This window comes from Variovorax sp. GW531-E2, from assembly GCF_059423125.1.
In genome coordinates this window covers 1-44,536 of the sequence record NZ_JBWKXQ010000058.1, presented here as the reverse complement: position 1 = coordinate 44,536, position 44,536 = coordinate 1, and the positions used below count along the sequence as shown (strand labels likewise).

The following is a 44,536-nucleotide window of genomic DNA, read 5'->3' as shown; positions in this document are numbered from 1 at the left end:
TTTCAAACCGCGTCAACTTTCGAAGACTTTCTTCACCACCCACAACCAACGCTCCTGAGAGCACCAGTCGCTTCGAACACCAGAGGTATTCAGCAGCGAAGCCCACGAGTATATGACAGATTTCGGCTCGTGCAAGCCAAGCTGAAAGAAACTTGAAGAAGACCTTTGCCGCCCCACTCGCCGCCCGCTTCACGCCTCGTCCCTGACTGCCGACGTCTCTCCCAGGGGACTCCAGTCCCTTCTATATAGAGAGCCACAAAGAAGCCTTCTTCCCCAGCCGCCAGGCGCCGTCACCCGCCCCTCCGATAATCCGTGCCACATGGCACTCATCACACTCCTCGACGCGCAGCTCGCGTTCGGTCACGTCCCGCTGCTGGATCATGCGGACTTCTCTCTTCTCGAATCGGAACGCATCGGCCTGATCGGCCGCAACGGCGCCGGCAAGTCGTCGATGCTCAAGATACTGGGCGGGCTGGAAAAGCCCGACGACGGCACGCTGCAGTTGCAGCAGAACCTGCGCGTGGCCTACGTGGCGCAGGAACCCGCGCTGGACATGGATGCGGACGTGTTCACCGCCGCCAGCCAGGGCCTGGGCGAAGTCATCGCCATCCGCGACCTGTACCTCTCCGGTGCGGACGGGCTCGACCTGGACGCCCTGCAGTCCAAGATCGAAGCCTACGACGCCTGGAACTGGGAACAGCGCGTCGAAGAGACGCTGCATCGCCTCCACCTCGACCGCAACGCGCGCGTCGGCTCGCTCTCGGGCGGCACGCGCAAGCGGGTCGCGCTGGCCCAGGCCCTGGTGGCCGCGCCGGATGTACTTCTATTAGACGAACCCACCAACCACCTGGACCTCGACTCCATCGAGTGGCTGGAGCAGTTGCTGATCGACTTCAAGGGCAGCGTCGTCACCATCACCCACGACCGCAGCTTCCTGAACCGCGTCGCCACCCGCATCGTGGAGCTCGACCGGGGCAAGCTGGGTTCCTACCCGGGCAACTTCGAGCAGTACCTCGTCCAGAAGGAAGAGCAGCTCGCCCAGGAAGCGATCATCAGCGCCAAGGCCGACAAGCTGCTGGCGCAGGAAGAGATCTGGATCCGCAAGGGCGTCGAAGCGCGCCGCACGCGCAGCCAGAGCCGCATCACGCGGCTGCAGGAACTGCGCGCCAGCCGCGCCGCGCGCCGCGAGGTGCAGGGCAGCGTCAACATGGATGTCGCCTCGGGCCAGTCCAGCGGCAAGATCGTGGCCGAACTCACCGACGCCACCAAGTCCTTCGGCGAGAAGACCGTGATCCGCGGTTTCAGCGGCACCATCCTGCGCGGCGACAAGATCGGCCTGCTGGGCCCGAACGGCGCCGGCAAGACGACGCTGCTCAAGCTGATCCTGGGCGAGCTCGAGCCCGACAGCGGCAAGATCCGTCGCGGCACCAACCAGCAGGTGGCGTACTTCGACCAGATGCGCGACAAGCTCGACCTCGACGCCACGCTGGAAGACTTCATCAGCCCCGGCAGCGAGTGGATCGAAATCGGCAGCCAGAAGAAGCACGTCAAGAGCTACCTGTCCGACTTCCTGTTCTCGCCCGCGCGCGCCAACTCCCCCGTGCGCTCGCTCAGCGGCGGGGAACGCAACCGCCTGCTGCTGGCGCGCCTGTTCGCGCGCCCGGCCAACGTGCTGGTGCTCGACGAGCCGACCAACGACCTGGACATCGACACGCTCGAGCTGCTCGAAGGCCTGCTGCAGGACTACGACGGCACCGTGTTCCTCGTGAGCCACGACCGCACCTTCCTCGACAACGTGGTGACCAGCACGATCGCCTTCGAGGGCGACGGCCGCTGGCGCGAGTACGAGGGCAGCGTGGAAGACTGGCTGATCCAGTCCAAGCGCGCACGCGAGATCGCCGAGCAGCGCCTCGCGTCGGCACCACCGCCGCCGCCGGCCGCCGCACCGGCTCCGGCCCCCGCGACTGCACCTGCCGCGCCCCCCACCGGCGGTCCCCGCAAGAAGCTCTCTTACAAGGAGCAGCGCGAACTCGAAGCCCTGCCCGCGCAGATCGAATCCCTCGAGGCCGAGCAGAAGCGAATCAGCGAAATGCTCGAACTCGACGGCGGCGCCATCTACGCGAGCGACGCCTCGCGCGCGGTCGAGCTGAGCGAGCGCCACGCCAAGATCGACGACGAACTGCTCGCCGCGCTGGAGCGCCAGGAAGAGCTCGGCGCCGGGCGCTGAGCGCCGTCTTCCCTCACCGGTTGGCCGCCCGTCCCACCCACGACGGACGCCAACTCGGCTATACATGCGGCACCGCCTTCCCAAGCCCCCGGAAAGACCCCGCCGCATGCCTTCTTCTTCCTTCCACGCGTTGGTCCGCCGCAGCATCGCGCTGCTGGCCCTCCTGGTGCTCGGCGCCTGCGCGCAGCTGCCGAAGGAGGTGGACCGCCCGGTCTCGACCGCGCTCGCCTCGCCCGACGGCACGGCGCTGGCCACGCTGCTGCGGGAGCGCCGCAACGCCGACAAGGCACGCTTCGACTCCGGTTTCCTGCTGTTGGGCGGCCCGCAGGCCGCCTACGGCAGCCGGCTGGCGCTGATCGAGAACGCACAGAAGACGCTGGACCTGCAGTACTACGCCATCCACGCCGACGCCAGCACCGGCCGGCTGGTGCGCGGGCTGCAGGCGGCGGCCGAGCGCGGCGTGCGGGTGCGCATCCTGCTGGACGACTTCCACACCATCGGCCGCGACGCGCTGGTGCTCGGCCTGGCCTTCATCCCGAACATCGAGATGCGGCTGTTCAACCCGCTCGCGGGTTCGCGCGGCACCGGCTTCAACCGGATGCTCAACGCCATCGGCGAGGTCTCGCGCATCCAGCAGCGCATGCACAACAAGCTGTTCCTGGCCGACAACGTGATGGGCGTGACGGGCGGGCGCAACCTGGGCGACGCCTACTTCGGCAACGCCACCACCGGCAACTTCGTCGACGTCGACGTGCTGGCGGCCGGCCCGATCGTGCAGGACCTCTCGCGCAGCTTCGACAGCTACTGGAACAACGAGCGCGCCTACCCCGTGCAGTCGCTGGTCTCGCGCGAGGAGTTCCAGCGCATCCGCGACCGCGCGCGCCGGGTCGACCAGGAACTCAGCGACGAGGCGGCCGAAGCGCGCAACCAGCCCAAGCCCCCGGACGGCGAGCCGCGCCCCGGCGCCGGCCCCACGCCCGAGCAGCGGGCCCGCGCCTGGGACGAGAAGCCGCTCGATCTGCGCAGCGCCGCCTTCGTCTGGGCCCCGGCGCTGATGCTGGCCGACGCGCCCGGCAAGATCCCAGCCGACAGCGGCCCCGGTGCGGTGCGCAACCCCGACCTCGTGGTGAGCCGGCCCGCGCTGCCCTCGCGCAGCGCCACCGCGCTGGCCGACCTGGCCTCCAGCGGCGACACGGTGGTCGAAGGCCTGCTGCACCTGATCGGCCAGGCGCGCACCGACCTGCTGATCATCTCGCCCTACTTCGTGCCCGGCCCCGACATGCAGCAGGCCTTTGCCGCGGCGCGCGCGCGGGGCGTGCGCATCCGGGTGCTGACGAATTCACTGGCCTCGAACGACGCGCCCATTGCCCACGTCGGCTATGCGCGCCACCGCAAGGCGCTGCTCGCCGCGGGCGTGGAGCTCTACGAGCTGCGCAGCGAACAGGCCGACTTCGGCAATGTGTTCGGTTCCTCGGGCGGCAGCGGCGCAGGCAGCGTCAGCGGCGAATCGCGCGCGATGCTGCACTCCAAGGTGCTGGTGATGGACGGCCGGCTGCTGGTGGTCGGCTCGATGAACCTGGACCTGCGCTCGCAGCTGCAGAACACCGAGATCGCGCTGCTGATCCGCAGCGGCGAACTCTCGCGCATGGCGGCCGAGCAGATCGAGCGCGGCATGCGCGAGCGCGCCTGGCATGTCGAACTCGCAAAAGGCACGCTGGTGTGGCACGCCCCCGAAGGCAGCGGCCTGCAGGACACGGACACCGAGCCCGACGCGAGCGCCACGCTGCGCTTCCTGCTGCGGCTGTTCGGGCCGCTGGCGCCGGACCAGTTGCTCTGACGGTCCGGCTCGACCAGTTCAGTGCTTGTGCTGGTGCGCACCGCCCGCCGCGGGCGCGGCAGCAGCGGCGCCTTCGGGCGCACCGACCGGCAGCTTCAGCTCCAGCGTCGTCTTCGCGCCCTTGGCGTCCTCGAACTTCAGGGTCATGGGCACGGTCGCGCCCTTGGTCATGGCGCCCTTCAGGTCCATCAGCATCACGTGGTAGCCACCGGGCTTGAGCTCGACGGTCTTGCCGGCCGGCAGCTCGAGGCCGCCCGCGAGTTCGCGCATGCGCATGGTGTCGCCTTCCATCTTCATCTCGTGCACCTCGGCCACGCCGGCAGCAGGCGTCGAGATGCCGACCAGCTTCGTGCCCGTGGGCGCGGTGAGCTTCATGAAGGCACCCGTGCCGCTCTGGCCCGGCACCGACTGGCGCACCCAAGCGTCGCGCACGTCGACCGTGGCCACGCCCTGCGCCACCACGTCGAGCTTGGCCGCGGGCTTCTTCAGGCCGGCCGTGGCGCTGCCCGACGCGGGCACTTCGGCCCAGTCGACGCTGCCGACGTCGCAGTCCTGGCGCACCTTGAACCACAGCGGGCCCGGCGTGGCGGGCACCTTGCCGCGCAGCACGAACTCGCCGCGCTCGCTGCCGGGCAACGCGTTCTGCGGCGTCTCTGCCGTCCAGCGCACTTCGCCTTCGGCGCTGCCGGCCTTGGGCGCATCGAGCTTCCAGCCCTTGCGCGCCTGGGCGTCGGTGAGCACGAAGCCCTTGGGCAGGCGCACCGCGAGGCCTGTCGTCGCCTTGGCGCCTTCGCAGGCATGGCCGACGCGGAAGGCGGCGTTGTACTCGCTGCCGACGGTGGCGCCGCCCGGGGGCAGGCTCACGTGGGCGCCGGCGGCGCCGGCAGCGGCCAGCAGGGCGCAGGCGGCGAGGGTGTGGAAGGTGGGGGTCGAAAGCTTCGTCATGGCGGGTGTCCTTGGGTAGGAAAAAGTGAGGGTCAGAGGTCGAACTTCAGTTCGGCCACGAAGGTGCGTTGCGGGTACGGGTGGAAGGCCCAGTAGGTGCGGTTGTTCAGGTTGTCGATGCCGACGGCGGCGCTCCATTGGCGGTCGATGCGGTAGCGGATGCGCGCATCGACCACGAAGAACTTCGAGAAGCCCATGAAGGCCATGCCGTTCGGGTCGCTGTTGTCGAGCGTGCCGTACTGCCGGCCGCTGTAGCGCGCGCCGACGGTGTAGCTCCACTTCGCGTCGGGCCGGTAGGTGGCGAGCAGCGAGGCGCGCACCTTGGGCACGCGCGGCTGGTCGCGCCCCACGCTGGCCGGGAAGCCGCGGTTGGCGGTGATCTTCGAATCGGTCAGCGTGAGGCTGCCGCCCAGGTCCAGCCCCTGGATGCCCGCATCGACCGTGTTGATGGCCACCTCCAGCCCGCGCGTGCGGATGGCGTCGACGTTCTGCACGGTGCTCACGAGGTTCGTGAGCGCCTGGGTGTAGAGCGCGTCCTTCGTGTGCTCGAAGAACAGCGTGGTGCGCAGCACGCCGTCGACGCCCCAGCGCTTGAGGTCGCGCTCGGCGCTCAGCTCGGCGGTCCACGAACGCTCGGGGCGCAGGTCGGGGTTGGTGTTGACGATGCGGTTGCCCTCGATCGAGCCCTGGTAGAGCTCGCTCACGGTGGGCATGCGCACGGCACGCCCGATCGAGGCCTTGAAGTGCCAGTCGGGCGTGGCCTGCCAGGCGAGCGCGGCCTTGGGCGAGACGAAGCTGTTCTTGCGCGGCGCGAAGTCGAGTAGCCGCGCCGCGTTGCCGAGCTGGCCGCCGTAGGCCTCCCAGCGCTCGTGGCGCAGGCCCAGCGTGGTCTTCCAGTCTTTCGCGAAGCGCCAGGTGTCCTGCACGTAGAGCGAGCGCAGTCGCGTGTTGCCGTTGAAGGCGGAGAACGGCGACACGGCCGGCCCGCCGATCCAGTCGCGCGTGTTGCCGATGGCGCTGCGCAGCCGCGCGGTGTCCTGCTGGACGCCGAAGTCGACCACGTGCGCGCCCACGCCTTCGGCCGAGCCGGTAGGCCGCCAGGTGCCCGCGGCCTTGAAGGTGTGCCAGCCGGTGCCGCCCATGTCGGTGGTGCGGCCCGGGCCACCGTAGAAGGCGCCCGGCAGCGCCGTGGTCGGCGTGCGGGAGGTGTCCTTCGCGTAGTCGAACAGGCTCGCCGCCACCTCCCAGTCGAACACGCCGCCGGTGTGGCTCTTCACCGAGAGGCCGTGCATGTAGTGCGTGAGCGCCGTCTCGGTCGGCGCGAAGGCAGCAGCCGGTGCGTCGAGGTTGTAGGTGCGTCCGCCGAGGTTCACGCGCCCGCCGTACACCGGCTGGCCGAGCGCATCGCGCAGGTAGGTGTCGGTGCTGCCGTGCGTGATGTTGTGCCAGGCGCCCAGCGTGTAGGTGGCGCGCACCGTGGGCGAGAAGTCGTAGGCCAGCTTGAGCTTGGCCTGCTCCTGGGTCGTGTCGTAGGCGGTGATGCCGCCCAGCAGCCACCACGGCTGGTTCGACGGGTTCAGCCCGAGCACCGCGCCGGTGACGGGCGTGCCCGCGCTGCCCACCGTGCCGGCGCTCACGAGCCGGTTGGCGAACGACAGCGACTGCCCCTTGCTGTGGGTGCGCGAGGCGCCGAGCCACCACGACCAGTCGCCGCTGCGGCTGCCCAGCGACAGGTCCAGCTGCTGGCCGCCCGGCGACGAATGGCTGTTGTACAGGTCGAAGTTCGAGGTGAAGCCGCTGAGCTTGACGTGCGCCTCGAGCTGCGTGGGCATGCGCGTCACGTAGTCGACCACGGCGCCCACCGAGTTGCCCGGGTAGGCGGCCGAGAACGGGCCGTAGAGCACGTCGACGCGCTCGATCTCGTCGGGCGACACCATGCCCCAGCGCGGCGCGAAGGTGGCGCCGTTGCCCAGCGGGTTCGACAGCATGATGCCGTCGGCGTAGACCATCGCGCGGGCGCTGTTGCCCGTGCCCGAGGCGCGCGTGGCAAGCACCGCGTGGTTGAAGTCGCCGATGTAGCGCTTGCGCACCAGCAGGCTCGGCAGGTACTTGAGCGCGTCCTCGGCGTCGGTCGCGTTGACCGTCTCGGCGATCTGCTCGGCGGTCACGCCTTCGATGGTGGTGGGGATCTGCGTCGGCAGCGAGGTCGGCCGGCCACCGCTGATGGTGACGGTGCCGAGCGTGCGGCCCGGGGCAGCGGCAGCGCCGGCCTCCGGCGGATCAACGTCCGGCGGCGTTTGCTGCTGCGCCCACACCGGCGCGCTGAAGGGAAATGCCATGGCGATCGCCAGGGCGCGGGAGTGCTGCTTCATGGGGAACCGGCTCCACGAACTTCAAGCCAAAGGGACCGCCTGCGCGCACCCGGGGTGCACCGACAGACAGCGCTGTTGCTGATCGCTCAGGCGGAACGCGGAGGCCCACGGGCCGGAAGCGGCGCGGCCGTGGCCGCGGCATGGCGCGCGGCGGGAATGGGTTGAAGCACGCGCCCCAGCGGCAGGGGCGCATCGAACGCGGCCGCCACGGGCGGCGGGGGCGGCGCACCGGTCAGCACGCACAGGGGGCAGTCCATGTGCGTGGCGCCCATGTCCTGCACGCCGTCTTCGGTGTGCACCACCACCTTGATGGTGCCGGCGCCGGAACACACCAGTTCCATCGCCTGCGGATGCACCACCGGCGACGCCACCGCTACGCCCAGCGACAGCACGAACCACAGCAGCACCCACCGGCCGAGGCGGCCGATCAGGCGGGGGTGGGGGCGCAACGTGTGCATGGCGGTCGCGATTATCGGCGCACTTTGCTGTTGGTGGCCTTGGGGGCGGCACGGGGTGCGGCCTTGCCTTTGGGCGCGGCAGCGGCCTTGGACGCCGGCTTGGCCCCGCCCTTCGCAGCGGCCTTCTGGCCCGTGCCCTTGGCCGCCTTCTGTCCCTTGACGTTCTTGCCACCGCGCACCGCCTTGCGGGCCGGCGGCTCGGGCGCGGCGAGCGCCGGCATCGGCAGCGCCTGCTGCGCCTGCGCCTCGGTGAGCACCGGCGTGACGCGAAAGCCGCGCGCCGCCATCAGCGTGGGCAGGCCCTGCGCGCCGACCATGTGCAGCGCGCCGACCGCGGCGAATGCGCTGCGCCCGCCCGCATGCAGGCGCTCGATGCCGTCGGCCAGGCCGGGGTTGCGGTCGTCGAGCAGGCGCTTCATGAGGCGCTGCTCGGCCGGCGTGTTCAGGCACTCGCACCACTCGGCGTAGCGCGCCAGCCGGGCCGCGTCGCTGCGCGCCCAGACATCGGCCAGCGTCTTGAGCTGGCCGCGCAGCCGGCCCGACTCCAGCTCGTCGAGCATGGCGTCGATCTGCTCGGCCTCTTCGGCTTCGGAGCCGCCGGTGAGCCAGCGCAACTGGTCGGCCGCGTTCTCGAGCGCGACGATCGGCTTGTTGCTGTTGCGGGCCGAGACGGCCAGCGTCTCGTCGACGCCGAACTCCGCATACAGCCCGTCGGCGCGCGCCGCCAGCGCGGTCAGCGCCGTCACCTGCAGGATGGGCGGCAGCCGGGCGGTCGAACCCGGCGGCACGCAGGCCTCGGCGTTCTGGCGCTCGAGCCGGCGGGCGCGTTCGCCGCTGAGCACGCGCGCCACCGCGGCCGGGTCGGCCGGCTGGCTCAGGGCGCGCACCGTGGCGTCGTCGCGCGAGTCGAGCTCCAGCGCGAGCGTGTCGCTCTGCGCCAGCGCCTTCTGCACGGTGGGCCCGGGGCGCACCCATTCGCCGCGCCCCAGGTGCAGGGTGCCGTAGAGCCACGAGGTGCGGCCGTCGCGCTCGATGCGCCACAGCAGGCCGCGGTCGATGCCGTTGCGCAGGCCGATGCCGGGCTTCTCGAGGCTCGCGATGGCCGAGGGCGGGCAGGCGGCGGCATGTGCGGCCACCGCGATGAAACAACCACCGACAGCCGCGAAGGCCTGGCGGGTCAGACGTGCAAGAAGGCGCTGGGGCGCCGGCCGGTCGGTGCCGCGCGACAGCAGGCGCAGCGGTGCGACGAGGGCTCGGAGTATCCGCAAGGCGAGCTCCATGATTGAAAGAAAGTCCGGCATTCTCACAGCACCGCTGCCCATAATCCAAAACCATGCAAAGCATCTTTCACCTTGCCTTCCACGTGCGCGACCTGGACGGCGCCCGCCGCTTCTACGGCGACGTGCTGGGCTGCGCCGAAGGCCGCAGCACCGACACCTGGGTCGACTTCGACTTCTTCGGCCACCAGATCTCGCTGCACCTGGGCGAGCCCTTCGCCACCACCCGCACCGGCCGCGTCGGCGACGCGATGGTGCCCATGCCGCACTTCGGCATCGTGCTCGCGCTGCCCGACTGGCAGGCGCTGGCCGGGCGCCTCGAAGCCGCCGGCACCGAGTTCGTGCTGAAGCCGCAGGTGCGCTTCGAAGGCCAGCCGGGCGAGCAGTGGACGATGTTCTTCTGCGACTCCTTCGGCAACCCGATCGAGGTCAAGGGTTTCCGTTCGCTCGACACGCTCTACGACAAGTGACCCTGCGCCCGCCCGTTCCCGCTCTTCGGGCGCCCCGGGCGGCCGCGTCCCTCCTCGGCCCGGCCGCGATCGCATTGGCCGCGCTGCTGGGTACCCCGACGGCCCATGCGCAGCAGGAGTGCGAGCTCAACGGCCAGCGCGTGAGCCCCGCCGACGGCAACAGCACCGCCGGCAAGACCGGCCTGATGCGTTGCAAGGACCGCGGCACCGGCGAGCTCCAGCGCGAGCAGCAGGTGCAGAACGGCGTCTTCATGGGCCTGGTGCGCTTCTACGAAAAAGGCAAGCTCGCGCGCGAGCACACCATCAACGCCAAGGGCAACATGCACGGCCGCGCGCGCGAGTTCGCGCCCGGCGGCCAGGTGCTGCGCGACGCCATGTACGACGACGGCCAGGAGCGCGGCCTGGTGCGCAGCTTCTACCCCGGCGGCCAGCTGCGGCGCGCCACCTTCTACCCCGACCGCGGCACCGAGCGCGCCATGGTCGAGTTCACCGAGCGCGGCCAGATGTCGATGCTGCGCTGCGCCGAGGCGCCGGTGCTGGCGCCGGTGGCCGACGATGCCAGGCTGTGCGGCTTCACGGGCGGGCCGTCGAACGTCGACCTGTTCGACGCGCGCGGCACGCTGCGCTCGCGGCTGTCGTACCAGGCGGGCAAGCGCGTGCGCACGCAGGAGTTCTACGACAACGGCAAGCCCTCGGTGGTCGACGAGACCAGCGGCAACCGGCGCGTGGAGCGCAGTTTTTCGTCCGAGGGCGTGAAGCGGCGCGAAACCGTGTGGCTGCTGGTCGGGCGCTCGTCGATCCGCCAGCGCGAGCAGGAGTTTTCCGACCGCGGCTCGCTGGTGCGCGACCAGCGCTGGAACGCCGCGGGCGAGCCCCTGAGCGACGACAGCTACCACCTCAACGGCCAGCCGCGCAGCAAGGCCGTCTACAGCGGCGCCGGCAGCGAGCGCACGGTCGACGTGACCGAGTTCTACGACAGCGGCCAGCGCGCCGCGCAGGGCCGCTACCTCGCGCCGGGGCGCGGCCGGCAGGTGCCCGTGGGCACGCACCAGCGCTTCAATGAAAAGGGCGAGCTGCTGGCCGAGTCGAGCTTCGACGACAAGGGCCGTGTGACGCGCGAACGCAGCTGGGACGAGAACGGCGAGCTGCAGCGCGACGACGAAGTCTTCGAAGACGGCTCGCGAAAAGCGTTCGCCCGCTAGGACGAACGCCTCTGGGCGGCATCAGTCCAGCTTGATGCCGGCCTGCTTGATGATCGGGCCCCAGCGCTTCGACTCCGCGCGCGACAGCGCCGCGAACTGCGCCGGCGTGCCGGGCATCGCTTCCATGCCGAAGTCGTCGAAGCGCTTTTGCACGGCCGGCGTGCTGAAGGCCTTGTTCAGGTCGCTGTTGAGCTTGTTCACCACGGCGGCGGGCAGGCCGGCTGGGCCCAGGATGCCCTGGAACGCGAACACCTCGGTGTTGGGCACGCCCACTTCGGCCAGCGTCGGCACGTCAGGCAGGCGCTTGCTGCGCGCGCCCGAGCCGATGGCCAGCACGCGCACCTTGTTGCCCTGCATGATCGGCAGGCCCGAGGCCAGGTCCAGAAACATGCACGGCACCTGGCCGCCCATCACGTCGGCCATGGCCGGCGCCGCGCCGCGGTACGGGATGTGGGTGATGAAGGTGCCGGTGCGCGCCTTGAACATTTCCATCGCCAGGTGGTGCGGCGAGCCGTTGCCGGGCGAGGCGTAGTTGACCTTGCCGGGGTTGGCCTTCACGTAGGCCAGGAACTCCTTGAAGGTCTTGGCCGGGAAGTCCGGGTGCACCACCAGCGCGAGCGGGAACTTGCCGATGGCGCCGATGTAAGTGAAGTCTTTCTCGGGGTTGAACGGCAGCTTGCTGAACAGGTGCTCGTTGAAGGCCAGCACGGCGTTGTCGGCCGACAGCACCGTGTAGCCGTCGGGCTTGCTCTTGGCGACCAGGTCGGCGCCGATGTTGGTCGACGCGCCGGGGCGGTTGTCGACCACGATCTGCTGGCCCAGCGTCTGGCGCATGGCCTCGGCCAGCACGCGCGCGATCACGTCGGTGCCGCCGCCCGCGGGGTACGGCACGACCCACTTGATGAGCTGCGCGGGGTAGTCCTGTGCGTGGGCGAAGGGGGCTGCGGCCACGGCGGCGCCGGAGGCGAGCGTGGCGAGAAGGGTGCGGCGATCCATGAGATCAATCTCCTGTTTTTTGTTCGGAAGCGGACAGCGATGGTACGGGCAGCGCGCGCAACGCGTCGGCCAGCGCGGCGCGGCAGCGCGCCTCGTCGCCGACCTGCTCGAACAGCAGCAGCGCGAGCCGCGCGAGGAACAGCGATTCGCGCTCGGCGCCGGCCTCGGTGATGGCGCGTGCGCACTCGGCGTACAGGCGGTCGCGGGCGTCGGGGTGGAGCGAGGGAGCGGAGGTCGTCATGCGGGAATGTCCTGTGAAGTGGCGACGGCCGCGCGCGCCAGCGCGGCGGGCAGCGCACCGGCCGGCAGCCGGTGCCAGCGCGCGGCCACGTGGCCGTCGGGGCGCAGCAGGTAGACGGCGCCATCGCCGGCGCCGAGCGCGGCGAAGACGGCGGGGGACGCCTGCGCATCGGCGCCGTCGCTGTGGCCCAGGCGGGCGATGGTGCGCACCGCGAAAGGCACGGCGCCTTGCCGGGCCTGCGCGATGTCGGCGTCGGGCAGCGGCGCCAGGTCCGGCTGCAGCACCAGCAGCGTGAACACCGGGCCGATCCAGTCGGTGAGATGGCCCTGCGCGAGCGGCTGCTCGGGCATCGCCTCGCCCGGCAGCGGGCCGGCGGGCAGCGTGTCGCCCGCGCTCGACAGCGCCGAACCGTCGTAGCGCACAGCTTGCGTCTGGCGCGGGTTGATGAGTTGCGCGATGCCACGGTGCGCCTCCGACAGCGACAGCGCCGCCTCGCGCAGCAGGTCGAAGCCGCGCGAGGGCGGCGACATGAACTCCGTGCTGCGCATCGCGGCCTCGGCGTTGATGTGGAAGGCCGCGATGCGCTCCTGCGAGTACGAATCCAGCAGCGCCGGGCCCGACAGGCCCTGGGCCACGAAGGCCAGTTTCCAGGCCAGGTTGTCGGCGTCGTCGAAGCCCGAGTTGAGGCCGCGCACGCCGAAGATCGGCATGGCGTGCGCCGCGTTGCCCGCGAACACGACGCGGCCGTGGCGGTAGCGCTCGAGCGTCATCGCGCCGGCGCGGTAGACCGAGGTCCACACCGTCTTCCACGGCAGGTGGCCTTCGCCGATGGCGTCGAGGTGGCGCTGCACGAACTCGGCCACCGCCGCGGGCTGCAGTGCGTCTTCGGTGCTCTGGCCGGCGCGCAGCTGGTAGTCGATGCGCCAGATGTCGTCGGGCTGGCGGTGCATCAGCACGGTCGAGCCGGGGTTCCACGGCGGGTCGAACCAGGCGCGGCGCTCGGTCGGGTGGCCGCTGTGCAGCTCGATGTCGATGATCACGTAGCGGCCTTCGTAGCCCGTGCCCTCCAGCGCCAGCCCGAGCGACTTGCGCACGAAGCTCTGGCCGCCGTCGCAGGCCGCGAGCCACTGGCCGCGCAGGCGGTAGGCACCCTCGGCGTTGCGCACGTCGAGCGTCACGCCGTCGTTGTCTTGCGCGAGCGCGGTGAGCTCGGTGCCCCAGCGGATGTCGACGAGCCCCGGCGTCGCGGCATTGCGGCGCTCGATCTCGTCCAGCAGGTACTGCTCGATGTAGTACTGCTCCAGGTTGATCATCGGCGGCAGCTTCTGCTGCGCGGCCTGCGGCATCTCGAAGCGGAACACCTCGGCCGTCTTGTAGAAGCTGCGCCCCACGCTCCACGGCAGCCCCTTGCCCATGAACGCCGGCAGCGCACCCAGGCGCTCGACGATCTCCAGGCTGCGGCGCGAGATGCAGGCCGCGCGGCTGCCCACGCAGACCGTGTCGTCGGCCTCGAGCACCACGCAGCGCACGCCGTGGTTGGCGAGCCCCAGCGCGAGCGCCATGCCCACCGGGCCGCCGCCCGCGATCACGACGGGATGGCGGCCGGGCTCCATGCCGTCGGCGTCGAGCGACGGCAGCCGGGGCGCGAAGCGCGTGTAGTGGAAGGCGCCGACCGAAGGCGGCAGCGCGGTCGCGCTGGCTGGCGGCGGCACGGGGCCTGTGGCGGCGTCGGCGGTACGGGTGGTGGTCATGGAACGGGATTGTCCCGATGCACCGCCCGCGCCAATGTCATAACTTCGTAGGAGGTATTTACCCTAGTCCTCCTTCGAAACCCCATGAAACGCTGGAGCCTCCACCCTGCCGCCGACGCCCGGCTGTCGGCGGCCGTCGTCGGCGACGTGCTGGCGGGCATCGGCACGCCGCATCTGGCGGCCAGCTGCCTGGCGGCGATGCACCGCGTGATGCCCGTCACCTTCTGCACCGTGTTCGGCGTCGACGCCACCGGCCGCATCGAGACCGTGTCGGCCGCCAGCAGCTACGGCCACACGGCCGAGCGCACCGCCGAGCGCTACGTGGCACAGCGCTTCGACCGGCTCGACCCCCACATGGCCTGGCTGGCCGCGCGCAAGCTGCCGAAGCGCGCGCAGCTGTGGATGGGCCACCAGCACGGCGACGAAGTGGCCGACCCCGCCTACCGCGCCGCCTGCTACGGCGACGTGGGCATCCGCGAGCGCAGCTCGGTGTTGTTGCTGCGCCCAAGCGGCCAGCGCGTGGCCGTGAGCTTCTACCGCAGCCTGGCGCAGCCCGAGTTCGGCGAGACCGACTTCGGCGTCATCGCCGCCCACGCCACGCTGCTGGCCGACGCCGCCAGCGCCCACAGCCGCAGCGCGGCGGCGGTGCATGAGGCGGCCGCGCCCACCCTCGCCTCACGGCTGTTGACGCTGAGCCTGCGCGAACGCGAGGTGATCGGCCACCTGATGGCGGGCCGCACGGCGAAGGAAACGGCGCGCGTGCTGGGCGTGGAGCTCAGCACGGTGCGCACGCATCAGTACCGGGCGTTCCGGCGGTTGGGGATTCGGACGCAGAAGGAGTTGCTGCGGGGTGCGATGCCTGCGGCCGTCACGGCATCGTGACGATCTGCCGGATGGCCTCGCCGCGCTGCAGGCGGTCGAAGCCCTCGTTGATCTCCTCGAGCTTCAGGCGCCCGGTGAGCAGCCGGTCCACGGGCAGCTTGCCCTGGCGGTACAGCGCGATGAAGCGCCCCAGGTCGCGCCGCGGCACGCAGCTGCCGAGGTAGCTGCCCTTGAGCGTGCGCTCCTCGGCCACGAGGTGCCAGACCGGCGTGTTCAGCGTCTGGATGGCGGCGGGCAGGCCCACGGTCACGGTGGTGCCGCCGCGGCGCGTGACCTTGTAGGCGAACTCCAGCGCCTTGGCCGAACCCACCATCTCGAGCGCATGGTCGACGCCGCCCTCGGTCATGTCGCGCAGCCGCTTGGCCGCGTCGGGGTCGCTGGCGTTCACGCTGTCGGTGGCGCCCAGCGCGAGGGCGAAATCGAGCTTGTCCTGCGCCAGGTCGACCGCGATCACGCGCGCGGCGCCCGCCGCCAGCGCGCCCATGAGCGCGGCCAGCCCCACGCCGCCGAGCCCCACCACGGCCACGGTCTGGCCCGGCCGGACCTGCGAGGTGTTGACCACGGCCCCGACGCCCGTCACCACCGCGCAGCCGAACATGGCAGCAATTTCCAGCGGCAGCTCGCGGTCGATCTTGTGCAGCGAGCGGCGCGACACCGTCGCGTACTCGGCAAAGGCTGACACGCCCACGAAGTGGTCCATCGGCTCGCCGCGGTACGACAGCCGCCGCGCGCCGCCCAGCAGCGTGCCCGCCACGTTGGCCGCACCGCCCGGCTCGCACAGCGCGGGGCGCCCCTCGGCGCACGGCGCGCAATGGCCGCAGCTCGGCACGAACACCAGGATCACGTGGTCGCCCGGCGCCAGGTCGGTCACGCCCTCGCCCAGCGCCTCGACCACGCCGGCCGCTTCGTGACCCAGCACGATCGGCGTGCGGCGCGGCCGGTCGCCGTTGAGGATCGACAGGTCCGAGTGGCACAGTCCCGCGGCCGCGATGCGCACCAGCACTTCGCCGGGGCCGGGCGGCGCCAGCTCGACCTCCTCGATCTCGAGCGGTCGGCTCTGGGCATAGGGCGCGGGGGCGCCGAGGCGCTGCAGGACGGCGGCACGGACTTTCATGGGGTCTCCTTGGGTTCGGTCAGGCGATCAGGACTTCGCTGCGGCAACCAGCGGGCACTTGCTCTTGGACAAGGGCTGGAAGGCCTTGTCGCCGGGGATCGTGGACAGCACCGTGTAGTAGTCCCACGGGTACTTCGACTCGGCGGGCTTCTTCACGCTCACCAGGTACATGTCGTGCACCATGCGGCCGTCGGCGCGGATCGTGCCGCCCTGCGCGAAGAAGTCGTTCACCGGCATCGCCTTCATCTTCGCGGCCACGGTGGCGCCGTCGTCGGTGCCCGCGGCCTGCACCGCCTTCAGGTAGTGCGTGACCGCCGAGTAGGCGCCGGCCTGGATCATCGAGGGCATCTTCTTCATGCGCTCGAAGTAGCGCCGCGCCCAGGCCCGCGACTCGGGCGTGCGGTCCCAGTAGAAGCCGGTGGCGAAGGTCATGCCCTGCGCCTGGGCCAGGCCCAGCGCATGCACGTCGTTGATGAACATCAGCATCGGCACCACGCGCTGCTTGGGCGACACGCCGAACTGCCGCGCCGCCTTGACGGCATTGACCGTGTCGCTGGTGGCGTTGGCCAGCGCGATGGTGTCGGCCCCCGAGGCCTGCGCCTGCAGCACGTACGACGAGAAGTCGCTCGCGTTGAGCGGGTGGAACACGCTGCCGATCACCTTGCCCTGCAGCTCGCCGACGAACTCGGTCATGTTGGCGGCCATGGCCTTGCCGAAGGCGTAGTCCACGCCGATCAGGTACCAGGTCTTGCCGCCCTGGCGGCTCACGCCCTGCGCGGCGCCGTTGGCCAGCGCGTAGGTGTCGTAGGTGTAGTGGACCGAGGTCGGCGCGCAGGCTTCGTTGGTGAGCGCCACCGAGGCGCCGCCGGTGTTGATCGACAGCTTCTGCCGCTCGCGCGCCAGGTTGACCACCGACAGCGCGACGGCCGAGTTGTTCATGTCGAAGATGGCGTCGACGCCGTCGCGGTCGTACCAGGTGCGTGCCAGCGAGGCGCCGATGTCGGCCTTGTTCTGGTGGTCGCCCGAGACCAGCTCGATGGGCCGCCCGAGCACCTGGCCGCCGAAGTCCTCGATGGCCATGCGCGCGGCCTCGACCGAGCCGCGCCCCGCGGTATCGGCGTACAGGCCCGACATGTCCGACAGCACGCCCACGCGCACCTTGTCGTCGCTGAGCTTCTGGGCGGCGGCCTGTCCGGCCAGCGCCATGCCCATCACCCCCCATGCGCACAACGCGCGCCCCGCCAGCTTCGGCATGCCCATGGACCTGTCTCCTTGCAGTGAACGGATCGCTGCATCCTAGGCAGCGCCCGCCGCGCAGGGTTGGGCTTTGCGGAACGGGGGCTTCCGGCCAGCCGAACGGGGAGAAACCCCGACAGGGCCTGCGTCAGCCTTCGGCGGCGGGTTCCGGCGCGGTGCCGGCGTCGGTTCCGGCCTGCGGCTTGGTGAGCGACACCGGCGCCTCCACCGGCCGCCCCGCCGTCGACACGATCTCCTGGTCGATCGCGCCGAACAGCGAGCGTCCGTCCAGCCCCTTCATCTCGATGCGGATGGTGTCGCCGAACTTCATGAAGTCGGTGGCCGGCGCGCCGTCCTGGATGGTCTCGATGCAGCGCTTCTCGGCGATGCACGAGTAGCCCTTGGGCCATTCCATGCGGCCGTTCTTCTCGACGCCCTTGTTGCTCACGGTGCCGCTGCCGACGATGCTGCCGGCGCGCACGTTGCGGGTCTTGGCGATGTGGGCGATGAGCTGGCCGAAGTGGAAGGTCATCTCGGGGCCGGCGTCGCACAGGCCGACCTTGCGGCCGTTCCAGCTGCTTTGCAGCGCCAGGTGCACGCGCCCGTCCTGCCAGGCCTCGCCGAGCTCGTCGAGCGTGACGGCCACGGGGCTGAAGGCGGTGGCGGGCTTGCTCTGGAAGAAGCCGAAGCCCTTGGCCAGCTCGGCCGGGATGAGGTTGCGCAGGCTCACGTCGTTGGCCAGCATCACGAGGCGGATGCCGTCCAGCGCCTGCTCGGGCGTGGACCCCATCTTCACGTCGCCGGTGACGACGGCGATCTCGGCCTCGAAGTCGATGCCCATGGCTTCGCTGGGCACGATCACGTCGTCGACCGGGCCCAGGAAGTCGTCGCTGCCGCCCTGGTACATGAGCGGGTCGGTGTAGAAGCTCTCGGGCACCTCGGCGTTGCGCGCCTGGCGCACCAGCTCGACGTGGTTCAGGTAGGCCGAGCCGTCGGCCCACTGGTAGGCGCGCGGCAGCGGCGCCATGCACTGGGCGGGGTCGAAGGGAAAGGCGTGGCGCGCGCGGCCGTGGTTGAGGGCGTCGTACAGGTCCTGCAGCTGCGGGCTCATGAAGCCCCAGTCGTCCAGCACCTGCTGCAGCCGGCTCGCGATGCCGGTGGCGTAGTGGGCGAGCGTGAGGTCGCGCGAGACGACGACCAACTGGCCGTCGCGCGAGCCGTCCTTCAGGGTGGCGAGTTTCATGGTGCGGGCGTGAGCAAGAAAAAGGGCGCGGCGCCGCGCCCACTAAACTGGTTGAACGGGCGGCAGTGTACCGAGTGGACTTCGTGAACCTCGGCGCCGCAACCCACTCCACACACCCATGTCGACGCACGTCGCGCCCCCACCGCTGTCCCTGGGCCTGCCCGGGCGCCCGTCCTGGCGCGCGCTCGCGGGGCTGACGCTGGCGGTGGCGCTGGCGCACCTGCTGCTGCTCGGGCTGGCGCCGATGGCCATCGGGCCGGAGCCCTCGCCGCTGGCCAGCAAGTTCATCACGCGCACGATCGTGATCGCGCCGCCCGCGGCGGAAGCCCCCGCGGCACCGGCCGCCGCGCCGGTCGCGGCCAAGCCGCCGCCACCGGCCAAGCCCCGGCGTCCGCGCGAAGCATCGGTGCCCAAGCCCAAGCCGGCCCCGGCGCCCGTGCCAGACGCGCCGGCCCAGACACCTCCTCCCGAAACGCACGACCAGACCGCGCAGGCCGCTACAGATTCAGGAGCAGCCACCCCCGAGGCACCGGCCAGCGCTCCGGCCGCCGTCACGGGCACCACAGCCGGTGGCACGCAGGGCGGCACGACCACGGCCGGCAGCGGCGCCTCGGGCACCATCGCTGGCACCCAGGCACTGCGGATTCCGGGCTCGGTCACGCTCGATTTCGAAGCCACGGGCCAGAAGGGCGCCTCGCCGCAGCGCGGCGTGTTCGGCGAGCTGGTCTGGCTGCAGGACGGCAGCCGCTACGACGGGCGGCTCACGCTCAAGGCGGTGTTCTTCACCCTGCTGAACTGGCACAGCACCGGCAAGATCGGCCCCTCGGGCCTGGAACCCGAGCGCTACTCGGAAAGCCGCAAGGCCGAGGTGGCCTCGCATTTCGCGCGTGACCAGGGGCAGATCATCTTCAGCAACAACGCCCCCCCCGTGCCCCTGCAACCGGGCGCGCAGGACCGCATGAGCGTGATGATGCAGCTGGGCGGCCTGCTGGCGGCCAGCCCGGGGCGCTACCCAGCCGGCACCCGGATCTCGGTGCAGACGGTGGGCGTGCGCGACGGCGATGTCTGGGTCTTCGAGGTCGGCGACGAGGAGCAGCTGAGCCTGCCGGCCGGCGACTTCACCACGCGCAAGCTCACCCGTACGCCCCGCAAGGATTTCGACCGAAAACTGGAGCTCTGGCTGGCGCCGCGCTACGGCTACCTGCCCGTGCGCATCCGCCAGACCGAGGCAAACGGCGATTTTGCTGACGCCCAATTGCGCAAACCCCTACCCGAAGCGCCCGCCAATTGAGGCAAAAAGGCTCACATATCAACGGCGCAACGACAACTGTTCTTGAAACTGGCGCGTTGATTGCTATCTAACCCTCATGAACGCCATCGACATCCTCACAGGGCCCGCCATGAACATGCTTTACGACTCCGAGTCCTTCGTCGTCGTGCACGTGCAGCCGAACGACGGCGACGAGCCCAGCACGACGCCCAACGGCCCCGTGCTGGAACGCCACGGCTTCGAGATCGTGGACAAGCGCTCTGGCAAGGAGGTGTACCTCGACGGCTCCTGGGCCGAACTCTTCCAGCAGCAGATCGCCGCCTGGCAGCTCAACACGCCCACGCAGGAAGAGGTCGAGGACACGCTCGAGGGCTACGCCGAGCTGGCGCACACGCCGGTGCTGGTGCACTGAGCGGCCTGCCCCGCCCGAACGAAACAAGCGCCCCGCGGGGCGCTTTTTCTTTGCCTAGGCCCCTCGGCGCTCGGTCCAGCGGTACATCGGCCCCACGATCAGCAGCACCGCCACCAGCCGGCACACCTGGAAGGCCGTGACCACCGGCACGCCCAGCTGCAGCACCTTGGCCGTGATCGACATCTCGGCGATGCCGCCGGGCGAGGTGCCCAGGATCATCGTGGCCGGATGCAGCCCGGTCGCCCCCGCCAGCAGCCAGGCCGCGCCGGCGCACAGCACCAGCATGCCGACCGTGCCCAGCGCCACCGAGCCGAGCCAGCGCGGCGCCGTGTGCAGAAACTCGCGGCTGAAGCGCACGCCCAGGCTCACGGCAATCACCAGCTGCGCGGTGTTCGACAGCCAGGTCGGCACCGCCGACAGCGACTGCCCCGCCACCGTGAAGCCCATCGCCACCAGCAGCGGCCCCATGAACCAGGGGTTGGTGCGGCCCAGCGCCCGCATCGCGAGCCCACCCGCGCCAGTGGCCAGCGCCAGCAGGGCCAGCCCGGCCGGGTTCACCTCGCGCACGCCGGGCGGGTTGATCTCCAGGCCGTGCAGCCCGCTCCACTGCATCGCGAACGGGATCGTCACCGTCACCACCATCAACCGCAGGCTGTGCGCGGCGGCCACCAGGTCGGTGCGCGCGCCGGCCGATTCGGCCAGCAGCGTCATCTCCGAAGCGCCGCCGATGGCGCCTGCGAAGTAAGTCGTGGCTCTCATGGATTTCGCCGGCACATGCGGCATGCGCGCCGCATGCACGCGGTGCAGCCAGCGGCCGAACCCCCAGCCCAGCAGCAGCGCCCAGCCGATGGCCAGCAGGATCGCCCACCACACGCCGGCCACCAGCGTCACCACCTGCGGCGTGAAATACAGGCCCAGCGCGGTGCCGATGACCCACTGCCCCAGGTTGCGCAGCGGCGTGTGGCTGGCGGTCGGCTGGCCCGCGATCGAGGCCAGCGACACCGCGAACAGCGGGCCGATCATCCAGGGCAGCGGGGTGTGCAGCACGACACAGGCGAGTGCGGCGGCCAGCGCCAGCAGCAGCGTGGCCAGCACGCGAAGGGGAAAACGAAAGGACACGGGCAGAGAAAGCAGCGGAAAAGGACGACAGCCCGGTGCAGGGCGCCGGGCATAGTATGGCGGGATGCCTCCTCGTCCTTCCCGTGCTTCCCGGTTCCTCGCGCCCCTGGTCGCAGCCGCCCTGCTCGCCGGCTGCGCCGCGCTGTCCGCCGAGGCGCCCGTCGCGCGCCGTGTGGCGGCCCTGCTGCCGGCCGATGCCCTGCTGCTCGGCGAGCAGCACGACGCCCCCGAACACCACGCCCTCGAACGCGAGACCGTGCAAGCCCTGGCCGAGCGCGGCCAGCTCGCCGCGCTGGCGCTCGAGATGGCCGAGGAAGGCCGCAGCAGCGCCCGCCTGCCCGCCACCGCGACCGACGCCCAAGTGCAGACCGCCCTCGGCTGGAACGACAAGGCCTGGCCCTGGACGCGCTACGGCCCCACGGTGATGACGGCCGTGCGCGCCGGCGTGCCGGTGATCGGCGCCAACCTGCCGCGTGCGCGCATGAAGGACGCGATGGCCGACGTCTCGCTCGACGTGCAGCTCAACGGCGAGGCCTACGCCGCGCAGCAGGAGGCCGTGCGCGAGGGCCACTGCAAGCTGCTGCCCGAATCGCAGATCGGCCCCATGACGCGCATCCAGGTCGGGCGCGACCGCGCCATGGCGCAGGCGCTGGTGAAGGCCCGGCAGCCGGGCAAGACGGTGGTGCTGATCGCCGGCGCGGGCCACGTCACCAAGGTGCTGGGCGTGCCGCAGCACCTGCCGACCGACGTGTCGGTGAAGACCGTCCACCTGCAGGCCGGCGGTCCGGCCGAGGACGACACCGACGCCTACGACGCCACCTGGCGCACGCCGGCGCTGCCGCCGGTGGACTACTGCGCGGGCGTGCTCAGGCGAACTTCCTGATCGAATCCGCCAGCGTGTTGACCAGCGTGTCGATGTGCTGCTTCTCGACGATGTAGGGCGGCGCGATCACCAGCACGTCGCCCGCGGGCCGCACCAGCGCGCCCTTGTGGAAGCAGTCGAGAAACACCTCGTAGGCGCGCTTGCCCGGCGACCCGGCGATGGGCGCGAGCTCCACCGCCGCCGCCAGGCCCAGGCTGCGGATGCCCACCACGTTCGGCAGGCCCTTGAAGGTGCTGTGGAAGGCATCGCCCAGCACCTTGCCCATCTCGCCGGCGCGGGCGAACAGGTTTTCTTCCTTGAACAGGTCGAGCGTGGCAATGGCGGCGGCGCAGGCCACCGGGTGGCCCGAGTAGGTGTAGCCGTGGAAGAACTCGACCACGTGCTCGGGCGCGTCGGTCTTCATCATCGCGTCGTAGAGCTTGTCGCGGCAGATCACGCCGCCCAGCGGAATCACGCCGTTGGTCACGCACTTGGCGAAGTTCAACATGTCGGGCACCACGCCGAAATAGTCCGACGCGAAGTTGGTGCCCATGCGCCCGAAGCCGGTGATGACCTCGTCGAAGATCAGCAGGATGCCGTGCTTGTCGCAGATCTCGCGCAGGCGCTTCAGGTAGCCCTGGGGCGGCAGGTACCAGCCGGCCGAACCGGCCACCGGCTCCACGATGATCGCGGCCACGTTGCTCGGGTCGTGCAGTGGCAGGATGCGGGTTTCGAGCTCGACCAGCGGGTCTTCGGTCCACACCGGCTCCGCGTTGTGGATGTAGGCATGGTTCACCGGGTCGTGGATGAAGCGCATGTGGTCCACGCGCGGCAAAAAGGCCGAGCCGAACACCTTGCGGTTGCCCGGAATGCCGCCCACCGACATGCCGCCGAAGCCCACGCCGTGGTAGCCCTTCTCGCGGCCGATGAACACGTTGCGGTGGCCCTCGCCGCGCGCGCGGTGGTAGGCCAGCGCCACCTTCATCGAGGTGTCGGCCGCCTCGGAGCCCGAGTTGCAGAACAGCACCTTGTTCAGGTCGCCCGGGGCCAGCGCGGCGATCATCTCGGCCGCCTTGAAGGCCTTGTCGTTGCTGACCTGGAAGGCGGTGGCGTAGTCCAGCGTGTCCAGCTGCTTCTTGATCGCCTCGTTGATCGGCTTGCGGTTGTGGCCCGCGCCCACGCACCACAGCGAGGAGATGCCGTCGACCACCTTCTTTCCGTCGTGCGTGGTGAACGTCATGCCGTCGGCCGCCACGAAAACCCGCGGGTCCTTCCTGAAATGGCGGTTGGGCGTGAAGGGCAACCACTGGTTGTCCATGTTGAAGTCCTGGAAGGCCATGTCTCGCTCCTGCGGTTATGTGGGGAGGGAAAATCGCGATTCTGGCACCCCTGCCACAATCCTGCCCCTGATGACGACCACTACGCCTGCCTACATCCTGAACCTCTCCTGTCCCGACCGGACGGGCATCGTGCACGCCGTGTCGGGCTTCCTGCTCGAGCGCGGCGCCAACATCGAAGAGGCCGCCCAATACAACGACCACGGCACCGGCCTGTTCTTCATGCGCGTGCGCTTCGCCTGCGGCGACCACAGCGAAGCCGTGCTGCGCGAGGAGCTGAAGGCCTTCGCCACCGGTTTCGGCATGAGCCTGCAGCTGCACGCCGCCGCCGACCCGATGAAGACCGTGATCCTGGTCAGCAAGGAAGGCCACTGCCTGAACGACCTGCTGTTCCGCTGGAAGAGCGGCCTGCTGTCGATCGACGTGCGCGCCATCATCTCGAACCACCGCGACTTCTACCAGCTGGCCGCCAGCTACAACGTGCCCTTCCACCACATCCCGGTGACGGCCGCGACCAAGGCGCAGGCCGAGGCCAAACAGCTGGAGATCATCGAGGCCGAGGGCGCCGAACTCGTGGTGCTCGCGCGCTACATGCAGATCCTGAGCAACGACCTGTGCAAGAGCCTGGCCGGCCGCGCGATCAACATCCACCACTCGTTCCTGCCCAGCTTCAAGGGCGCCAAGCCCTACTACCAGGCGCACGACCGCGGCGTGAAGCTGATCGGCGCCACCGCCCACTACGTGACGGCCGACCTCGACGAAGGCCCGATCATCGAGCAGGACGTGGCCCGCGCCGACCACACCGACACGGTCGAAGACCTCACGGCCCGCGGCCGCGACACCGAAAGCCAGGTGCTGGCCCGTGCCGTGAAGTGGCACAGCGAGCACCGCGTGCTGCTGAACGGCCACCGCACGGTCGTGTTCCGCTAACCCACTCCATCGCCGCTCCCAGATGCGCCTGCAGCTTCCGCTTTTCGCCCTTGCTGCCGCTCTGGCAGCGCCCGCCACCTTCGCCCAGGACGCCCGCGCCGGCGGCGCCCCGCTGGCGCCCGACGCGCTGTTCGCGCGCGTCTCGCCCAGCGTCTGGGTGGTGCAGGCCAGCGACGCCCAGGGCAAGGTCCTGGCCACCGGCAGCGCGGTGGCCACCGGTCCGGGCACGGCCGTCACCAGCTGCAAGCTGCTGGCCAAGGCCAGCGCCGTGGCGCTGCGCCGCGACAACGTGAGCTACGGCGCCGTGCTGGAGCACCCGGACGTCGAACGCGACCTGTGCCAACTGCGCATCGCGAACCTCGTGTCGCCGACGCTGGGCGTCGTGCCCGCGGGGGCGTTGCAGGTCGGGATGCCGCTGTACGTCATCGGATCGCCGCGCGGGCGCGAACTCACGCTCGGCATTTCCATGCTCGGCGGCGTGCGCCGCAACGCCGCGGGCGCGCTCGAGTCGCTGCAACTGGCCACGCCGACCGAGGCGGGCCTGGCCGGTGCCGGCCTGTTCGATGCGCAAGGCCGCCTCGTGGGCCTCGTCGCCGGATCGGCCCCGGCCACCCTCGCCATGCCGGCCGCGTGGATCGCGGAACTGCCGACGCGCGGCCAGCGGGCCATCGAGCGCCTCGCCTCGCAGCCCGCGCCAGCCAGCGTGTCGCTGCAGCGCCCGAGCCTCGTGGAGTACCAGCTGCACGACCGCCTCACCAACACGTACCGCAAGGTGATCTACCGCGCGGACACGGCCACCACCAGTGAGGACCGCCTCAGCTTCAACAACGGGGGCTGGATCGAGAAGCCAGGCGGCGAGGTGATCGGCGTCACGACGGCCGTGGGCGGCGAGTTCGACAGCGTCATGCCGCCGGGCGGCTGGGCCCGGCCGACCCTGGAACAGGACGCCGCCTGGGCCACGGAATACGACGCCACCATGGGCGGCACCCGCATCAAGATGGATCTGCGCGCCCACGTGGTGGACGACGCCGCCATGCTGCCGGTCAACGGCCGCGAGATGAAGGTGGTGAAGATCGACTACCGCGGCCACACCCAGCGCTTCGCGAACGCGGGCGCCTGGAGTGGCAACCAGTACGGGACCTACCGCGCCAGCGTGTGGTTCTCGCCGGAGCTGGGCCGCGTCGTCCGCTTCGAAGTGCAGACGCGTGGCGGTGCGAGCGGCGGCGCGTTCCAGGTCAGCGAAGTGCTCGAGCTGGTGAGCATCCGCTAGCCCCGGGCGCGCGCCGCGCGCTCTCTATCGATCAATTGCGGTACGGGTTGTCCGGACGCCGGTCCTGGCGGTTCGGCACGCCGTCGCCGTCGCGGTCCCAGCGGCCGCGGTTGTATTCCCAGCGGCCATTGTTCTCGCGCCATTCCGGCGCGCGGTAGGCATAGCCCGGGCGGGCGCGCACGTACATGCCGCGCACCCACACATGGCGACCGCCACGCCACTCATAGTGGCCCGGCGACCACACGTAGCCGCGACGCGGCGGCGGCATGCGCTCGTAGCGCGGCGGGGGCGGCGGCCCCTGGATGGTGATCACCGCCTGCGCCTGCGCGGCCGTGGGAACGGTCAGGGCGCCCACCGACAGCAGCGAAGCGGCACCGATGGAAAGAGCGACTGCGAGTGTTTTCATGAGAAAGCCCCATGGTTGTTGGAGGAGCCCTCATGCTGCCGGGACCGTGTGAAGCGCCTGTAAGCGCTGCGCGAAATCTTGTGTAGAGCTGTTTCGCTGCCGCAGACGCGCTTTATTCCTGCAATTCGCGCAGGTCGATGGCCGCGGCCATGGCCGCGTGGCCGGCGCGGTTGGGATGCAGGTGATCGCCGCTGTCGAATGTCGGATTCAGCTGACGCGGCGCGGCCGGGTCGCGCAGCACCGCATCGAAGTCGACCACGCCGTCCACGTCCTGGCGGCTGCGCACCCAGCGGTTCACGGCCTCGCGCATGGCCTCGTTGGCGTCGGTGCCGTAGATCGTGTTGCCGAAGGGCGGCACGGTGCCCAGCAGCACCTTCACGCCCTTGGCGCGCGCCTGCTTGACGAGCTGCCCCAGGCCCTCGGTGACACGCTCGGCCGTGGGCACGTCGTGCGGCGGCACCTTCAGGCCGGGGATGCCCGCGAAGATGGCGCGGCCGATGTCGTTGGTGCCCAGCAGCACGATGACGTGCGTCACGCCGCTCTGGCCCAGCGCGTCGCGCGCAAAGCGCGACAGGCCGTCGGGGCCGATGCCGTTCACGAGCAGCCGGTTGCCGCCGATGCCGGCGTTGATCACCGACACCGCGTGCGCGGCCTGCGGACTGTCACGCAACCGCGTGGCGAGCATGTCGGGGTACGAACCGTCGCCCGACTCGCCACCGCCCGCGGTGATCGAATCGCCGAACGCGACGACGGTGCGCACGGGTCGGGTGGTGAGCACGTCGAGCCCGGTCACGATGTGGCTCATCGGCAGCGCCGTCGCCTTCGACAGCCGGGGCGCCGAGACGGCGTTGCCTTGCGCCAGCCAGCCCGTGTCGCTGGACAGCAGGTACATCGTGGCGAACGGTGTCGCGCGGTCGAGAAAAAGGCTCACGGCCACGGCCTGGCCCGCCGCAACGTTCAGCGCCACGCCGTCGCTCCATGCTTCCGCGCCCGGCGCCACGGTGACGGTGGCGCGGCCGCCGAAACGCAGCGTGCGCAACGAGGCCGGCGAGATGGCGTCGCCGCCCGTGCCCAGTGCCACGGTGGCTGCGGCGATGCGCAGCGGCGTCTTGCCGAAGCGGTTCGACACCCGCACGCGGATGCGCTCGCCGTCGATCGTCGGGCGCATCATCTGGCGCAAGGTCTGGCCGCGGAACACATGGTCGCCCGGTCCGCCGATGGCGGCCGTGGCGGGGTTCGCATCCAGTTCGGCGAAGTCGAGCACCGCCACGGCCCAGCTCGCCACCCAGCGCGCTTCGGCCGGCTGGCGTGCCGCCTGCTCGACCTTCTCCGCCCACACCGCCTGCACGCCCACGAGCAACACCGCAAGGCCGAGAACGGCCATCCAGTGTGCAGGGGAGAAGGCGGCGTCGCGCAGACGGACGCGCCAGCGGGCAGGAAGCTTCATGCGTGCAAAAGCGGCCCAGTGTACGGAGCCGCCTTGCCCGCGCCAGTGACGAGGTCTAACCTAAAGTTACCAAGTGTCGACGTACGCCGAGACCGCCTCGGCCGGCCGCGTGGCCGAGGCCAGGCCGCGCACCAGCCAGGTGCGCGTGTCGGCCGGGTCGATCACGGCGTCGATCTCCAGCGTCTGCGCCATGTGGATCGCCTCGCCGTTCGCGTACTGCTGCGCCACCAGTTGCTTGAACAGCGCGTCGCGCTCGGCGCCCTCGGGCACGGCCGCGAGTTCCTTGCGAAAGCCCAGTCGCACCGCGCCTTCGAGGCCCATCGCGCCGAACTCGCCGGTGGGCCAGGCCACGGTGAACACGGGCGCATCGAAGCCGCCCGCGGTCATGGCCTGCGCGCCCAGGCCGTAGCCCTTGCGCAGCACCACCGCGAAGAAAGGCACGCGCAAATGCGAGGCCACCATGAACATGCGGCACACGTGGCGCACCTGCGCCTGCGCCTCGACCTCGGGCCCGACCATGAAGCCGGGCGTGTCGCACAACGACACGATCGGTAACCCGTGGGCATTGCACAGTTGCATGAAGCGTGCGGATTTGTCGGCCGCCTCCACGTCGATCGCGCCGCCCAGGTGGTGCGGGTTGTTCGCCATGAGGCCGACCGGCTTGCCCTCGATGCGCGCCAGCGCCGTGACGATGCCTGCGCCGAAGCCCGCGCGCAGTTCGAGCAGCGAGCCGGTGTCGGCCACGCCGCGCATCGCGGCGCGCACGTCGTACACGCGCAGGCGGTTCTCGGGCACGACGTGGCGCAGCGTGCGCGGATCGGCGCACTGCCAGTCGGTGGTTGCCCCCTGGAAGTAAGAGAGGTACTGCTTGGCCGCAGCGACTGCTGCAGCTTCGTCTTCCACGAGGATGTCGATCACGCCATTGCGCGACTGCACGCTGCTCGGCCCGATCTGCTCGGGCGCGAAGGTGCCCAGGCCGCCGCCTTCGATCATCGCGGGGCCGCTCATGCCGATGTTGCTGCCCTTGGTGGCGATGATCACGTCGGCGCAGCCCAGCAGCGCCGCGTTGCCCGCGAAGCAGCGCCCGTGCACGATGCCGACCACCGGCACCTTGCCCGACAGCGCCGCGAACTGGCTGAAGGTGTGGTTATTGAGACCCGCGACGATCGGCATGTCGGTGTCGCCCGGCCGCCCACCCCCGCCCTCGGCGAACAGCACCACCGGCAGCTTGAGCTGGTGCGCCACCGCGAGCAGCCGGTCGGTCTTGTGGTGGTTGCGCATGCCCTGCGTGCCGGCCAGCACGGTGTAGTCGTAGGCGAGCACGGCGCAGCGCGATTTCTCGGGGCCGAACTGCTTTGCGTTGACGCTGCCCAGCCCGGTCACCATGCCGTCGGCCGGCGTGTTGGCGATGAGGTCTTCGAGCGTGCGGCGGCGCGTCTGCGCGGCGATGGCGAGCGCGCCGTACTCGATGAAGTTGCCCGGGTCGCCGGCCATGTCGCACAGGTCGGCAATGTTCTCGCGCGCGGTGCGCCCGCCCTGCGCATGCCGCTTGTCGACGGCCGCCTTGCGGTTCGCGTCGAGCGTGGGCGCATGGCGGTCGATGACCTTCTGCAGGTCGGGACGGATCGCGTCGAGGTCGTGCGCGACGCGCGCCTGCGCCTGCACACCCTGCGCATCGACGGCCTCCAGCCGCACCAGCGACTGGCCTTCGACGAGGTAGTCGCCGGGCGCAGCCAGCAGCGCCAGCACGCGGCCGGCCACGGGGGCGTGCAGCAGGTGCTCCATCTTCATGGCCTCGAGCACGCCGAGTTGCGCGCCGGCGGGCAGCACGTCGCCCACCGCGACCTCGAACTGCACCAGCTTCGCGGGCATCGGCGCCTTGACGGTGAGGCCGTCGTCGTCTTCTTCGTCCGGCGCCGGTGCGCTCGCGGCGGCGGGCGCGGTCACCTTCTTCGTGTGCTTCTCAAACGCTTTCGCGTCCGCGAGCAGATCGCCCAGGTGCGCTTCCACGAAGCGCGTGTGCACCGCCTGCGTCGCGAACTCGGGCCGCGCGGCAATGGCGCACAGCAGCGGCAGGTTGGTGGCGATGCCGTCGATGTGGCATTCGTCGAGCGCGCGCAGCGAGCGGCGCAGCGCGTCCGCGAAACGCGACGACGGTGAATGCACGATGAGCTTGGCCAGCAGCGTGTCGTAGTGCGGCGAGGGCGCCAGGCCCGCGTAGCCGTGCGTGTCGACGCGCACGCCGGGACCGGCGGGCAGGTCGAAGCGCGCGAGCGTGCCGCCCGCGGGGCGCGCGTTGCCTTGCGCATCGAGCGTCTCGGCGTTGATGCGCCACTGCACCGCGAAGCCGCGCTGCGGCGCCGTGCGGCCGGCCTCCACGCCGAGCGCGTCCAGCGTGTCGCCCGAAGCCACGGCGATCTGCAGCTGCACGAGGTCCAGCCCCGTCACGGCTTCTGTCACCGTGTGCTCGACCTGCAGGCGCGGGTTCGCCTCGATGAAGACGAAAGGCAGGGTGGTCGATGCGGCATCGACCAGGAATTCAAAGGTGCCGAGGCCGCGATAGCCCACGGCCTTCGCCATGCGCAGCGCGGCCTGCGTGACCTGTGCGCGCAGCGGCTCGGGCAGCGAGGGGCTGGGCGCGATTTCGACCAGCTTCTGGAAGCGGCGCTGCAGCGTGCACTCGCGCTCGCCGAGGCTGGCCACGGCGCTGCCGTCGCCGAGCACCTGCACCTCGATGTGCCGCGCGTTGCGCATCAGGCGCTCGACGTACACGCCCTCGATGCCGAACGCCGCCTTGGCTTCGGACATGCATCGCGCATGCGCCTCGGGCAGCTCGTCGGCCGTGAGCACGGCGCGCATGCCGCGTCCGCCGCCGCCGCCGATGGCCTTGACCATCACGCCCGCGCCCTGCACGTGCTGCTCGGCGAAGAAGGCCTGCGCCTGCGCGAGCGTCACCGCGCCGGCGCTGCCGGGCATCACGGGCACGTCGCACTGCGCGGCCAGTTCGCGGGCGCGGGCCTTGTCGCCGAACAGGCCCAGCTGCTCGGGCGTGGGGCCGATGAAGACCAGGCCCGCGTCGGCGCAGGCCTGTGCGAAGTCGGCACGTTCGCTGAGGAAGCCGTAGCCGGGATGCACCGCATCGCAGCCTTGCGCCTTCGCCACCGCGATCAACGCGGCCACGTCGAGGTAGGCCGAAGGGCCGGTCGCGTCGAGCGCGACCGCCACATCGGCCAGCTGCACATGCAGCGCGGCGGCATCGTCGCGCGCATGCACCGCCACGCTGGCGATGCCCAGGTCGCGCAGCGCACGCACCAGGCGCACGGCGATCTCGCCGCGGTTGGCAATCAGAACTTTGGAAAACACGCGAGGAAGCCTTTCAGGTCTTGTCTTTGAGCAGGCGGCGCAGCACCTTGCCCGCGCCGGTGGTCGGCAATGCATCGATGAAGCTCACGGCGCGCGGCGCCTTGTAGCTCGCCATGTTCTCGCGCGCCCAGGCCACGAGCGCGTCGGCCTCGAGCGCGGCGCCGGGCTTGCGCACGATGAAGGCCTTCACGACCTCGCCCTTCTCGGGATCGGGCTGCGCGATGACTGCCGCCTGCGCCACCGCCGGGTGCTTGATGAGGATGGTCTCGACCTCTTCGGGGAACACGCTGTAGCCCGAGACCTTGATCATTTCCTTGAAGCGGCCGATGAAGGTGAGGTAGCCGTCGGCGTCGAGCTTGCCCATGTCGCCCGTGTGCACCCAGCCGTTGCGCAAGGTGGCGGCCGTGGCCTCGGGCTTGTTCCAGTAGCCCTTGAATGAGCCGGCGCTGGTGAGCACGATCTCGCCGACCTCGCCCGTGGGCATGTCGGCCTGGGTCTCGGTGTCGATGATGCGGATGGTCACGCCCGGCACCGGCACGCCCTGCGTGCCCCAGCGCGGCGCCACGTGCGGCGTGTAGGTGTCGCAGGTGTGGGTTTCGCTCAGGCCGTAGGCGGCCTCGAACGAGCTGCAGTTGTTGGCGTGCGAGCGCCACTGCGCGGCCAGCGGTTCGGTGAAGGCGATGCCGAAGCTGGTGACCGGGTTCATCTTCAGGCTCGACAGGTCGAAGCGGGCGATGTCGGACACCTGCATGCAGGCCACGTTCATCGGCGCGATGCTGTACCACCAGCTCACTTTGTAAGCGGCAATGGCCTGCAGCACGGCGCGCGGATCGAAGCGGTGCATCAGCACCGAGGCGGCGCCACTGAGCACGGGCACGTTGACGCCCATGAGCATGCCGGCGATGTGGTACAGCGGCGCGATCGACAGCAGCACGTCGTCCGGCCCCACGCCGTTGCAGTCGGCCGCGGCGCGCGTCTTGAAGAGTGCGTTGCCGTAGCTGAGCATCGCGCCCTTGGGCAGCCCGGTGGTGCCCGAGGTGTAGGTCATGAGCGCGATGTCGTCCATGTCGATGGCGACGGGCTGCGGCGTGGCGCCGCTGCGCATCACGGCGAGGAAGTCTTCGCAGCCTTCGGGCACGCTGCGTTCGACCGTGCGCTCGGCGGCCAGTTCGGCCGGCAGGTCGAGCGCGGGCTCGGCGGGCAGCAGGTCGGCGTAGTGCACCACGAACACATGCGCGAGTGCGCTCTCGGCCTGCACCTTGCGCACCACCGGCACCAGCGGCGCGGCCGCGACGATCACGCGCGCCTTCAGGTCGTTGACCTGGTAGGCCAGCTCGTGCTCCTTGTTGAGCGGCCCGCTCGGGCAGACGATGGCGCCGATCTTCTGGATGCCGAAGTGCGCCACCAGGTACTGCGGGCAGTTGTTGAGGAACAGCACCACGGGTTCGCCCTTGGCCACGCCCAGGGCCTGCAGGCGCGCGGCGAAGGCGTCGCTCGCGCGGTCGAGCTCGGCCCAGCTCAGGGCCTGGCCGTACCAGAGGCAGGCGGTGGCGTCGCCGCGCGTGCGTGCGTGGTCGCGCAGGTAGGCGTGCAGGGGCTGCTGCACGCGCGGCGGCAGTTCCTCCAAGCGTTGCGGGGTGGCGGGCGTTGTCTCCATGGCGTCACTTTCTCAGGGTTATCGATAGCCGCCTGCGCATGGCCGGCGCTTGCCAATGCGGCATGGTGCACGAACAATCCTACCCATGGGTATAACTTCCGCGACACCGAACAAACCCTCTGCCACGCACGCAGCGCAGCCGCACCTGCCGCAGGGCACGGGCCGCCAGCGCGCGGCCACGCAGGGCACCGACCTGCAGCGCGAGCGCATCCTGCAGGCGGCGGCGCAGCTGTTTGCCGCGCAGGGCTACGCCAACACGACCATGGCGCAGATCGTGCGCGAGCTGGGCGTGACCAAGCCCTTCGTGTACTACTACTTCCGCGACAAGCAGGAGATCTTCGAGACGCTGTCGTGGCGCCCCGCGGTCGACTGCTTCACCGCGCTCGACTTCGCCGCCGCCGACCCGCGCCGCGCGAGCGAGAAGGTGATGGAAGGCATCGAGCGGCTGATCCGCGCCACCATCTCGCACCACCCGGTGGCCTTCTTCGCCTACCGCGAGCCGCAGGTGTACCGCCCCGAGTACCTCGAAGCGCAGAAGAAGCTCGCGCACCACTTCTACGACCTGCTGTGCCCGCTGCTCGAAGAAGCCCGGCGCGACGGCGACCTCGACTTCGACGAGACCAAGATCACCGCGCTCGCGGCCTGCAGCCTGCCGGGCTTTCTCTACAGCTGGTACCGCCCCGGCGGGCGCCTCTCGCCCGACGAGGTGGTGGCGCAGCTCACGAAGCTGGCCAGCCGCGTGATCGGGCTGCGCGCGAAGAACTGATTCCGTCTTTCACACACCCTCCGGAGACACTTCATGAAGCTCACGCATGCGCCTTTGGCGCGGATCGCCCTTGCCTCTCTGTTTGCCATCGCCGGCACCGCGGCGGAGGCGCAGGCCCCGCAGCCGACCTACAAGATCGCCTACATCGATCCGCTGTCGGGGCCGTTCGCCAACGTGGGCGAGCTGATGCTCATGCACACGCAGTACGCCATCGAGGACATCAACGCCAAGGGCGGCGTGCTCGGCGGTATGAAGCTGCAGCTGCTGCAGTTCGACAGCAAGCTCTCGGCGCAGGAAAGCCAGAGCGCGCTGCAGGCGGCGATCGACCAGGGCGCCAAGGCGATCGTCACGGGCGGCTCGGGCTCGTCGGTGGTGACAGCGCTGGTGCTGGCCGTGGCGCGCTGGAACCAGCGCAACCCGGGCAAGGAGCTGATCGTGCTGAACCACTCCTCGATCGACCCCGAGATGACCGGCAAGGGCTGCAGCTTCTGGCACTTCCAGACCGAGGCCAACACGGCGATGAAGATGAAGGCGCTGGCCAACTACATCAAGAAGACGCCGGACGTGAAGAAGGTCTACCTGCTCAACCAGGACTATGCCCACGGCAAGCAGTGGGCCAGCTACGGCCGCCAGCTGGTGGGCCTGGCACGCCCCGACATCCAGTTCGTCGGCGAGACGCTGCACCCCATCGGCCGCGTGAAAGACTTCGCGCCCTACATCGCCAACATCAAGCAAAGCGGCGCCGACTCGGTCATCACCGGCAACTGGGGCCAGGACATGACGCTGCTGCAGAAGGCCGCGGGCGACGCGGGCTACAACCTGCGCTACTTCAACCACAGCGCGGGCTCGGTGCCCGGCACCGTCACCGCGGTGTCGCAGGCCAAGACGGGGCAGCTCACCTGGGTGGCCGAATGGCACCCGGGCCAGGCCGACACGCCGAAGGTCGATGCACTGGCCAAGGCCTACAAGGCCAAGACCGGCAAGGACTTCCTCGCGCCGCGCATCGACCTGACGCCACGCCTGCTGGCCGCCGCCATCGCCAAGGCCGGCAGCGCCGACACGGTGAAGGTGGCGCGCGCCCTCGAAGACCTGAGCTTCGACTCGGTGGTGGGCCCGGTGCGCATGCGCGGCGAAGACCACCAGCTGCTGCTGCCGCAGGTGGTGAACACCATCGCGCCGGTGGACGGCAAGGCGGTGAAGACGGGCTGGGAAGGCACCAACTACGGCTTCCGCACCGATGCGGTCTATACCGGGAACGAGCTGGCGCAAGGCACCGACTGCAAAATGGTCCGGCCCTGATCTGATTGAGTGCTTTCGGGGGACGTGCCCAGGCCACCGGGCACTTCCCTCCGCGAATGTCCCCCGGGCTTCGCCCTCCTCCTTGATTTCGCTGCGGGAAGCACCCAGTGCCCTGGGCACGGGCACGCTGCCGGCTTGGACCTCACTGTGAATGGCAATCACGCTGCCTGTGTGAACGCTCCGGACGCCTCCTAAGGGAAACCCCGTCCTGCCCGTCCCCTGTGCCGTCGGGATACTCCGGATTCGCATCCCGGACATCCGAAGCGGGTCCATACGTAGGCACAAGAAGGCACACATGGCAGGAAAGAACTCGCTCCATCCGATCCCCCATCCGGCGAAGAAACCCTTCGTCGGCAATCTGCTGTCCATCGGCTCCGACTCGCCGGTGCTCGACATGTGGAAGATCGCGCAGGACCTCGGCGGCATCTACTGGCTCGACATGCCGGGCATGCCGGTGATCGTGGTGTCGTCGCCCGCGCTGGTCGACGAGCTGTGCGAAGAGCCGCGCTTCGACAAGAGCACGCGCGGCGCACTGCGCCGGCTGCGCGCCGCGTCGCACGGTCTCTTCACCTCCGACACGCACGAGGAGACGTGGTCGAAGCCGCACAACATCCTCTTGGCCAACTTCAGCCAGCGCGCGATGCAGGCCTACCACCCGATGATGCTGGACATCGCAGGGCAGCTGGTCACCAAGTGGGAGCGCCTCAATTTCGATGAAGAGGTGGACGTGGTGCGCGACATGACCGCGCTCACGCTCGACACCATCGGCCTGTGCGGCTTCGGCTACCGCTTCAACTCGTTCTACCGCGAGGGCTTCCATCCTTTCGTCGATGCGATGGTGCGCACGCTGGAGACGGTGCAGAACCGGCGCGGCATTCCGCTCGAGGAGCTGATGCTCAAGAAGGAGCTGGCACAGCAGCGCAAGGACATCCGCTACATGCACAAGATGGTGGAAGACATCATCGAGGAGCGGCGCGCGAGCGGTGCCGACATCGCCACCAAGCCCGACCTCCTGAGCTACATGATCGCGGGCGTGGACAAGAAGAGCGGCGAGAAGCTCACCGACAAGATGATCCGCGACGAGTGCATCGAATTCCTCATCGCGGGCCACGAGACCACCAGCGGCCTGCTGTCGTTCGCCATCTACTTCCTGCTGAACAACCCCGAGGCGATGGCCAAGGCGCAGGCCGAGGTCGACAGCGTGTTCGGCGGCGACACCACGCAAAAGCCCACCTACGCGCAGGTCAACCGGCTGCAGTACGTGATGCAGGTGCTGAAGGAGTCGCTGCGCCTGTACCCGACCGCGCCCGCGATCTCGATGCGCGCGAAGGAAGACACCAAGATCGGCGGCCAGTACACGATCAAGAAGAACAACATGGTCATCATGCATGCGCTCGCGCTGCACCGTGACAAGGGCATCTGGGGCGAGGATGCCGACCAGTTCAACCCCGACCACTTCAGCCGCGAGGCCGAGCGCGAGCGGCCCGTGAACGCCTTCAAGCCCTTCGGCAACGGCCAGCGCGCCTGCATCGGGCGGCAGTTCGCCCTGCAGGAGGCGGTGCTCACGCTGGGCATGATCCTGCAGCGCTTCAACCTGGTCGATCACACGGGCTACAAGCTCAAGATCAAGGAAGCGCTGACGATCAAGCCCGAGAACTTCAAGATCAAGGCGCTGCTGCGCGACCCGGCCTCGCGCCCGCGCGGCACCGTGGAGACAACGGCCACGCCCGACGCGCCGGCCAAACCCGCCGCGCGCAAGCCGCAGGCCGCGCGCCACGGCACCTCGCTGCTGGTGCTGCAGGGCTCCAACCTCGGCACCGCCGAAGACCTGGCGCGCCAGCTGGCCGAGGCCGGCGAGCTGCGCGGCTTCTCGACCCAGCTGGCCTCGCTCGACGACTACGCCGAGCGGCTGCCGGCCAGCGGCGCGGTGGCCATCGTCTGCGCCTCGTACAACGGCGTGGCGCCCGACAACGCGGCCGAGTTCCACCGCTGGCTCGACAAGGCCGACGATTCGCTCAACGGCGTGCGCTTCAGCGTCTTCGGCTGCGGCAACACCGACTGGGCCGCCACCTACCAGGCGGTGCCGCGCCGCATCGACGAACGGCTCGAAGCGCTGGGCGCCGACCGCGTGCACGCGCGCGGCGAAGGCGATGCGCGCGAGGACATGGACGGCGCCTTCCAGGACTGGAGCGACGCGCTGTGGCCCGCGCTGGTGAAGACCTTCGACATCAAGAACGGCGCCGACACGCCGGCCGAGGCCGAGCCGCTGTACACGCTCGAAGAGCTGCCGCCGCCGCAGAAGAACGCGCTGGTCGATGCGCTGGGCGCGGTGCCGCTGCGCGTGATCGAGAACCGCGAGCTGCAAAGCGCCGGCGCCAACGGCGAGGCCGGACGCTCCACGCGCCACGTCGAGCTGATGCTGCCCGAGGGCGTGAACTACGTGCCCGGCGACCACCTGAGCGTGGTGCCGCGCAACAGCGCCGCGCAGGTCGAGCGTGCGATGGCGCGCTTCGGCTTCGACCGCTCGGCGCACGTGCGCCTGTCGGCGGTGCCGGGCCGCAAGGCGGCGCTGCCGGTCGACCAGGTCATCGCGGTCGATCGCCTGCTGGGCGACTACGTCGAGCTGCAGGACGTGGCCACGCGCAAGCAGATCGCCACGCTCGCGGCGCACACCGAGTGCCCGTTCACCAAGCCGAAGCTTGTCGCGCTGTCAGGCAGCGACGAGGCCTCGCAGGCCGCCTACAAGGCCGAGGTGCTGCACAAGCGCAAGTCGCTGCTGGAGCTGCTCGAAGAGCATCGCGCCTGCCAGGTGCCGTTCGCGGTGTTCCTGGAAATGCTGTCGCCGCTGTCGCCGCGCTACTACTCGATCTCCTCGTCGCCGACGATGACGCCGGGGCGCTGCAGCGTGACGGTGGGCGTGGTGAGCGCGCCCGCGATGTCGGGCAACGGCACCTTCGAGGGCGTGTGCTCCAACTTCCTGGCGCGCGCCGAGGCCGGTGACACGGTGCACGGCGTGATCCGCGAGACCACGGCCGAAGGCTTCCGCCTGCCGGAGGACGCAAACCGGCCGCTCATCATGATCGGCCCGGGCACCGGCCTGGCGCCGTTCCGCGGTTTCCTGCAGGCGCGCGCCGCGCAGGTCGAACGCGGCGACGCGCTGGGCGAGGCAATGCTGTTCTTCGGCTGCCGCCATCCCGAGCAGGACTTCATCTACGCCGAGGAGCTGCAGGCCTGGTCGCACCACGGCCTGATGAAGCTGCACACGGCCTTCTCGCGCGCCGGCGACCGCAAGGTCTACGTGCAGGACCTGATCCGCGAACAGGGCGCGGCCGTGTGGAAGCTGCTCGAAGCGGGCGCCGTGGTGTACGTGTGCGGCGACGGCTCGCGCATGGAGCCCGACGTGCGGCGCACGCTCAGCGACCTCGCGCGCGAGCACGGACAGGACAGCGCGGCGTGGATGGACAAGATGATTGCCGAGCAGCGCTACGTGCTCGACGTGTGGGCCGGGGCCTGAGAAGCCCACTCTGGAGCCCCAAAACAAAAGACCGGCATTCGCCGGTCTTTTTTTTTTGGGAGTGTTCGCCTCGGATCAGACGTTGCGATCCGGGTCCGGGTACACCAGCGGCCCGAGCATGCCGCGGTTGAACGGCTTCCATTCGCCCTCGGGCTGCGCCAGCCGGTCGGCCACCGCATAGAGCACGGCCGGGTGCGCGCCGAGCCCCAGGTGGCTGGCCACCACCTCGATGTTCTCGGACTGCGGGCCGGTCTTCTCGAGGCTGCAGCGCCACGCGACGACACCGTCGGTGCGGCTGAAGATCGAGGTCGTGGGCACGGGCGGCGTGGGTTCGACGAACTTCATGCGGCGCGGGTCGTGCGAGCTCTGGCCACTCACGCCCTCGTACACACGCCAGGCGTTGGTGGCGCGCGGGCTGCCCGAGAACGGACTGCCCAGCGTGATCACGTTGCGGATGAGGTCCTTCTGCGCCGAGGCCAAGAGCCGCGCGTACACGCCGCCCAGGCTCCAGCCGATCACGCTGACCTTCTGGCCGCTCTTGTCGGCCAGGGTCTTGAGCAGGTCGACCATGCCGTCCTCGACGCCGGCGCGCGGGCCCAGGTTGCGGCCCTGGCCCCAGCCGTGCGCGTCGTAGCCGCGGCTGCACAGATAGCGGCGCAGCAGCAGCGTGGACATGTCGCTGGCCACCAGGCCCGGCAGCACGAGCACGGGGTGCCCGTCGCCGCGCGGCGCGAGCTGCAGCAGCGGCCACATGGCGAGGCCGGCGCCGGTTTCCCAGAGGGCGCGCGCTTCGGCCAGCAAGAGCAGGCGCGACGGCGGTGCGATGGGTTCGTGGGTGGCGGTGGTCATGATGGCGGCTTCCTTTCTGCTTCTTTCTTCTGTAGGACGACGATGGGGGTGCGAAGTTGCATGCCCCGTCGGACGACGACTTCATTTATCCGAGGTATTTGCCCCTCAGGTAATCAAGATAAGCCCTCGATTCGCTGGAAACATACGGAGAAACCAGCGTGAGTGTGTAGAAAGCCGCCAAACCGGGGTCGGCCTGCGCCAGCGCGTCGCGCCCCGGCACCAGCCGCTCGAACGAGAGCCAGCAGGTGGTGGTGAAGACCATCTGCAGCGCGAGGATGCGCGCCTGCTCGGCGCTGGTCTCGATCACGCCCGACGCCACCAACCCTTCGCACAGCGTCTGGGCGGCGAGCAGGTTCTGCGCGGTCATGGCCTGGGCGCGTTGCCCCAGGGCCGGGTACTCGCTGGCCAGGAAGGCCATGTCGCGGTAGATGAAACGGTATTCGTCGATGGCCTCGAAGCGCAGGTGCAGCGCCAGCCACAGGTCGTCGATGGCGGTGATGGAAGCCGACGAGCCGTTGAGCACCTCGAGCCGCTGCTCGAAGCGCCGGAACAGCCATTCGACGATCAGCTGCTTGGCCTTGAAGTGGTAGTGCAGGTTGCCCGGGCTCATGCCGAGCTCGGCCGCGATCTTGTGCGTGGACACGGCCGGAAGACCTTCCGCGTTGAACAGCGCAAGGCTGGTCTGCAGGATGCGATCGCGCGTGGTGTTGGAGCTGGCCACAAGCGGCGTGGTGCGTGCGTTGCGTGCCGCTCAGCGCTTGCCGCCGGAGCCACTTGAACTGGACGGTTTCTCGAGTTTCGCGAGGCGTTCGCGCAACTGCGCCACCTCGTCGCGCAGGGCCTGCACCTCGTCGGCGCTGGGCATGCCCAGGCGTTGCAGGGCGGTGGCGACACGCTGGTCGAACACGTCCTCGAACTTGCGGATGCCGAAGGTGTCCAGGCTGGGGAAGCCGCGCGTCAGCGCCGCCTTGGCACCGGCCACGTCGGCCTTGCCGTGCCCGATGCCGAGCAGGCCTTCGATCACGTTGGCCTGGCGCTTGGCGACATCGTTGCGCACGTTGTCCAGCGCCTTGAGGCCGGCACGCAGCAGGGCTTCGGCCTTGTTGGTGCCCCCCGCAGTGTCTGCGGGCGCTGCTTTCGCAGCCGGCGCCGCCTTGCGGGGCGCGGCCTTCTTCTTCGCCGCCGGAGCCTTCTTCGCAGGCGCCGCCCTCTTCTTCAACTTTGCAGTGTCATCGGGACGGGTCGCCATGCGGTGGGTGCTCCAGGGGCGTAAGGAATGAAAAGGGCGCGGTCAGCGCCCCGGGATCAGGCCGCCTTGCGGGCAGCGCGGCGAACCGGCTTCTTGGCCGCAGCGACCTTGGCCTTCACGGTGCGCACGGGGGCGGCTTCTTCGGTGCCGCTCACACGGGCTTCGATCTGCTTGGTGCCGGCAACGATGCGGTCGGCGATTTGCACCGACACGGTGGCGAAGGGCTGGTTCACGGCCGACAGGGCGTTCAGCACGGTGGTGGCGGCGGGCGATTCGATCTGGGCGACGCGGTTGGCGACGGTTTCGATGCCGCTGGTGGTGCCGGCAGCGACACGGTCCATCGCGTTCACGATGCGGCTGGTGTCGATGTCCAGGCGGTTGGCCAGGAAACCATGCACCTTCTCTTGCGCGCCGATCAGGTTGGCCTTGATCTGTTCGCTCACCAGCGGGATCTGGCGGTTGCCCAGGAACTCGCTGTAGCGCGAAGCGGCACCGCCCAGCAGGCGTTGCACGCCGGTGCGGTAGGCACCGACCAGGGTCTTGCCGGCGTCGTTGTACTGGCCGACGACGTGGATGGCGGCGGAAGCGATGTTGGTTTGCGTGGACATGTGAGATTTCCTTGAAGTTGAATGGCTCGCGGGGAATCGCGATGGGCCAATCATCTTCCGCAGGGCCTAGGCCTGAAAAACTAGAACGGTCGGAAAACTAGTCCAACTGCCCCAATTTTTTGTCCAGGCCGGGCCGACCCTGCCGATCATGCCGCAGCGGCGCGCGGCGATGCGGCGGCCTTGCGGGCCGCGGGCCGAGGTGCGGCCTTCTTCGCCGCCGCCTTCTTCGCAGGGGCTTTCTTCGCTGCCGCCTTGACCGGCGCGGCCTTGGCCGGGGCCTTCTGCGCCGTCTTCTTGGCGGCGACGGCCTTCACCGGCGCCTTCTTGCGCGCCGCCGGCTTGCGGGCCGGCGCAGCGGCCTGGGCCTCTTCGTCGGCTTCCGGGGCGGGGGCGGCCACGGGCTTGGGCGGTGTCGCCGGCGCGCCGGAGACGGCCGGGTGCTTCTGCGTCAGCTCCATCAGCAGCTTGTGCTCGGCCAGCAGGTAGTCGCCGATCTCGGTGATGTCGGGCACGGCGCGGCGGCAGGCGATCAGGCCGTAGTCCATGCGGCCGTTGTAGCTTTGCACGGTGACGTTGAGCGCGGTGCCGTGGCTGGCGATCGACACCGGGTAGTAGCAGGTGACCAGCGCCCCCGCGAAGTACATCGGGAACGGCGCGCCCGCCACGTTCGAGACCGCCACGTTGGCCGCCGGCGGCAGCAGGTTGACGATGCCCGAGCGTCCCACCATCGACGCGATGCCCGACACCAGCCAGGGCGCGGCGAAGGTCGGGAAGTCGTCCAGGATCACGGCCTTGAAGCGGTTCATCGTCGACTTGGAGGAATTCGACGAGGCGTTGATCGCCTTCAGCCGCTGCAGCGGATCGGTGATGTCGGTGGCCAGGCTCACGAGGATCATGCTGGCCTGGTTGTTGGCCGTCTGGTCGCCCGCCTCGCGCAGGCTCACGGGCACGCCGGCCACCAGCGGCTTGGCCGGCAGCTCGTTGTTGTCGGCCAGGTAGTGGCGCAGCGCGCCGGCCACGGTGGCCAGCACCACGTCGTTGAGCGACACGCCGAAGTGCTTGGCGATGTACTTGGTCTCGGCCAGCGAGATGGTGCGCCCGGCGAAGGTGCGCTGGTTGGTGATCGACACGTTCAGCGAGGTGCGCGGCGCGAAGAGGTTGAACTTCTTCGGCGCGGTGGCGGCCGCCTTGTCGGCCGCCTTCTCGTCGGGCTGGGCCAGGCCGCCGATGGCGCGCGCGATGGCCGGCGCCATCTTGAACAGCTTCACGTACTGCTGCGCCGTGTTGCGCAGCGCCGCCGTGGCGAGCTCGGCCATGCCCAGCTGGTAGCCGTTGCTGCGCGGGCGCACACGCGGCGGCTTGATCACGCGGCCGGTGGCCTCGAGGTCGAAGATGGCCTTGCCCAGCTCGACGCCGGCCTGCCCGTCGATGCCCGCGTGGTGCACCTTGGTGTACAGCGCCACCTGGCCGCTCTTGAGGCCGTCGATGATGAAGAACTCCCACATCGGCCGGCTGCGGTCCATGAGCGTGGAGTGCAGCCGTGCCACGTACTGCTGCAGCTGGCGGTTGGTGCCCGGCTTGGGCAGCGTGATGTGGCGCACGTGGTAGTCGAGGTCGATGTCGTCGTCCTCGACCCACACCGGATTGGTCATGTCGAAGGGCATCAGCGCGAGCTTGCGCGTGAACACGTCGGCCAGGTGGATGCGGCTGGCCATGAAGGCCTTGGCGTCTTCGTAGAAGTCGCCCTTGTAGCCCTTGGGCAGGTCCAGCACGTTGAGGGAGCCCACGTGCATCGGCATCTCGGGGGTTTCCAGGTGCAGGAAGGTGGCATCAAGACCGCTCAGGTGTTTCATGTGTGGTTCTCCTCGTTGGGGCATGCGCCGTCCGGCAGGATACCGTGGGCATCGCGTTCGTGGGCCTTCGCTTCTTCAGTGTTTCCACCGGGGGAAGGCACGCCCGGGACAGGGGTTTGCCCCAAGGATGGCCGGGGCGCGCATCCACATGTAATGAAAAAATCGACGCGCCTCGAATGCAGCAACAACTGCTCACAGGCCGCCGCATTCACGGGGGCTTCGTACACTGTGCCGCATGACCTCTGCGCACAACGAAGACCCCCATCTCTGGCTCGAAGACATCGACGGCGAAGCCGCTCTGGACTGGGCTCGCCAGCAGAATGCACGCGCCGTTCACACCTATGCGCAGTCGCCGGCCTTCCAGTCGATCGAGCAGGGCCTGCTCGAGGTGCTCGACTCGGACGCGCGCATTCCGATGGTCAGCAAGATCGGTGCGCTGTACTACAACTTCTGGCGCGACAAGGCGCACCCCAAGGGCCTGTGGCGCCGCACCACGCTCGATGAATACCGCACGCCCGAGCCCGCGTGGGAGACCGTGCTCGACCTCGACGCGCTGGCCGCGCAGGACGGCGAGAACTGGGTCTGGCACGGTGCCGACTGCCTGGAGCCCGCGTACGAACGCTGCCTCATCTCGCTGTCGCGCGGCGGCGCCGATGCCGACGTGGTGCGCGAGTTCGACCTGGTGAACATGGCCTTCGTCGAAGGCGGCTTCACGCTGCCCGAGGCGAAGAACCACGTCACCTGGAAAGACATCGACCACCTGTACGTGGGCACCGATTTCGGCTCCGGCTCCATGACCAGCTCGAGCTACCCGCGCCTGGTGAAGGAGTGGCAACGCGGCACGCCGCTGGCCGAGGCCGTCACCGTGTACGAAGGCGCGCACGAAGACATGTCGGTGAGCGCCTGGAGCGACCACACGCCCGGCTTCGAGCGCGACTTCGTCTCGCGCCAGATCGACTTCTACGACAGCGAGACCTGGCTGCGCGCGCCCGACGGCACGCTCGCCAAGATCGACGTGCCCGACGACGCCAACACCGGCGTCACGCGCGAGTGGCTGCTGATCGAGCCGCGCGAAGACTGGACCGTGGCCGGCCGCACCTACACCGCCGGCTCGCTGCTGGCCGCGCGCTTCGACGACTACATGGCCGGCGCGCGCGAACTCACGCTGTTGTTCGAGCCCGACGACACCACCGCGCTCGACGACTACTCGTGGACGCGCCATCACCTCATCCTCAACGTGATGCACGACGTGGTGAACCGGCTCGAGGTGCTCACGCCGCCGGCGGACGGCCTGGGCGACTGGGCGCGCGACAGCCTGGGCGGCGCGCCCGCGCTCTCGTGCGTGGCGGCCGGCGGCATCGACGAGACCGAGAACGACGACTACTTTTTGACCGTGAGCGGCTTCCTGCAGCCGACCACGCTGTACATCGGCACCCTCGGCCAGGGCGAACCGCAGCCGCTGAAGCACAGCCCCGGCTTCTTCGACGCCTCGCGCGTTCGCGTGAGCCAGCATTTCGCGACCTCGGCGGACGGCACGCGCGTGCCCTATTTCGAGATCGCCGCGAAAGACCTCGTGGCCGACGGCACGAACCCCACGCTGCAGTACGCCTACGGCGGCTTCGAGATCTCGCTGGAGCCGAGCTACAGCGGCGGCATCGGCCGCGCCTGGCTCGAACGCGGCGGCGTGTACGTGGTGGCGAACATCCGCGGCGGCGGCGAGTACGGGCCGCGCTGGCACCAGGCCGCGCTGCAGGAGAACCGGCTGCGCACCTGCGAAGACTTCGCGGCCGTGTCGCAGGACCTGTTCGCGCGCGGCATCACCTCGCCCGCGCACCTGGGCGCCATGGGCGGCAGCAACGGCGGCCTGCTCATGGGCAACATGCTCACGCTGTACCCGCAGCTGTACGGCGCCATCGTGAGCGAGGTGGCGCTGCTCGACATGAAGCGCTACACGCAGCTGTCGGCCGGCGCCTCTTGGATCGCGGAGTACGGCGACCCGGAACTGCCCGACGAGTGGGAGTTCATCCGGACCTTCTCGCCCTACGAGAACGCACAGGCCGGCACGCCCTACCCG

The 44,536-nt window shown here is 69.9% G+C and carries 35 protein-coding genes; 14 read left to right on the top strand and 21 right to left on the bottom strand.

Annotated elements, in window-relative coordinates; translation table 11 throughout:
* The first annotated feature begins 319 nt into the window (after window positions 1-319).
* Together AC07XP_RS25685 and AC07XP_RS25680 are read left to right on the top strand one after the other, a co-directional pair.
* Entirely contained in the window at window positions 320-2,227 is a 1,908-nt protein-coding gene (locus tag AC07XP_RS25685; RefSeq protein ID WP_495266268.1) for an ATP-binding cassette domain-containing protein, read from the top strand.
* Window positions 2,228-2,333: 106 nt separating this feature from the next.
* Window positions 2,334-4,064: a phospholipase D family protein gene (locus tag AC07XP_RS25680; protein WP_495266267.1), complete on the top strand. Its 1,731-nt coding sequence runs from the start codon at window positions 2,334-2,336 to the stop codon at window positions 4,062-4,064.
* A gap of 18 nt (window positions 4,065-4,082) precedes the next feature.
* On the opposite strand, the gene AC07XP_RS25675 is transcribed toward AC07XP_RS25680, so the two are convergent.
* From AC07XP_RS25675 to AC07XP_RS25660, 4 genes are all read right to left on the bottom strand, one after another.
* Window positions 4,083-5,009, bottom strand: coding sequence for a copper chaperone PCu(A)C domain-containing protein (locus AC07XP_RS25675; protein ID WP_495266266.1), 927 nt, complete (start codon window positions 5,007-5,009; stop codon window positions 4,083-4,085).
* A 32-nt stretch (window positions 5,010-5,041) separates the two neighbouring features.
* Complete coding sequence (locus AC07XP_RS25670) at window positions 5,042-7,381, bottom strand: TonB-dependent receptor (protein ID WP_495266265.1); 2,340 nt, start codon at window positions 7,379-7,381, stop codon at window positions 5,042-5,044.
* An 86-nt stretch (window positions 7,382-7,467) separates the two neighbouring features.
* Entirely contained in the window at window positions 7,468-7,839 is a 372-nt protein-coding gene (locus AC07XP_RS25665; RefSeq protein WP_070063852.1) for a DUF2946 family protein, read from the bottom strand.
* Between the two features lie 11 nt (window positions 7,840-7,850).
* Window positions 7,851-9,107 carry a TraB/GumN family protein gene (locus tag AC07XP_RS25660; protein WP_495266264.1) on the bottom strand — a complete coding sequence of 419 codons (1,257 nt, stop codon included), beginning with the start codon at window positions 9,105-9,107 and terminating at the stop codon, window positions 7,851-7,853.
* 65 nt (window positions 9,108-9,172) lie between these two features.
* On the opposite strand from AC07XP_RS25660, the gene AC07XP_RS25655 reads away from it, so the two are divergent.
* Window positions 9,173-9,586: a VOC family protein gene (locus tag AC07XP_RS25655; protein WP_495266263.1), complete on the top strand. Its 414-nt coding sequence runs from the start codon at window positions 9,173-9,175 to the stop codon at window positions 9,584-9,586.
* A gap of 74 nt (window positions 9,587-9,660) precedes the next feature.
* A complete protein-coding gene (locus AC07XP_RS25650; RefSeq protein ID WP_495266262.1) occupies window positions 9,661-10,788 on the top strand; it encodes a toxin-antitoxin system YwqK family antitoxin in 1,128 nt (375 codons plus the stop codon).
* Between the two features lie 21 nt (window positions 10,789-10,809).
* Here the strand turns inward: AC07XP_RS25650 and AC07XP_RS25645 are convergent, their stop codons facing one another.
* From AC07XP_RS25645 to AC07XP_RS25635, 3 genes are read right to left on the bottom strand one after another with little or no spacing between them, the layout of a single operon-like run.
* Window positions 10,810-11,784 carry a Bug family tripartite tricarboxylate transporter substrate binding protein gene (locus tag AC07XP_RS25645; RefSeq protein ID WP_062482864.1) on the bottom strand — a complete coding sequence of 325 codons (975 nt, stop codon included), beginning with the start codon at window positions 11,782-11,784 and terminating at the stop codon, window positions 10,810-10,812.
* Window positions 11,785-11,788: 4 nt separating this feature from the next.
* Window positions 11,789-12,025 (bottom strand): hypothetical protein, encoded by a 237-nt coding sequence (locus tag AC07XP_RS25640; RefSeq protein WP_095746954.1) that lies wholly within the window; start codon window positions 12,023-12,025, stop codon window positions 11,789-11,791.
* The gene (locus AC07XP_RS25635) at window positions 12,022-13,776 is read right to left on the bottom strand and encodes an FAD-dependent monooxygenase (RefSeq protein ID WP_495266261.1); all 1,755 of its coding nucleotides are present in this window, start codon (window positions 13,774-13,776) and stop codon (window positions 12,022-12,024) included. The genes AC07XP_RS25640 and AC07XP_RS25635 overlap by 4 nt, the downstream gene beginning before the upstream one ends.
* An 84-nt stretch (window positions 13,777-13,860) precedes the next feature.
* On the opposite strand from AC07XP_RS25635, the gene AC07XP_RS25630 reads away from it, so the two are divergent.
* The gene (locus tag AC07XP_RS25630; RefSeq protein WP_495266260.1) at window positions 13,861-14,658 is read left to right on the top strand and encodes a helix-turn-helix transcriptional regulator; all 798 of its coding nucleotides are present in this window, start codon (window positions 13,861-13,863) and stop codon (window positions 14,656-14,658) included.
* Here AC07XP_RS25630 and AC07XP_RS25625 read toward each other — a convergent pair.
* The 3 genes from AC07XP_RS25625 to AC07XP_RS25615 form a co-directional block, all read right to left on the bottom strand.
* Window positions 14,645-15,772, bottom strand: a complete 1,128-nt coding sequence (locus AC07XP_RS25625) for a zinc-dependent alcohol dehydrogenase family protein (RefSeq protein WP_070063846.1) — start codon at window positions 15,770-15,772, stop codon at window positions 14,645-14,647. The two genes, AC07XP_RS25630 and AC07XP_RS25625, sit on opposite strands and share 14 nt — an antisense overlap.
* A 27-nt stretch (window positions 15,773-15,799) precedes the next feature.
* Window positions 15,800-17,026 carry an ABC transporter substrate-binding protein gene (locus tag AC07XP_RS25620; RefSeq protein WP_495266269.1) on the bottom strand — a complete coding sequence of 409 codons (1,227 nt, stop codon included), beginning with the start codon at window positions 17,024-17,026 and terminating at the stop codon, window positions 15,800-15,802.
* A gap of 130 nt (window positions 17,027-17,156) precedes the next feature.
* Window positions 17,157-18,251: a fumarylacetoacetate hydrolase family protein gene (locus AC07XP_RS25615; RefSeq protein WP_495266259.1), complete on the bottom strand. Its 1,095-nt coding sequence runs from the start codon at window positions 18,249-18,251 to the stop codon at window positions 17,157-17,159.
* Window positions 18,252-18,369: 118 nt separating this feature from the next.
* Between AC07XP_RS25615 and AC07XP_RS25610 the strand changes: the two genes are divergently transcribed.
* Complete coding sequence (locus AC07XP_RS25610) at window positions 18,370-19,542, top strand: DUF3108 domain-containing protein (RefSeq protein ID WP_495266258.1); 1,173 nt, start codon at window positions 18,370-18,372, stop codon at window positions 19,540-19,542.
* Between the two features lie 109 nt (window positions 19,543-19,651).
* Complete coding sequence (locus AC07XP_RS25605) at window positions 19,652-19,933, top strand: BTH_I0359 family protein (protein ID WP_062478455.1); 282 nt, start codon at window positions 19,652-19,654, stop codon at window positions 19,931-19,933.
* 54 nt (window positions 19,934-19,987) lie between these two features.
* On the opposite strand, the gene AC07XP_RS25600 is transcribed toward AC07XP_RS25605, so the two are convergent.
* On the bottom strand, window positions 19,988-21,052 hold the full coding sequence (locus tag AC07XP_RS25600) for an AbrB family transcriptional regulator (protein ID WP_487847360.1): 1,065 nt from the start codon (window positions 21,050-21,052) through the stop codon (window positions 19,988-19,990).
* A 64-nt stretch (window positions 21,053-21,116) separates the two neighbouring features.
* On the opposite strand from AC07XP_RS25600, the gene AC07XP_RS25595 reads away from it, so the two are divergent.
* Window positions 21,117-21,935 carry a ChaN family lipoprotein gene (locus AC07XP_RS25595; RefSeq protein ID WP_495266257.1) on the top strand — a complete coding sequence of 273 codons (819 nt, stop codon included), beginning with the start codon at window positions 21,117-21,119 and terminating at the stop codon, window positions 21,933-21,935.
* On the opposite strand, the gene aptA is transcribed toward AC07XP_RS25595, so the two are convergent.
* Window positions 21,919-23,253: an omega-aminotransferase AptA gene (aptA, locus tag AC07XP_RS25590; protein ID WP_062478394.1), complete on the bottom strand. Its 1,335-nt coding sequence runs from the start codon at window positions 23,251-23,253 to the stop codon at window positions 21,919-21,921. The genes AC07XP_RS25595 and aptA overlap by 17 nt on opposite strands.
* A 70-nt stretch (window positions 23,254-23,323) precedes the next feature.
* Between aptA and purU the strand changes: the two genes are divergently transcribed.
* Both purU and AC07XP_RS25580 read left to right on the top strand, forming a co-directional pair.
* Window positions 23,324-24,181 carry a formyltetrahydrofolate deformylase gene (purU, locus tag AC07XP_RS25585; protein WP_062478396.1) on the top strand — a complete coding sequence of 286 codons (858 nt, stop codon included), beginning with the start codon at window positions 23,324-23,326 and terminating at the stop codon, window positions 24,179-24,181.
* Window positions 24,182-24,203: 22 nt separating this feature from the next.
* Complete coding sequence (locus tag AC07XP_RS25580; protein ID WP_495266256.1) at window positions 24,204-25,451, top strand: S1 family peptidase; 1,248 nt, start codon at window positions 24,204-24,206, stop codon at window positions 25,449-25,451.
* A gap of 31 nt (window positions 25,452-25,482) precedes the next feature.
* On the opposite strand, the gene AC07XP_RS25575 is transcribed toward AC07XP_RS25580, so the two are convergent.
* The 4 genes from AC07XP_RS25575 to AC07XP_RS25560 form a co-directional block, all read right to left on the bottom strand.
* Window positions 25,483-25,857, bottom strand: a complete 375-nt coding sequence (locus AC07XP_RS25575) for a YXWGXW repeat-containing protein (protein ID WP_070063838.1) — start codon at window positions 25,855-25,857, stop codon at window positions 25,483-25,485.
* A gap of 112 nt (window positions 25,858-25,969) precedes the next feature.
* Window positions 25,970-27,304: a GDSL-type esterase/lipase family protein gene (locus tag AC07XP_RS25570; RefSeq protein ID WP_495266255.1), complete on the bottom strand. Its 1,335-nt coding sequence runs from the start codon at window positions 27,302-27,304 to the stop codon at window positions 25,970-25,972.
* 66 nt (window positions 27,305-27,370) lie between these two features.
* Window positions 27,371-30,667, bottom strand: a complete 3,297-nt coding sequence (locus AC07XP_RS25565) for a carboxyl transferase domain-containing protein (RefSeq protein WP_495266254.1) — start codon at window positions 30,665-30,667, stop codon at window positions 27,371-27,373.
* Between the two features lie 13 nt (window positions 30,668-30,680).
* Window positions 30,681-32,324 carry an AMP-binding protein gene (locus tag AC07XP_RS25560; RefSeq protein ID WP_495266253.1) on the bottom strand — a complete coding sequence of 548 codons (1,644 nt, stop codon included), beginning with the start codon at window positions 32,322-32,324 and terminating at the stop codon, window positions 30,681-30,683.
* A gap of 85 nt (window positions 32,325-32,409) precedes the next feature.
* On the opposite strand from AC07XP_RS25560, the gene AC07XP_RS25555 reads away from it, so the two are divergent.
* The 3 genes from AC07XP_RS25555 (at window position 32,410) to AC07XP_RS25545 (ending at window position 37,903) form a co-directional block, all read left to right on the top strand.
* Entirely contained in the window at window positions 32,410-33,090 is a 681-nt protein-coding gene (locus AC07XP_RS25555; protein WP_495266252.1) for a TetR/AcrR family transcriptional regulator, read from the top strand.
* A gap of 33 nt (window positions 33,091-33,123) precedes the next feature.
* The gene (locus AC07XP_RS25550; protein WP_495266251.1) at window positions 33,124-34,389 is read left to right on the top strand and encodes a branched-chain amino acid ABC transporter substrate-binding protein; all 1,266 of its coding nucleotides are present in this window, start codon (window positions 33,124-33,126) and stop codon (window positions 34,387-34,389) included.
* 295 nt (window positions 34,390-34,684) lie between these two features.
* Window positions 34,685-37,903: a bifunctional cytochrome P450/NADPH--P450 reductase gene (locus AC07XP_RS25545; RefSeq protein WP_495266250.1), complete on the top strand. Its 3,219-nt coding sequence runs from the start codon at window positions 34,685-34,687 to the stop codon at window positions 37,901-37,903.
* A 75-nt stretch (window positions 37,904-37,978) separates the two neighbouring features.
* Here the strand turns inward: AC07XP_RS25545 and AC07XP_RS25540 are convergent, their stop codons facing one another.
* The 5 genes from AC07XP_RS25540 to AC07XP_RS25520 all read right to left on the bottom strand — a co-directional run bounded on the left by AC07XP_RS25540 (window position 37,979) and on the right by AC07XP_RS25520 (window position 42,462).
* The gene (locus AC07XP_RS25540) at window positions 37,979-38,752 is read right to left on the bottom strand and encodes an esterase/lipase family protein (RefSeq protein WP_095746971.1); all 774 of its coding nucleotides are present in this window, start codon (window positions 38,750-38,752) and stop codon (window positions 37,979-37,981) included.
* An 85-nt stretch (window positions 38,753-38,837) separates the two neighbouring features.
* Window positions 38,838-39,473, bottom strand: coding sequence for a TetR/AcrR family transcriptional regulator (locus AC07XP_RS25535; RefSeq protein ID WP_062478422.1), 636 nt, complete (start codon window positions 39,471-39,473; stop codon window positions 38,838-38,840).
* A gap of 30 nt (window positions 39,474-39,503) precedes the next feature.
* Window positions 39,504-39,971 (bottom strand): phasin family protein, encoded by a 468-nt coding sequence (locus AC07XP_RS25530; protein WP_495266249.1) that lies wholly within the window; start codon window positions 39,969-39,971, stop codon window positions 39,504-39,506.
* An 86-nt stretch (window positions 39,972-40,057) separates the two neighbouring features.
* Window positions 40,058-40,609 (bottom strand): hypothetical protein, encoded by a 552-nt coding sequence (locus AC07XP_RS25525; protein ID WP_159279676.1) that lies wholly within the window; start codon window positions 40,607-40,609, stop codon window positions 40,058-40,060.
* Between the two features lie 146 nt (window positions 40,610-40,755).
* On the bottom strand, window positions 40,756-42,462 hold the full coding sequence (locus AC07XP_RS25520; protein WP_495266248.1) for a WS/DGAT/MGAT family O-acyltransferase: 1,707 nt from the start codon (window positions 42,460-42,462) through the stop codon (window positions 40,756-40,758).
* Window positions 42,463-42,697: 235 nt separating this feature from the next.
* On the opposite strand from AC07XP_RS25520, the gene AC07XP_RS25515 reads away from it, so the two are divergent.
* On the top strand, window positions 42,698-44,536 hold a 1,839-nt coding region (locus AC07XP_RS25515), incomplete at its 3' end, for a prolyl oligopeptidase family serine peptidase (protein ID WP_495266247.1).

Coding starts and splice junctions, on each gene's coding strand:
- AC07XP_RS25685 (WP_495266268.1), top strand. CDS start 320: ATGGCACTCATCACACTCCTCGACGCGCAGCTCGCGTTCGGTCACGTC.
- AC07XP_RS25680 (WP_495266267.1), top strand. CDS start 2,334: ATGCCTTCTTCTTCCTTCCACGCGTTGGTCCGCCGCAGCATCGCGCTG.
- AC07XP_RS25675 (WP_495266266.1), bottom strand. CDS start 5,009: ATGACGAAGCTTTCGACCCCCACCTTCCACACCCTCGCCGCCTGCGCC.
- AC07XP_RS25670 (WP_495266265.1), bottom strand. CDS start 7,381: ATGAAGCAGCACTCCCGCGCCCTGGCGATCGCCATGGCATTTCCCTTC.
- AC07XP_RS25665 (WP_070063852.1), bottom strand. CDS start 7,839: ATGCACACGTTGCGCCCCCACCCCCGCCTGATCGGCCGCCTCGGCCGG.
- AC07XP_RS25655 (WP_495266263.1), top strand. CDS start 9,173: ATGCAAAGCATCTTTCACCTTGCCTTCCACGTGCGCGACCTGGACGGC.
- AC07XP_RS25645 (WP_062482864.1), bottom strand. CDS start 11,784: ATGGATCGCCGCACCCTTCTCGCCACGCTCGCCTCCGGCGCCGCCGTG.
- AC07XP_RS25640 (WP_095746954.1), bottom strand. CDS start 12,025: ATGACGACCTCCGCTCCCTCGCTCCACCCCGACGCCCGCGACCGCCTG.
- AC07XP_RS25635 (WP_495266261.1), bottom strand. CDS start 13,776: ATGACCACCACCCGTACCGCCGACGCCGCCACAGGCCCCGTGCCGCCG.
- AC07XP_RS25630 (WP_495266260.1), top strand. CDS start 13,861: ATGAAACGCTGGAGCCTCCACCCTGCCGCCGACGCCCGGCTGTCGGCG.
- AC07XP_RS25625 (WP_070063846.1), bottom strand. CDS start 15,772: ATGAAAGTCCGTGCCGCCGTCCTGCAGCGCCTCGGCGCCCCCGCGCCC.
- AC07XP_RS25620 (WP_495266269.1), bottom strand. CDS start 17,026: ATGCCGAAGCTGGCGGGGCGCGCGTTGTGCGCATGGGGGGTGATGGGC.
- AC07XP_RS25615 (WP_495266259.1), bottom strand. CDS start 18,251: ATGAAACTCGCCACCCTGAAGGACGGCTCGCGCGACGGCCAGTTGGTC.
- AC07XP_RS25610 (WP_495266258.1), top strand. CDS start 18,370: ATGTCGACGCACGTCGCGCCCCCACCGCTGTCCCTGGGCCTGCCCGGG.
- AC07XP_RS25605 (WP_062478455.1), top strand. CDS start 19,652: ATGAACATGCTTTACGACTCCGAGTCCTTCGTCGTCGTGCACGTGCAG.
- AC07XP_RS25595 (WP_495266257.1), top strand. CDS start 21,117: ATGCCTCCTCGTCCTTCCCGTGCTTCCCGGTTCCTCGCGCCCCTGGTC.
- aptA (WP_062478394.1), bottom strand. CDS start 23,253: ATGGCCTTCCAGGACTTCAACATGGACAACCAGTGGTTGCCCTTCACG.
- purU (WP_062478396.1), top strand. CDS start 23,324: ATGACGACCACTACGCCTGCCTACATCCTGAACCTCTCCTGTCCCGAC.
- AC07XP_RS25580 (WP_495266256.1), top strand. CDS start 24,204: ATGCGCCTGCAGCTTCCGCTTTTCGCCCTTGCTGCCGCTCTGGCAGCG.
- AC07XP_RS25575 (WP_070063838.1), bottom strand. CDS start 25,857: ATGAAAACACTCGCAGTCGCTCTTTCCATCGGTGCCGCTTCGCTGCTG.
- AC07XP_RS25570 (WP_495266255.1), bottom strand. CDS start 27,304: ATGAAGCTTCCTGCCCGCTGGCGCGTCCGTCTGCGCGACGCCGCCTTC.
- AC07XP_RS25560 (WP_495266253.1), bottom strand. CDS start 32,324: ATGGAGACAACGCCCGCCACCCCGCAACGCTTGGAGGAACTGCCGCCG.
- AC07XP_RS25555 (WP_495266252.1), top strand. CDS start 32,410: ATGGGTATAACTTCCGCGACACCGAACAAACCCTCTGCCACGCACGCA.
- AC07XP_RS25550 (WP_495266251.1), top strand. CDS start 33,124: ATGAAGCTCACGCATGCGCCTTTGGCGCGGATCGCCCTTGCCTCTCTG.
- AC07XP_RS25545 (WP_495266250.1), top strand. CDS start 34,685: ATGGCAGGAAAGAACTCGCTCCATCCGATCCCCCATCCGGCGAAGAAA.
- AC07XP_RS25540 (WP_095746971.1), bottom strand. CDS start 38,752: ATGACCACCGCCACCCACGAACCCATCGCACCGCCGTCGCGCCTGCTC.
- AC07XP_RS25525 (WP_159279676.1), bottom strand. CDS start 40,609: ATGTCCACGCAAACCAACATCGCTTCCGCCGCCATCCACGTCGTCGGC.
- AC07XP_RS25520 (WP_495266248.1), bottom strand. CDS start 42,462: ATGAAACACCTGAGCGGTCTTGATGCCACCTTCCTGCACCTGGAAACC.